Source organism: Saccharospirillum impatiens DSM 12546 (assembly GCF_000423605.1).
Lineage (GTDB): Bacteria > Pseudomonadota > Gammaproteobacteria > Pseudomonadales > Natronospirillaceae > Saccharospirillum > Saccharospirillum impatiens.
Genome location: NZ_AUIH01000023.1, coordinates 1 through 57,076, shown reverse-complemented (window position 1 = coordinate 57,076; position 57,076 = coordinate 1). Strand labels below are relative to the sequence as shown.

The 57,076-nt window shown below is 57.3% G+C and carries 54 protein-coding genes (1 of these 54 cut by a window edge); 45 read left to right on the top strand and 9 right to left on the bottom strand.

Annotated elements, in window-relative coordinates; translation table 11 throughout:
- A protein-coding gene (locus G565_RS24040) for an AraC family transcriptional regulator (RefSeq protein ID WP_051207855.1) crosses the window boundary here: on the bottom strand, positions 1 to 366 show its 5' end (the start). 540 nt of this gene lie to the left of the window's left edge; the window shows 366 of its 906 coding nt (coding positions 1-366); its start codon is at positions 364 to 366; its stop codon lies off the left edge, out of view.
- A gap of 140 nt (positions 367 to 506) precedes the next feature.
- Between G565_RS24040 and G565_RS0112525 the strand changes: the two genes are divergently transcribed.
- Positions 507 to 1,472, top strand: coding sequence for a phytanoyl-CoA dioxygenase family protein (locus G565_RS0112525; protein WP_245584177.1), 966 nt, complete (start codon positions 507 to 509; stop codon positions 1,470 to 1,472).
- A 62-nt stretch (positions 1,473 to 1,534) separates the two neighbouring features.
- On the opposite strand, the gene G565_RS0112520 is transcribed toward G565_RS0112525, so the two are convergent.
- On the bottom strand, positions 1,535 to 2,893 hold the full coding sequence (locus G565_RS0112520; protein ID WP_028671229.1) for a Fic family protein: 1,359 nt from the start codon (positions 2,891 to 2,893) through the stop codon (positions 1,535 to 1,537).
- A gap of 299 nt (positions 2,894 to 3,192) precedes the next feature.
- Between G565_RS0112520 and hmgA the strand changes: the two genes are divergently transcribed.
- The 4 genes from hmgA to G565_RS0112500 all read left to right on the top strand — a co-directional run bounded on the left by hmgA (position 3,193) and on the right by G565_RS0112500 (position 7,657).
- On the top strand, positions 3,193 to 4,500 hold the full coding sequence (gene hmgA / locus G565_RS0112515; protein ID WP_028671228.1) for a homogentisate 1,2-dioxygenase: 1,308 nt from the start codon (positions 3,193 to 3,195) through the stop codon (positions 4,498 to 4,500).
- A gap of 53 nt (positions 4,501 to 4,553) precedes the next feature.
- Complete coding sequence (locus G565_RS0112510; protein WP_028671227.1) at positions 4,554 to 5,570, top strand: fumarylacetoacetate hydrolase family protein; 1,017 nt, start codon at positions 4,554 to 4,556, stop codon at positions 5,568 to 5,570.
- A 49-nt stretch (positions 5,571 to 5,619) separates the two neighbouring features.
- Positions 5,620 to 6,264 carry a maleylacetoacetate isomerase gene (gene maiA / locus G565_RS0112505; protein WP_028671226.1) on the top strand — a complete coding sequence of 215 codons (645 nt, stop codon included), beginning with the start codon at positions 5,620 to 5,622 and terminating at the stop codon, positions 6,262 to 6,264.
- 172 nt (positions 6,265 to 6,436) lie between these two features.
- Positions 6,437 to 7,657 (top strand): phosphoribosyltransferase family protein, encoded by a 1,221-nt coding sequence (locus G565_RS0112500; protein ID WP_028671225.1) that lies wholly within the window; start codon positions 6,437 to 6,439, stop codon positions 7,655 to 7,657.
- 118 nt (positions 7,658 to 7,775) lie between these two features.
- Here G565_RS0112500 and G565_RS0112495 read toward each other — a convergent pair whose 3' ends face one another.
- Positions 7,776 to 9,146: an NAD(P)/FAD-dependent oxidoreductase gene (locus G565_RS0112495; RefSeq protein WP_245584176.1), complete on the bottom strand. Its 1,371-nt coding sequence runs from the start codon at positions 9,144 to 9,146 to the stop codon at positions 7,776 to 7,778.
- A 134-nt stretch (positions 9,147 to 9,280) separates the two neighbouring features.
- On the opposite strand from G565_RS0112495, the gene G565_RS0112490 reads away from it, so the two are divergent.
- The 21 genes from G565_RS0112490 to G565_RS27610 all read left to right on the top strand — a co-directional run bounded on the left by G565_RS0112490 (position 9,281) and on the right by G565_RS27610 (position 30,918).
- Complete coding sequence (locus tag G565_RS0112490) at positions 9,281 to 10,060, top strand: GntR family transcriptional regulator (RefSeq protein WP_028671223.1); 780 nt, start codon at positions 9,281 to 9,283, stop codon at positions 10,058 to 10,060.
- A gap of 306 nt (positions 10,061 to 10,366) precedes the next feature.
- Positions 10,367 to 10,684: a nitrite reductase small subunit NirD gene (gene nirD, locus G565_RS0112485; RefSeq protein WP_028671222.1), complete on the top strand. Its 318-nt coding sequence runs from the start codon at positions 10,367 to 10,369 to the stop codon at positions 10,682 to 10,684.
- A gap of 4 nt (positions 10,685 to 10,688) precedes the next feature.
- On the top strand, positions 10,689 to 11,006 hold the full coding sequence (locus tag G565_RS0112480) for a recombinase-like helix-turn-helix domain-containing protein (protein WP_028671221.1): 318 nt from the start codon (positions 10,689 to 10,691) through the stop codon (positions 11,004 to 11,006).
- 15 nt (positions 11,007 to 11,021) lie between these two features.
- Positions 11,022 to 12,059 carry an aromatic ring-hydroxylating oxygenase subunit alpha gene (locus G565_RS0112475; protein ID WP_028671220.1) on the top strand — a complete coding sequence of 346 codons (1,038 nt, stop codon included), beginning with the start codon at positions 11,022 to 11,024 and terminating at the stop codon, positions 12,057 to 12,059.
- The gene (locus G565_RS0112470) at positions 12,052 to 12,807 is read left to right on the top strand and encodes an SDR family oxidoreductase (protein WP_028671219.1); all 756 of its coding nucleotides are present in this window, start codon (positions 12,052 to 12,054) and stop codon (positions 12,805 to 12,807) included. The genes G565_RS0112475 and G565_RS0112470 overlap by 8 nt, the downstream gene beginning before the upstream one ends.
- Before the next feature lie 28 nt (positions 12,808 to 12,835).
- On the top strand, positions 12,836 to 14,068 hold the full coding sequence (locus G565_RS0112465) for an NAD(P)/FAD-dependent oxidoreductase (protein ID WP_051207853.1): 1,233 nt from the start codon (positions 12,836 to 12,838) through the stop codon (positions 14,066 to 14,068).
- 173 nt (positions 14,069 to 14,241) lie between these two features.
- On the top strand, positions 14,242 to 15,366 hold the full coding sequence (locus G565_RS0112460; protein WP_028671217.1) for an FAD-dependent monooxygenase: 1,125 nt from the start codon (positions 14,242 to 14,244) through the stop codon (positions 15,364 to 15,366).
- A gap of 80 nt (positions 15,367 to 15,446) precedes the next feature.
- Positions 15,447 to 16,424, top strand: coding sequence for a type 2 periplasmic-binding domain-containing protein (locus G565_RS0112455; RefSeq protein WP_028671216.1), 978 nt, complete (start codon positions 15,447 to 15,449; stop codon positions 16,422 to 16,424).
- A 64-nt stretch (positions 16,425 to 16,488) separates the two neighbouring features.
- Positions 16,489 to 17,028 carry a TRAP transporter small permease gene (locus tag G565_RS0112450; RefSeq protein WP_028671215.1) on the top strand — a complete coding sequence of 180 codons (540 nt, stop codon included), beginning with the start codon at positions 16,489 to 16,491 and terminating at the stop codon, positions 17,026 to 17,028.
- On the top strand, positions 17,025 to 18,344 hold the full coding sequence (locus tag G565_RS0112445; protein ID WP_245584175.1) for a TRAP transporter large permease: 1,320 nt from the start codon (positions 17,025 to 17,027) through the stop codon (positions 18,342 to 18,344). The genes G565_RS0112450 and G565_RS0112445 overlap by 4 nt, the downstream gene beginning before the upstream one ends.
- Positions 18,345 to 18,392: 48 nt before the next feature.
- The gene (locus G565_RS0112440) at positions 18,393 to 19,979 is read left to right on the top strand and encodes a sulfatase family protein (protein ID WP_028671213.1); all 1,587 of its coding nucleotides are present in this window, start codon (positions 18,393 to 18,395) and stop codon (positions 19,977 to 19,979) included.
- 187 nt (positions 19,980 to 20,166) lie between these two features.
- The gene (locus G565_RS24035; RefSeq protein ID WP_051207851.1) at positions 20,167 to 20,973 is read left to right on the top strand and encodes an IclR family transcriptional regulator; all 807 of its coding nucleotides are present in this window, start codon (positions 20,167 to 20,169) and stop codon (positions 20,971 to 20,973) included.
- Between the two features lie 120 nt (positions 20,974 to 21,093).
- Complete coding sequence (locus G565_RS0112430) at positions 21,094 to 22,017, top strand: VOC family protein (RefSeq protein WP_028671212.1); 924 nt, start codon at positions 21,094 to 21,096, stop codon at positions 22,015 to 22,017.
- Between the two features lie 83 nt (positions 22,018 to 22,100).
- Positions 22,101 to 22,622 (top strand): cupin domain-containing protein, encoded by a 522-nt coding sequence (locus tag G565_RS0112425; RefSeq protein WP_028671211.1) that lies wholly within the window; start codon positions 22,101 to 22,103, stop codon positions 22,620 to 22,622.
- Between the two features lie 10 nt (positions 22,623 to 22,632).
- Complete coding sequence (locus G565_RS0112420) at positions 22,633 to 23,457, top strand: alpha/beta fold hydrolase (protein WP_169579649.1); 825 nt, start codon at positions 22,633 to 22,635, stop codon at positions 23,455 to 23,457.
- Positions 23,454 to 24,248, top strand: coding sequence for an SDR family oxidoreductase (locus G565_RS0112415; protein WP_028671209.1), 795 nt, complete (start codon positions 23,454 to 23,456; stop codon positions 24,246 to 24,248). Before G565_RS0112420 ends, G565_RS0112415 begins: the two co-directional genes overlap by 4 nt.
- 12 nt (positions 24,249 to 24,260) lie before the next feature.
- Positions 24,261 to 25,052 carry an aspartate dehydrogenase gene (locus tag G565_RS0112410; protein WP_028671208.1) on the top strand — a complete coding sequence of 264 codons (792 nt, stop codon included), beginning with the start codon at positions 24,261 to 24,263 and terminating at the stop codon, positions 25,050 to 25,052.
- A gap of 30 nt (positions 25,053 to 25,082) precedes the next feature.
- On the top strand, positions 25,083 to 26,549 hold the full coding sequence (locus tag G565_RS0112405; RefSeq protein WP_028671207.1) for an aldehyde dehydrogenase: 1,467 nt from the start codon (positions 25,083 to 25,085) through the stop codon (positions 26,547 to 26,549).
- A gap of 29 nt (positions 26,550 to 26,578) precedes the next feature.
- Positions 26,579 to 28,213, top strand: a complete 1,635-nt coding sequence (locus tag G565_RS0112400) for a thiamine pyrophosphate-binding protein (protein ID WP_028671206.1) — start codon at positions 26,579 to 26,581, stop codon at positions 28,211 to 28,213.
- A 114-nt stretch (positions 28,214 to 28,327) separates the two neighbouring features.
- Positions 28,328 to 29,119, top strand: a complete 792-nt coding sequence (locus tag G565_RS0112395; protein WP_028671205.1) for a class II glutamine amidotransferase — start codon at positions 28,328 to 28,330, stop codon at positions 29,117 to 29,119.
- A 65-nt stretch (positions 29,120 to 29,184) separates the two neighbouring features.
- The gene (locus G565_RS27610; protein WP_028671204.1) at positions 29,185 to 30,918 is read left to right on the top strand and encodes a methyl-accepting chemotaxis protein; all 1,734 of its coding nucleotides are present in this window, start codon (positions 29,185 to 29,187) and stop codon (positions 30,916 to 30,918) included.
- 137 nt (positions 30,919 to 31,055) lie between these two features.
- Here the strand turns inward: G565_RS27610 and G565_RS0112385 are convergent, their stop codons facing one another.
- Positions 31,056 to 31,400, bottom strand: a complete 345-nt coding sequence (locus G565_RS0112385) for a hypothetical protein (protein WP_157600074.1) — start codon at positions 31,398 to 31,400, stop codon at positions 31,056 to 31,058.
- Between the two features lie 337 nt (positions 31,401 to 31,737).
- Between G565_RS0112385 and G565_RS0112380 the strand changes: the two genes are divergently transcribed.
- From G565_RS0112380 to G565_RS0112360, 5 genes are all read left to right on the top strand, one after another.
- Positions 31,738 to 32,646, top strand: a complete 909-nt coding sequence (locus G565_RS0112380) for a beta-keto acid cleavage family enzyme (protein ID WP_028671202.1) — start codon at positions 31,738 to 31,740, stop codon at positions 32,644 to 32,646.
- On the top strand, positions 32,643 to 33,599 hold the full coding sequence (locus G565_RS0112375; protein WP_028671201.1) for an L-carnitine dehydrogenase: 957 nt from the start codon (positions 32,643 to 32,645) through the stop codon (positions 33,597 to 33,599). The genes G565_RS0112380 and G565_RS0112375 overlap by 4 nt, the downstream gene beginning before the upstream one ends.
- Positions 33,599 to 34,054, top strand: a complete 456-nt coding sequence (locus tag G565_RS0112370; protein WP_028671200.1) for a thioesterase family protein — start codon at positions 33,599 to 33,601, stop codon at positions 34,052 to 34,054. Before G565_RS0112375 ends, G565_RS0112370 begins: the two co-directional genes overlap by 1 nt.
- A 72-nt stretch (positions 34,055 to 34,126) precedes the next feature.
- Positions 34,127 to 35,086: a GlxA family transcriptional regulator gene (locus G565_RS0112365; RefSeq protein WP_028671199.1), complete on the top strand. Its 960-nt coding sequence runs from the start codon at positions 34,127 to 34,129 to the stop codon at positions 35,084 to 35,086.
- Between the two features lie 107 nt (positions 35,087 to 35,193).
- Complete coding sequence (locus G565_RS0112360; RefSeq protein ID WP_028671198.1) at positions 35,194 to 36,432, top strand: TauD/TfdA family dioxygenase; 1,239 nt, start codon at positions 35,194 to 35,196, stop codon at positions 36,430 to 36,432.
- Positions 36,433 to 36,441: 9 nt separating this feature from the next.
- Here the strand turns inward: G565_RS0112360 and G565_RS0112355 are convergent, their stop codons facing one another.
- Complete coding sequence (locus G565_RS0112355; RefSeq protein ID WP_051207848.1) at positions 36,442 to 37,449, bottom strand: GlxA family transcriptional regulator; 1,008 nt, start codon at positions 37,447 to 37,449, stop codon at positions 36,442 to 36,444.
- A gap of 148 nt (positions 37,450 to 37,597) precedes the next feature.
- Here G565_RS0112355 and tmpA point away from each other — a divergent pair, with 148 nt between their 5' ends.
- The 8 genes from tmpA (at position 37,598) to G565_RS0112315 (ending at position 45,247) form a co-directional block, all read left to right on the top strand.
- Positions 37,598 to 38,731 carry a 2-trimethylaminoethylphosphonate dioxygenase gene (gene tmpA / locus G565_RS0112350; protein ID WP_028671196.1) on the top strand — a complete coding sequence of 378 codons (1,134 nt, stop codon included), beginning with the start codon at positions 37,598 to 37,600 and terminating at the stop codon, positions 38,729 to 38,731.
- Positions 38,728 to 39,321 (top strand): HD domain-containing protein, encoded by a 594-nt coding sequence (locus G565_RS0112345; RefSeq protein WP_028671195.1) that lies wholly within the window; start codon positions 38,728 to 38,730, stop codon positions 39,319 to 39,321. The genes tmpA and G565_RS0112345 overlap by 4 nt, the downstream gene beginning before the upstream one ends.
- The gene (locus G565_RS24030) at positions 39,318 to 40,925 is read left to right on the top strand and encodes a 5-guanidino-2-oxopentanoate decarboxylase (protein WP_051207846.1); all 1,608 of its coding nucleotides are present in this window, start codon (positions 39,318 to 39,320) and stop codon (positions 40,923 to 40,925) included. Before G565_RS0112345 ends, G565_RS24030 begins: the two co-directional genes overlap by 4 nt.
- Positions 40,925 to 42,109: a pyridoxal phosphate-dependent aminotransferase gene (locus G565_RS0112335; RefSeq protein ID WP_028671194.1), complete on the top strand. Its 1,185-nt coding sequence runs from the start codon at positions 40,925 to 40,927 to the stop codon at positions 42,107 to 42,109. The genes G565_RS24030 and G565_RS0112335 overlap by 1 nt, the downstream gene beginning before the upstream one ends.
- Before the next feature lie 6 nt (positions 42,110 to 42,115).
- The gene (locus tag G565_RS0112330) at positions 42,116 to 42,892 is read left to right on the top strand and encodes an amino acid ABC transporter ATP-binding protein (protein ID WP_028671193.1); all 777 of its coding nucleotides are present in this window, start codon (positions 42,116 to 42,118) and stop codon (positions 42,890 to 42,892) included.
- A 48-nt stretch (positions 42,893 to 42,940) separates the two neighbouring features.
- A complete protein-coding gene (locus G565_RS0112325; protein WP_037339070.1) occupies positions 42,941 to 43,720 on the top strand; it encodes a transporter substrate-binding domain-containing protein in 780 nt (259 codons plus the stop codon).
- A gap of 95 nt (positions 43,721 to 43,815) precedes the next feature.
- Positions 43,816 to 44,514, top strand: coding sequence for an ABC transporter permease (locus G565_RS0112320; protein WP_028671191.1), 699 nt, complete (start codon positions 43,816 to 43,818; stop codon positions 44,512 to 44,514).
- A gap of 1 nt (position 44,515) precedes the next feature.
- Positions 44,516 to 45,247: an ABC transporter permease gene (locus G565_RS0112315; RefSeq protein ID WP_028671190.1), complete on the top strand. Its 732-nt coding sequence runs from the start codon at positions 44,516 to 44,518 to the stop codon at positions 45,245 to 45,247.
- Positions 45,248 to 45,581: 334 nt separating this feature from the next.
- Here G565_RS0112315 and G565_RS0112310 read toward each other — a convergent pair whose 3' ends face one another.
- From G565_RS0112310 to G565_RS0112300, 3 genes are read right to left on the bottom strand one after another with little or no spacing between them, the layout of a single operon-like run.
- A complete protein-coding gene (locus G565_RS0112310) occupies positions 45,582 to 46,919 on the bottom strand; it encodes a serine hydrolase domain-containing protein (protein ID WP_028671189.1) in 1,338 nt (445 codons plus the stop codon).
- A complete protein-coding gene (locus G565_RS0112305) occupies positions 46,916 to 47,128 on the bottom strand; it encodes a helix-turn-helix domain-containing protein (RefSeq protein WP_028671188.1) in 213 nt (70 codons plus the stop codon). Before G565_RS0112305 ends, G565_RS0112310 begins: the two co-directional genes overlap by 4 nt.
- On the bottom strand, positions 47,128 to 47,760 hold the full coding sequence (locus G565_RS0112300; protein ID WP_028671187.1) for a DUF2975 domain-containing protein: 633 nt from the start codon (positions 47,758 to 47,760) through the stop codon (positions 47,128 to 47,130). Before G565_RS0112300 ends, G565_RS0112305 begins: the two co-directional genes overlap by 1 nt.
- Before the next feature lie 635 nt (positions 47,761 to 48,395).
- Between G565_RS0112300 and G565_RS0112295 the strand changes: the two genes are divergently transcribed.
- The 6 genes from G565_RS0112295 (at position 48,396) to G565_RS24010 (ending at position 56,512) form a co-directional block, all read left to right on the top strand.
- On the top strand, positions 48,396 to 49,088 hold the full coding sequence (locus G565_RS0112295; RefSeq protein WP_028671186.1) for a DUF4386 domain-containing protein: 693 nt from the start codon (positions 48,396 to 48,398) through the stop codon (positions 49,086 to 49,088).
- Between the two features lie 44 nt (positions 49,089 to 49,132).
- On the top strand, positions 49,133 to 50,512 hold the full coding sequence (locus tag G565_RS26050; protein WP_051207845.1) for a serine hydrolase domain-containing protein: 1,380 nt from the start codon (positions 49,133 to 49,135) through the stop codon (positions 50,510 to 50,512).
- Positions 50,513 to 50,531: 19 nt separating this feature from the next.
- On the top strand, positions 50,532 to 51,704 hold the full coding sequence (locus G565_RS0112285; protein ID WP_028671185.1) for an aspartyl protease family protein: 1,173 nt from the start codon (positions 50,532 to 50,534) through the stop codon (positions 51,702 to 51,704).
- Between the two features lie 603 nt (positions 51,705 to 52,307).
- Complete coding sequence (locus G565_RS26800) at positions 52,308 to 52,457, top strand: hypothetical protein (protein ID WP_157600073.1); 150 nt, start codon at positions 52,308 to 52,310, stop codon at positions 52,455 to 52,457.
- Between the two features lie 201 nt (positions 52,458 to 52,658).
- Positions 52,659 to 55,286, top strand: coding sequence for a winged helix-turn-helix domain-containing protein (locus tag G565_RS0112275; RefSeq protein WP_028671184.1), 2,628 nt, complete (start codon positions 52,659 to 52,661; stop codon positions 55,284 to 55,286).
- Between the two features lie 428 nt (positions 55,287 to 55,714).
- Entirely contained in the window at positions 55,715 to 56,512 is a 798-nt protein-coding gene (locus G565_RS24010; RefSeq protein ID WP_211227174.1) for an NAD(P)-dependent oxidoreductase, read from the top strand.
- A gap of 379 nt (positions 56,513 to 56,891) precedes the next feature.
- Here the strand turns inward: G565_RS24010 and G565_RS0112260 are convergent.
- Positions 56,892 to 57,076 (bottom strand): transposase (locus G565_RS0112260; protein ID WP_028670480.1); only part of this gene is annotated, 185 nt, incomplete at its 5' end.

The window sequence follows — 57,076 nt, the reverse complement described above, 5'->3', positions numbered from 1 at the left end:
CCAGACCAGCCCCCGCCGTGACCGGTCCAGCCAACTTGCCAGCGAGGCAAACTCGGGGAATTGCTGACTTAGCCCATCCACCCAGGCCTGGCGAAACCAGAGCACGTAAACCCGGTGAGGCACTTGCCGGTCATTGGGTTGGCTGGCCCAGCTGTGTGGCAGATTGGGGCCAAGCAATACCAGGTCACCGCTTTGGTAGGGCTCAATATGGTCTCCGATGTATCGTTCGCCCTGGCTGTTTACCGTCAACGTCAGCTCGTATTCCGGGTGGTAGTGCCATTCAAACGGCAGCTCGTCGAGCTCGCGCAGGAAGAATCGCCAGGAAGCGTCATCCGGGTGCTGAATACGTTCGAACTGAGCCTTCACTGACGGCACCTCTTTGTTAACGCTATCAATTCGGAATCACCCTCAACATTGAGCAAATAGTATCAGTTTTTGCGCCAGGCTCACCACTTATGCCACCGGCGCGGCTCTATTCTGTGGTCATGACAACAGAGGAGATTCTCATGACCACGATCAAAAACCGCTATGGCTTTGGCGATCAGCAACCTGGCAACAACAGTGTAGGCAGCCAGGAACACCCATCGCTTGCCCATATCGTTAAACAAAAACCATTGCGCGTGCTCAGCGAAGCCGACTGGGCGCACTGGCAGCGATTCGGTTACGTCGTTGTGCGTCAGGCCATCTCGCCCGACCAGGTCACTGCCACCGGCGATTTTCTCTGGGACTTCCAGGAGATGTCTCCCGACGATCCGGATAGCTGGTATGCACCTCAACGCCGCGATCACGCCATGGTTGAACTGAACAACAGCGGGATGGTGGAGTGCTACAACCATCCGCTGCTCTGGGCGAACCGGCAAACGCCCAGAGTCTACAATGCCTTTGTCGATATCTGGGACCGCGAAGACCTCTGGGTCACCATCGACCGCGCCAACCTGAACCCGCCCAACCGCTCAGGCCGTGCCTTCAACGGGTTCATTCACTGGGATGCGAACACCACGCTTGACCCGCTGCCAGTCAACGTTCAAGGCGTACTGGCTCTTAGTGACACCACACCCGAAACCGGCGGCTTCCAGTGCGTTCCGCAGCTCTTTGAACATTTCGACGACTGGCGACGCCAGGCCCCGGCTGACCGTGACCCGTTCTCGCCCGGTCAGGATTGCGGCTACCCGACCGAGTTCATTGCGATGAAAGCGGGCGATCTGCTGATCTTCAACAGCCTGCTCGCCCATGGCATTCGCCCGAACCAGTCCGACACCGTGCGCCTTGCGCAGTACATCGCCATGGTGCCGGCCGAGGAAGACAACCTTGAAGTGCGAGATTGGCGAGTCACCTCCTGGCGCGACAGGGTACCGCCCCAGGGCTACGCCTTCCCCGGTGACCCGCGCGAATGGGAGCAGACCCGCTACCCAAGGGCCGAGCTGACGGACCTGGGGCGAAAACTGTTGGGATTGAATTCCTGGTATTCGTAACGTTCAGCAGATTGCTGAGCCGGGGATGTTCGAACCATTGGCGTGCCCGGCAAGCAGCAGGATCAGTCGATTTTCAAGCGATACAGCTTTTGCGAGGGAATAAAGACAAGTGCTTTACCAGCCTTGAATTGCCGGAACAACCCGCTATCGACCAGTTGCAGCAAATCTGATCGAGCAGTCTCATAGGAGGTTCCATGTGCATTCTGGTGATCTTTGACCCTGACCTCGATGCCCGGGTTATCCAGCGCATGATCAATAACATCCAATTGCCGGTGATTCAGCACCTGGCCAACATCCGAGGCATTTAACATGTCGAGAATTCGCGACTTCTCCCGGGCTTTTTTAACCAGGAAAGACTGCAAATCTTCAATGGCCGCCCGGATAACACCCAACTGATGATCAATAAAGTACGTCAGGTCACCTTCATCCGTTTCAGTGTACAGATAGGCCCGCATATAGCTTGCCGGGCTTTTTTTAATGATCCGGGAAATGGAAACATACTCCATTAACCAATATTTCTCACGAGCCATAATCAGGTAAAACAAGGCACGGGCGGTGCGACCGTTGCCGTCGACAAAGGGATGGTCATAGCTAATCATAAAGTGCGCAACGATCGCTTTGATCAGCGGATGAATATAGTCGGCCTTACTGAAACGATCTTCATTGATAAAGTCACAAAGCCGCTGCAGGCGCGCTGGCAATTCAACGGCTGGCGGTGGCACATGAACGATGTCATCACCCGAGTGAACACAGATATCATCCTCTTTGGAGCGAAACCGACCTGCCTTGTCTGCATCCTCCCCGAGTAGCGTCCCCTCTGTCAGAATTCGATGAAACTCAAAAACAATGCTGGGTGTTATTACCTCGTTCTTGCTGTCACGAATAAACACCATCGCCTTATAGTTGTTAAAAATCATGGTTTCGGAATGATCATCAGGGTCGCGGCCACTGCGAATCATGTCCCGGGCTACGCGGCGCGTCGTTGCAGCCCCCTCCAACTGACTGGAGGTAATGGCTTCCTCGACCAAAGAGCTAATCTGGTAGGTACGCTTGGTTACCGGATCCTGAATAGCAGTATCGCTCAGAACTGCGCCAGACGCATGCTGATCGATCCAGGACAGATCCCGGTCTACACCACCGGGCTTGCAAAACCAAAAGGGCGTTTCCGCCACATCGACCAACTGGTTGAGCACCGTGCGCGGATTCCTCGCTGCCTTTACCAGATACCAGTGTTCCTCGGCTGTATATCCCGCCGGAGTCGGTAAATGGCGCAGCTTTTCCCAGTGAACATAACGATCCCTATGGTCATAGGGACCGAGCGCTGTATTGCCCAGTAAGGAAATGGCTTTGCCCCGATCGCCTGAATCCAGAATCCGGGACAGCACACTTTGGGGGTCGGGCGGAGTTTGAGGTCTCTTCATGGTTTGATCACTCAGTATGAATCTCCCAAACTAGCGTAAACTCCTAATTTTTTCAATATTAGTAGATAAATCCCAGATTGGCACATAAAGCTTGATATAGAGCCGTCCGCTGATCAGTAACGAGAGCCAGTTCATACTGATAATGGCCGAGACACAGGCATACCTACCAACACCCACATCCTTTGATGCTCCGGTGCTCCATAGAATCACGCAAGAGTTAGTTGCATATGAAACCAACAGGCACTACGCTTCGGCTCATATAGTTCCATTTGAAACCATAATAGCCCGAGGTTCTGGTCATGACACCCTCACCCGATTATCAAAGTGGTTTTCGCAACCAGTTCTCTACTGAAGCGCTGCCCGGCGCACTGCCTTTAGGCCAGAACTCACCCCAACGCTGCCCTTATGGCCTGTATGCCGAGCAATTTTCGGGCTCGGCCTTTACCGCTCCGCGCCATCAAAACCTGCGCAGCTGGTTGTACCGGATACGGCCCTCGGTGCTTCAATCTGCCTACCGGCCACTGCCGGAACATTCAGTGGAAACCGCCCCACTGCAAAACCCGGCGTCCGACCCGAATCAGATGCGCTGGGATCCGATGCCGATCCCGACTGAGCCGACTGACTTTGTCGACGGTTTGTTCACCATCGCGGCCAACGGCGACGCCAATACCCAAACCGGCTGCGGCGTTCATGTATATGCATTCAACACCGACATGACCCACCGGTTTTTCTACAACGCCGATGGCGAACTGTTGATTGTGCCGCAAATGGGCAAACTGATACTGCGCACTGAAATGGGTGTGCTTGAGGTCGCCAGCGGTGAAATCGCCGTCATTCCCCGCGGCATCAAGTTCCAGGTTCGGCTTGGCGAAGGCACTGACGCGGCGCGGGGCTACGTCTGCGAAAACTACGGCAGCCCGCTGGAATTACCGGGCCTCGGTCCCATTGGCGCCAACGGCCTGGCCAACCCGAGAGACTTTCTGGCACCGGTCGCGGCTTATGAAGACCTCACCGGTGAATTTGAACTGATTGCCAAGTTCTCCGGTCGGTTCTGGGCCGCTGATCTTGGCCATTCGCCACTCGATGTCGTCGCCTGGCATGGTAACGTCGCTCCCTACAAATACGATCTGGCGCGTTTCAACACCGTCAACACCGTGAGCTTTGACCACCCCGACCCCTCTATTTTTACCGTGCTGACCTCTGCATCAGACACACCGGGCGTGGCCAATATCGATTTTGTGATCTTCCCGCCGCGCTGGATGGTCGCCGAGAACACCTTTCGCCCGCCCTACTTTCACCGCAACCTGATGAGCGAGTTCATGGGGCTGATTCACGGCGAGTACGATGCCAAGGCAGAAGGCTTTGTCCCGGGCGGTGCCAGCCTGCACAACTGCATGTCGCCACACGGGCCGGATGCCGATACCTTCAACAAGGCTTCGAACGCTGAACTGACCCCACAATACCAGGGCAACACCCTGGCATTCATGTTTGAGAGCCGCTACGTTTTTCAACCAACGGCAGCGGCGCTGAACAGCAATCATCGCCAGCGGGATTACGTGACTGTCTGGTCAACGCTGACGTCGCAGTTCACGCCAGATCAGCGCTGAAACGAACCCAATACCTGTCCTACACTCACACTGACAGCAAGGATTAAAACGCCATGAAACTTGCCACCCTCAACACCGGCCGTGACGGCAACCTGATCGTTGTCTCGCGGGACCTGATCCAGGCTGCTCCGGCTAACGATATTGCCGCCACGCTGCAACAGGCCCTTGAAAACTGGGACACCGTTGCGCCAAAGCTAATAGCCCGTTATGCAGAGCTGAACGCAGGAACAGCAAAAGAAGCGTTCAAGCTGGATGTGAATCAACTGCACTCTCCACTGCCTCGCACCTATCACTGGGCCGACGGCTCGGCCTATCTGAACCATGTGCAACTGGTGCGCCAGGCACGCAATGCCGAGATGCCTGAGACCTTCTGGACCGATCCGCTGATGTATCAGGGCGGCGGCGACTGCTTCCTGAGCCCAACCGAAGACATCGAAGCCGTAAGCGAAGACCATGGCATCGACTTTGAAGGTGAAATCGCCGTGATCACCGACGATGTACCGATGGCAGTCACGCCCGAACAGGCCGCCAGCCACATCAAGCTGATCATGCTGGTCAACGACGTCAGCTTGCGTGCTCTGATTCCCGGCGAACTGGCCAAAGGGTTCGGTTTTTTCCAGGCCAAACCCGCCTCCAGTTTTTCACCGATCTGCGTCACGCCAGATGAACTCGGCGATGCCTGGCGCGATGGCCGCGTCCACCGCCCGCTAACCGTGCATCTCAATGGCGAAAAATTCGGCGAACCCGATGCCGGGCCCGATATGATTTTTGGCTTCCCTCAACTGGTGGCTCATGCCGCTAAAACCCGCTACCTGGGCGCCGGAGCAATCATCGGCTCAGGCACTGTGTCCAACCCCGATGCAGCAGGTGGCCCGGGAAAACCGGTCAGCGACGGCGGCGTAGGCTACAGTTGTCTGGCGGAAGTTCGAATGGTTGAAACCATCGCCCACGGCGCCGCCAAAACGCCGTTTATGCGGTTTGGTGATCGGGTTCGTATCGAAATGTTCGACCCAGAAGGTCAGAGTATTTTCGGCGCTATCGACCAGAAAGTCAGGCAATATAAGCCCTGATGGCAAACACTGAACCGCCTTCAGTCCATTAAAACAGAAGAGGCATTCCATGCTCACATTGCACAGTTACTACCGGTCTTCAGCCGCCTTTCGGGTGCGCATCGCGTTGAATCTGAAAGGGCTGGACTATCAGCAGATTCCGGTCAATCTGTTGAAAGGTGAGCACCGACTGGAAGCCCACCGGCAACGCAACCCGCAAGGGCTGGTGCCGGTACTGGAAACGGAAGGCGGCGAAGCCCTCTCACAGTCGATGGCGATCTGCGAATACCTCGAAGAATCTTACCCGCTAACGCCCCTGCTGCCGGATGCACCGGTAGCCCGGGCCCGCGTGCGGTCTCTGGCGATGCTGGTCGCCTGTGAAATGCACCCTTTGAACAACCTCTCGGTGCTGGGCTACCTGACCGATACAATCGGTGTCGATGAAGCCACCAAGCTCGCCTGGTACCAGCACTGGGTTACCAAGGGCTTTACCGCGTTTGAAACCCGCCTGACCCAGGACACCGCGACCGGTTCATTTTGCCATGGCGATAAGCCGACACTGGCCGATGTGTTTCTGGTACCCCAGGTGTTCAACGCCGAACGGTTCAACTGCGACCTGAGCGCCTATCCCACCCTGGTCCGGATTGCAGCACGTTGCCGCGAGCTGCCCGAGTTTGCGAGAGCAGCACCGGCTGCGCAGCCGGATGCCGTTTAGACGATTTAAGCAATTGCCATGAGTTTGATAGCCAGGAGCTATGTCGACTCCCTGCTTAATATATATCGCTACTAACTATATAAGCTTCAATCCCGGACTTGCCCTATCGAAAAAGACCGTCCCATATTAAACTGGCGCCCCTCTGCCCAGCCGCTCAAAAACAGGACTCGTCATGACTTTTTCGACTGAACAGTCAAGAAATGTCGTTGTTGTCAGCAACGTCGCCGATAACCCCTTCGCCATCGACATTGCCTACGCCGTCGGACAACTGGAAGACATCGCTGACAAGATCAGCATGAAACAGTTCATGAACTCTGAATTTTGCCCCCGATTCATATCCGACGAACAGGACATGGACAACATAGGCCATACGCTGGATGGCAAGATCGTCGTCATCGTCAGCACCAGCAGCCACCTGAAAAGCCGCCAGGAACTGGCCATGGCCAATTTGATCATTGCCCGGGCGGCCAAAGAGAACGGCGCCAAACAGGTTGTATTGGTCGAGCCGGATCTGTTTTACAGCGCGCAGGACAGAGGGCCTCGCAACGACCTGGGGGAAACGCATTTCGAACGCGATATTAAAGACATTAAAAAATTCGACGGCCAGCCTTTCACGGCCAAGCTCTACGCACAGCTACTCAAGCTATCCGGTGTCGACACGGTACTGACGGTTCACAATCACTCCAGTTCGGTTCAAAAAATATTCTCAGCTGTGTTCGAAGGTGATTTTCACAACCTGATTCCCTTCGAGATTTACGCACACTACTTATTAAATTCCGACATCCTGAATTATGGCGAAAACGGCGAGGGCCTGGTGCTGTGTGCCCCCGACAAAGGCGCTCGCGACTTCGTCAAGGAAATGTTCAGCACCCTGGGCCTGAGCAAAGCAAAGTTCATCATGCTCGACAAAGAACGGACCGATGAGCGCAAGGTTGAAATAACGCTGCACAAAGAAAGCGAACATACCTTTGAAGGGCTGGAAGAAGCCAGCGTCATTCTATTCGACGACATGGTACGTACCGGCTCTACCGTCGTGAAATCCTGTCAATTTCTGAAGCAGATTAATCCAAAACGGCTGGTGTTTGCGGTGTCTCATTTCTACGCGAGTGATGAAGGACGGGAGCGTATGGCTCACCCCGCCATCGATGAAATTCTGACGCTCAATACCCTACCCACCATTTTGAATCGCGATGAGCAAGGCCGGCTGCGCAAAAAACTGGTGGTGCTGAAAATAGAAAAGTGGCTGGCTCAGGAGTTGTGTCGCATCGTTGGCTTTGCGCAAACCGAAGAGCTGAACCCTTACAAGATCGACATGTCTTCGAAAAACCCACGCTTCAAACGAAAAATCTGGTACAGCGATGAACTTCCCACGCTGAATCAGGCCGCGAAATAGAAAGCATCGAAGCATTTCGGGTTTCATCCAGTCGATACTCAGCCAGTGCAGAGTATCGACTGAAAAATCACCCTTGATTCAACGTCACCTCAACTACAAAGACACTACCCGATTGTCTTTAAAACGCCAGACCCGGCTTCAATACCCGCCCCGACTTGAACCGCTTCAGTGAAAACGGTGTCAGGTCGTGCCCCACTGAACGCTCTGTTACCAGGTCAGCCACCACGCGTCCGATAGCCGGACCAATACCAAAACCATGGCCGCTAAGACCGGTAGCAATCACCAGACCCGGCAATTCAGCGGCCCGGTCGATGACCGGTATTTCATCCGGAAGGGTATCGATCATCCCGGCCCACGCCTGACGGATGGTTGGTCTGCCGAACTCGGGCCACACCCTGGCAAAGTGATCGAGCGCGGCATTCAGGGTGCGCATATTCGGTTGCGGATTCAACACTCTCAATCGCTCAAAAGGCGTCACTTCACCGGACTGCCAGCGACGTGACGTGCCCCAGGCATCAGGGAAGCCACTGGGTGCTGCCAGGCGAAAGCGGGTGGTTTTCAGACCGGATTTCACTTGCTCCCGGAAGGCGCCAAAATACCGGAAGGCATCTGGCCCCAGATAAAAATCGTGCGAAAACCCATGGGCGATGGTGTAACCGCCATCAGCTCGTGCTCTGAACGCGAGTGAGGGGTCTGCTGCGCCTCCTGCAAAGGCAACCGGCATCGAGTCTGTGGCCATCGCCGATGCCAGCACACTCAGCTGAGGCAACGCGATGCCCTGTGCCCTGGCAAACAGAGACGACCAGGCACCACCAGCGAGCACAACCTGATCGCACCCTATGCGACCGGCTTCGGTATAGACGCCACTGACCTTGCCGCCCGATGCATCCAGTGAACGCGCCGCACAGTGCTCGCGGATGATGACACCCGAACGTTTCGCCAGCCGCGCCAGCGCAGGAACAGCCAGCCAGGGCTCGGCCTTGGCATCGCTCGGTGTATGCAAACCACCGAGCCAGTTACCCCGGGCCCCGGGCAGTTGATCGGCCAGTTCCCGGGCGCTGAGTACCCGACTGTCGACACCGGCTTCCCGTGCAAAGGGCAACCAGCGTTCATAGGTATCGAGCTCTGCCTGATCGGCCGCCATATAGAGTACGCCGGTGGTTTTGAACCCGATGTCTTCACCGACGTCACCGGCCAACTGATGCCACAGCCGATTGGCTTCAACCATCATCGACAGTTCAGCCGGATGACGCCCTTGCTGGCGAATCCAGCCCCAGTTGCGGGACGACTGCTCACCGGCAATCCGGCCCTTCTCACAGAGCACGACGTGCTGACCCTGTTTTGCCAGGTAATAGGCGGTCATTACTCCGGCAATGCCACCGCCGATAACTACCGTGTCACAGGATTGCGGCAGTGAATCCTGATGGTCCAGGCGGGAAAGATCAGTAAAGGGGAACGCAGCCATGGCGAAAAAAACCTCAATATTCATGGAAGACCAGCGCGGCTTGAATTTACCCTATCACAGGTACTGAGTTATCGGGTATTGGCAGCCCTGCCAATACTTTGGAGACCAAATCGGGTAACCTGCCTGACGATTGAATGGGCAATACCGGATACAAAACCATGCTGGACATCCTCAATAGCCAACTCGCAACAGAATTGGAAAACTCACCCAAATCTCCTAAATATCTGTGCCTGAGAGATGCGGTACTGGCCCTGATTGTCGCCAACACCTTACCCGCCGGCACGCGCTTGCCGACTGAGCAAGCGCTCGCCAAAGCCCTGCCTTTGAGTTTGGGCACTATCCAGAATGGATTGAAGTCACTGGTCGACAGTGGTGACCTGGTCCGCCAGCGCCGCCATGGCACTTTTGTTGCCGACATCAATCACAATCGTGAAATCGGCACCCCGACTTTCCAGTTTATCCGCCCCGACGGCACACCGGTCAGACTGGTCTTTATCACCCTGTTAAAACGGGAAGCGCTGAACAGAAAAGGCCCGTGGCAGGATCATCTGGGTGCCTGCGATGCAGGCTATGTGCATCTTGTCAGACAAGACCGAATCGACGGTGCTTTTCACTGCCATACCGAGGTCTACCTCAGGGCCGATCTGGCGGCGGGACTGCTTGATGCTGATCCGGACCAGCTGGAGCACGAAACGCTGATTCCACTGTTGCAAAAAGCAGGCACGCTCAATACCTGGCAAGCCGTCAATCGCCTGACTCAGTTGACCCTTCCCAAAACGGTACACCGCATTGTCTGGCCCACTGACTCTCCGGCTGACGCCAGGGGACTGAGGCTAGAAACACACTACCAAACAGATCTGGGCGATACCTTTGCCTGGCAGATAATGCACATCCCCCTCAATGACTACAGCATTTCAATGACGACCCGGTCGGCCTAGTGGTCCATGCGTGAAGTTCGGTTGCGGTTTGCGCCGCCAACCGCTGGGAGCCAGTCAGTAACCAACGATCACCGATAAACCCAGGGACTCGCTTGCCGTTGGGTTTATGGACCCATCTTTGCTCACCCGGAACGTTCACAACGCCCGCCTCTCAAACAGCCATCTCGAACTGAACAAACTTATACTATATAGTATTGACTTCATCCAAACCCCCTCGATATACTTCTTTCCGTCTCATATCCAAAACTAAATATCATATGTGAGACACAGAGCTGACCTAATCACTATGACTGGCAGGAGGGTGTCATGAGCTGGCAAACCGTATGTACCAGGAATCAGGTCCAGGAGGACTTCCCATTTTCGGCCAAAGTTGAAGGCCAGGAAATTGGCGTTTATGTGCTCGACGGCGAGTATTACGCGCTCGAAGACGTCTGCCCTCATGCCTACGCCCTGTTGTCACAGGGGTTCGTGGAAGACGGCAAAGTCGAGTGCCCGCTGCATGAAGCCATGTTCGACATCAAAACCGGTAAGTGCCTGCGCGAACCCGCCGACCGCGACGTCAAAGCCTATCCGGTTCGCATTCTGGATGATGCCATCCAACTCCAACTCAGCGATGAGGGCTAAAACGATGACTGCCACACAGACACCTCCGGACTACAACCCGCAGCTGAAAGACTGGGCCAAAATCATCCCGTCTTCCGAACCCGACCAGGGCCGCATTGAAGCACCCGGCGGTTTTGATAACCGGGTTTGGCAAACTCGCGAGCGCGTGCCTGAAGCCTTTGAACTGGCGCTGATCGAAGGCCTGGAAACCGTGTTCACCGAAGGTGCCGGATCATTGCCCGACATCATCACCGGGCTCAACAACGCCGGCTATCAGGACCGTCAGGGCGAAGCCTGGACAGAAGCCAGTTTTCTGCAGGAAATGGCCATCCTTGGCCGGTAATCAGGAGGGTATCTTATGAGTACGTCACACCCCGAAATCGATCCGCAAACCTATCTTGATGCTGGCTTGCGTTCACTTTGGTATCCGGTCATTGCCAGTTGGGAATTGGGCAGCAACCCGCTGGGCATCACCCGCCTTAATGAAAACATCGTATTGTGGCGCGATCACGACGGCCAGATTCAGGCCATTGAAGATCGCTGCCCACACCGCGGCGCTCGCCTCTCACGGGGCTGGAACCTGGGTAACCGGCTGGCTTGCTGGTATCACGGTGTTGAAGTCGATGGCACCGGCACAGTGTGTGACGTCCCCGCCATCAGCAACAGCACCCTGGTCGGCCAACCCTGCGTAAAACGCTACCCCGTTCAGGAAGCGCATGGCGCTGTCTTTGTTTGGTTCGGCGCTACCGACAACGAAGCACCTGCAAAGCTTGAGCTGCCCGAACAATTAGCCGATACCGACCGCTACGGGCACTTTCTGTGCACGGCCACCTGGCAATGCAACTACCAGTATGCAATCGACAATGTCATGGACCCGATGCATGGCACCTTCCTGCACGCCAACTCCCACTCAATGGCCGAAGGTGACCGCCAGGCAGAGATGACCCTGGAACCCACCGACAGTGGCTTTATTTTTAAGAAAACCGAACAGGTTGGTATTAATTTCGACTGGGTTGAATACGGCAAAAGTGGCGCACTCTGGCTGCGTCTGTCGATTCCCTATCAGAAAAAGTTTGGCCCGGGCGGACCGTTCTGGATTGTGGGCATGGTTGTTCCTGAAGACAACGACAACTGCCGCGTCTTCTTTTGGCGGGTGCGTGAAGTCGACGGCTGGCAACGCCAGGTATGGCGTTTTCTGTACCGCAATAAACTCGAAGGTTTGCATTGGGATGTTCTGGAACAAGACCGGGTGATTCTGGAAAGCATGGCTCCCGATGCCCGCCACCAGGAACATTTATACCAGCACGATGTGGGTCTGTCCCGGTTACGCCGCGTCCTGTTGAAAGCGGCCAAACAGCAGATTGCTGAGCGCCAGGAGGCGGCAACTCATGCGTGATGCATTGCTCGACAAACGCATAATGGTGACCGGGGCCGCTCGCGGGCTTGGCCGCAGCATTGCCGAAGCGGCGGCCAACCAGGGCGCGCGCCTGGTCATCACCGACATCCTCACCGAAGAACTGGCGCAAACCGCCTCGTCCCTGCGGGAACGTGGCGTTGAGGTCGAAGCCGTGCTTATGGATCAGGGCGATCCGGAATCCATCACCGCCGGTTTCGAACAAATCACCCGTAACGGGCACCTGGATGGCCTGGTAAATAACGCAGCCATCGCCACTCAGGTTGGCGGTAAAACACTGGAAGAGTACGACCTGGACCTGTGGGACAGAGTCATGCGTGTGAATGTGCGTGGTCTCTGGCTGACCACCCGGGCCGCCGTGCCACTGCTGGCTAAATCGCCGGCTGGCCGTGTCGTGAACGTAGCCTCCGATACCGCCCTGTGGGGGGCTCCCCGGTTAATGGCTTATGTTGCCAGCAAGGGGGCCGTCATCTCCATGACCCGATCGATGGCCCGGGAACTCGGTGATCGGGAGATTTGCGTCAATGCCATTGCACCGGGCCTGACCCACTGCGAGGCCACCGAGTACGTGCCTGAAGAGCGCTACCAGACCTATCAGCAGGGCCGTGCACTGAAACGCGAACAGCACCCGGCCGACATCGATGGCACCGTCGTGTTTTTGTTGTCGCCCAGCGCCGGGTTCATTACCGGTCAGTTAATTCCGATCAACGGCGGTTTTGTCTGCCGCTGACCGACCCATTGAACCCGGGAGCCGACCCATGACTGATCAACCAGTTTCAAAGAATCAGGAACCAAATGACCGCCACATCGTGGTTGTCGGTGGCGGACAAGCCGGCGGCTGGGTGTGCAAAACCCTGCGCCGGGAAGGTTTCAGCGGGCAACTGACGGTTGTCGCCGATGAGGATTGTGACTTCTATGAACGGCCACCGCTGTCAAAAGCAGTGCTGACCGGCGAGCCCGAATTGCCGACACTGTTCAGTGACACAGACATTCACAGTCTCGATATTCATTGGCAGCGGCCGCGCAGCGCCCGAACTCTGGACGCCGATGCCCATACCCTGACACTCGACGATGGCACCGTCATCCCCTACGACCAACTGGTGCTGGCAACCGGCGCTCGCGCCCGTATTCCGGTAGCCGCCTGGTCAGATGTACCAGGCGTTGTCACCCTGCGAAGCTGGCAAGACGCAGTCAACCTGCGCGAGGCGCTGGGCAATACCCCGCATCTTGCCGTGATTGGCGGTGGCTGGATTGGCCTCGAAGTCGCGGCCAGTGCTCGCAAACTGGGCGTGGAAGTCAGCGTCTATGAAATGCAGGACCGGCTGTGTGCTCGCAGCGTCGGCGAGGAAGTGTCAGCTGCCCTGCTCGACTTGCATCGCAACGCCGGCGTTCAGGTGAATCTGGGATGCACCGATCTATCACTGGAACCCACAGCGGACGGTCAGGTTGAGATAATGGCCCGGGGGCTGAATACCCTGACTACCCGCCTGGCTCTGGTCGGCACCGGTGTCAGTTTCAACCTTGATCTGGCCAGACAAGCCGGGCTCGCCATTGAACAGGGGGTGGTGGTAGATGACCAGGGTCGAACGTCCAACCCGGATATCTTTGCCGCGGGCGATATTGCTCAACACCCCAAGTTGAATCTCTGTCTTCAATCCTGGGCATACGCACAAAACCAGGCAATCGTCGTCGCACGTGCCCTGATGGGGCAATCCGAGCATTACGACGAACCTGCCTGGCTCTGGTCCGACCAGTATGGAACCAACATCCAGATGCTGGGCGTTCCTGATACAGATTCGCGCTGCGTTAGACGCGAAGAAGCCGATGGACCGGTATTTTTCTATCTGGACACCAGAGACCGGCTGACTCAGCTGGTCGCCTTTAACCAGGCCAGAGCCATCAAACTGGGGAAACGCTGGATGAGCAGTCAGCGCACCCTGGTGGCAGAGGATCTGGCCGATCCGGCATTTAACCTGATGTCGTTGCGCTAACAATCAGACACACAAAGCGACCCGATGGCGTTGACTTGAGCACGCGATGGGCATAAATTGAAAGAATCATATATTAAACATAGTTTCATATTTGAAACAAGCAACAAACCTGACACACAACGCGGTCGTGCTTACACCGTCCGCCAATACAACAAACAACCAACAGGTGACGCATGAGCGGACTAACAATTGGAATTTGCGGTGGTGGAATCGGCGGCTTATGTGCCGCAATCGCCCTCAAAGAACAGGGCCACGACGTGCGCGTCTTTGAACAGGCCAGCCAGTTTCTGCGCATTGGCGCCGATGTAAATCTGACGCCCAATGCCGTACGTGCACTTGATCAATTGGGGGTAGGCGAAGCCTTGCGCACCACAGCAGCCCGCCCGAATTACCGCATCAGCCGGACCTGGGACAGCGGTGAAGAAACCTCTCGCCTGCCGATGAACCAGTCAGCCGAGGAACGCTACCAGGCACCGCAGCTGACCATTCACCGGGGCGATTTGTTGCGCGCCCTGGAGAGCACCTTGCCGGACTCGGCGATCAGTCTCGGCGCCCGGGTAAGCCACGTCGGGAACGGAACCCGGCCAACCATTCACTTTGAAGATGGCAGCCAGGAAACCGTTGATCTGGTGATCGGCGGCGACGGCATTCATTCTGCGGTGCGCCGCTCATTGTGGGGCGATGACTCACCGGTCTTTACCGGGCTGGTGTCTTATCGGGCGGTCATCGACCGGTCCAGAGTCGATGTGCCCAATCTCGATTCATTCACCAAATGGTGGGGCCCCACACCGGATCGTCAGGTGGTGGTGTTCCCGCTGACGCGGGGTGAGGAGGTCTTCATTTTTGCCACCACCGCTCAGGATGACTGGCGCGAAGAATCCTGGACGTTGCCCGGTGATGTCGACGAGCTGCGAGCTGTCTATTCAGACTTTCACCCGGAAGTCAGAACGTTGCTGGACGCTTGCGACAGCGTCACCAAATCAGCGCTTTATGTACGCGAGCCCATGCCCCAATGGTCAAAAGAGCACACCACCCTGCTGGGTGATGCGGCACACCCCATGGTCCCTTTCATGGCACAGGGTGCCTGCATGGCCATTGAAGATGCTGTGGTGCTGTCACGCGCGCTGGAAGGTGCGACTTCCGCAAGCCTAAAAGCAGCATTGAATACATATGAACAGGCACGCAAGGAACGAACGGCAAAAGTGCAGCGAGGCTCTCGCGCCAACGACTGGCTCAAAGAAGCTGGCAATGCCGACTGGGTATATGGCTATAGCGCCTGGGATGTTGCACTGGCCTGACCGACCACCGGAACAACTGATACACCATAAAAATCGAACACTCGATAGCATGTCTAACAATTACAACCGAGGATAACGTCATGATAAACCGTTCACTGACAAAATTGGCCCTTGTACTGGCTTCAACCGCTGCGATGGCGTTCACCCATGCCGAAGAGATTCGCATGAACGTGGTTTCGTTCACGCCGAAAACTGCCGCGGTTTCCGATGGTTTCGTCCGCTTCATTGATGCGATCAATGCAGAATTTGATGGCGAACTGGAACTGAACTGGCGCGGTGGACCGGAAATCATGGATCCGTTCAGAATGGCCGATGCCGTGCGCAATGGCTCAATGGACATGGCAATGATGAGCCCCAGCTACTACGCCGGCCTGGTTCCGTCTTCGCCTTCGTCCAATATTTCTTTGAAAACCTACGAGGAAATCAACGCCACCGGCTATTTCGATCGCATGACCGAGATTCACGCCGAGCGCGGCCTGACTTACCTGGGTGAAATACCCGCTACGGATGTCAAATTCTACATCTTCCTCAAAGACGAAGTTACCGACCACACTGAACTGCAAGGTAAGCGAATTCGCGTATTCCCAACGGTCTTGCCCTTTGTCCGCGGTCTGGGCGCAGAGCCACTGGTGCTGCCTATTGGGGAAATCTACACCGCCATGGAACGGGGTGTTATCGAAGGGTTTGTTCAGGGTAATCTGGGTTGGGCTGAACAGTACGAAGATGTGGTTAACTACTACATTACACCGGCGATCTACCGGGCCGGTTTCAACGTGATCGTTAACCCCCGCGCCTGGAGCGAATTGCCGGAAGACCTGCAAACCCGGGTACAAACGTTCTTGCGTGAAGAGCTCGCGCCCCAACTGGATCGTGGCTGGCAGCCGATTATCGATCAGGGCAATCAGGAAGTGGCCGACGCTGGTTTCCAGGAGATCCGTCTTTCTGACGAAGCTGCCGCCGATTATCAGACCATTGCACTCGACGCCGCCTGGGATCACCTGGCAACCAAGATAGACCCGGAACTGGCCGCTGAACTGAAAGCGATGCTGGTAGACTGAAGTTCCAGTGAGCGGTGCCGGGTCAACCGCACCGCTCATGTCTGTTTCGACAGGAGTTATTTCCATGGGTAGTTTGCGATCTGATACCAGTGTTTATGCCAGGGTAATGACGGCACTTAGCCTGATTAACGTTGCCATGGCCTGGTTGAGTGCTGTTGTTCTGCTGTGCGCAACCCTGTTCGTATTCCTGGAGATTATGTCGCGTTTCTTTCTGGGAAAATCACTCATCTGGGTCATCGAGATCAGTGGCTATTCGTTGTTGTATATGACGTTTCTTGGGGCGCCCTATATGCTGGAAAAACACCGGCATGTCGCCATCGATATTCTGACCGATGCCCTGGGTGAACCTATCCGTACCTGGCTGGCGATCATCATCAGCCTGCTGTCAGCAGGAGTGTGCATCGTTTGCACTGTATTCGGTGCCATCGTCTTTCTCGATCAATGGGAATTCGGTATGCGCGAAACGACACTGCTGGCCCCGAAAAGTCAGTGGCTGACCCTGATATTTCCCATCGCCATGCTGTTAATGGCCCTGCAATTCATTGATCAGGCGATTACGCACGCCCGGTCATTACGGTCACCTTCATGGGGAGCTCGCTCATGATGGAATGGTGGCAAACACTCAGTCTACTGCTCGGCTCCCTACTGGTATTAATGGCACTGGGCATGCCGGTTGCTTTTGCCTTTCTGGCGGTAAACCTGGTTGGCTCATACATTTTTCTCGGGGGTTTTTCGGGCATTGAACAATTGGTGCTGAACACCACCGGTGCACTCACCAGTTTTACACTGGTCCCCATTGCCATGTTTATGATCATGGGTGAAGTCATGTTCCGGTCAGGTATTGCCACGGATGTGATGGACACCCTCGACAAATGGTTTGGCAAGGTTCGGGGGCGCCTGGCCTTTATGGCCGTCGGTGGCGGTGTACTGTTTTCAACGCTCACGGGTAACAGCATGGGGTCGGTCGCGTTACTCGGCTCCAGCCTGGTACCGGAGATGGAAAAGCGCGGTTACAAGAAACCCATGTCGCTGGGCCCCATTCTTGGTTCAGCCGGCCTGGCCATTATGATTCCGCCCAGTGCACTGGCGGTCGTCCTGGGTGTCGTGGCTGAATTGTCCATCGGCCGGTTGCTCATTGCGATCATCGTACCGGGGCTGTTGATGGCCGTGTTGTACGCGGGTTACATTCTGATCCGGTGTACAATTGAACCCGATGTCGCCCCCACCTTTGATATCCCTCACACGCCGATGCGGGAAAAACTCACCTCGACCGTGCTTAACATTTTTCCCGTAGGCATCATCGTATTCGCGGTGGTCGGTTTTATCTTTCTGGGCATCGCCACACCCACAGAAGCAGCTGCCTCCGGCGCGGTTGCGACGGTGCTGCTGGCGGTGATCAAACGTCGCCTGAGCATCAGCGGTTTTTCAGAATCGATGTTCGAAAGCTCCATGATCTCGGTGATGATTCTACTGATCGTCTCTGGCGCCATTGCGTTCTCGCAACTGCTGGCGTTTACCGGGGCTACCTACGGCATGATGGATATGGTGCTGAGCCTGTCGGTTAGCCCTAAACTCATTGTTCTGGCCATGGTCTTGAGCATTGTGGTTCTGGGCATGTTCATGGGGCCCTTGCCAATCATGCTGATTACGCTGCCCATATTTGTGCCCGTTGTCATTCAGTTTGGTTTTGACCCACTGTGGTTTGCCGTGTTGTTTCTGATCGCTATCGAAACCGGTTCAACGTCTCCGCCTCTGGGTGCAGGGCTGTTCGTCATGCGGGCCGTTGCGCCAAAGGGTACAACCATGTCCGATATCTACCGGGCCGCGGTACCGTTTTTGATCTGTGACTTTCTGGCCATTGGCATTGTGTTTGTGTTTCCCGAAATCGTCACCTGGCCTGTTAGCCTGATGTTTGATTAACCCAAAAGGTAACCCCGACTCTGCGTCAGGGTTACCGGAGGATGTGCAATGAAGCGACCCAATTTTGTGATCTTCATGACCGATCAGCAACGGGCAGACCACCTAGGTTGCTACGGTAATCGCATCGTCAAAACACCTCACATCGATCGGTTGTCTGCTGACGGACTGCGTTTCAAACGGTTCTATGTGTCCAACCCGATTTGCCAGCCCAACCGGGCGGCGCTGATGACCGGGCAAATGCCATCGGTTAACGGCGTTCGCCAAAATGGCATTCCGCTTGACCTGGACAGCCTCACCTTTGCCGACGCACTGCGCGATGCCGGATACAACACCGGCTACATCGGCAAAGCCCACTTCCAGAATGTCACTAACATTCCTGCCCCCGAACGCGAACAAAAAGGCAACGGCGATGCACTGAATGATCAGGCTCGCAACAGCCTGAAACGCCAGCGCAGCGGAGAACACTACAACTGCGAAATTCGCCAGCAATGGCAACAACAGCCAGAGCAGGAGATTCCACTGCCCTACTATGGTTTTGATCATGTGCGCCTGTGCATTGGCCATGGTGATCAGGTAGAGGGCCACTACAGCGCCTGGTTGAATCAGCAGGACCCTGACGCTGCAGCACTGCGCGGGCCGGACGCTGCGCTGCCCCCCGATCCGGCTTATGGCCCGCTACCACCGCAGGCGTGGCGCACAGCACTGCCCGAGCACTTATACCCGACCCGCTACATACAGGAACAGGCGTGCGAGTTTCTGGCAGAACAAACGGACGAGACACCCTTCGTGCTGATCGTCTCGTTTCCGGACCCGCACCACCCGTTCACACCGCCCGGTCGGTACTGGTCCATGTACGATCCACAAGACATAGAGCTACCGGCTTCTTTTCACCATCCGGTCGATGCGATCAAGGGGCTATCTTCCGGCGCACTGACCGCCTATCGGTGGGGCGAAGAACAGCGGAACAGTCACTGGCCATTGACCGTCACTGAAGACGAAGCCCGCAAAGCCATCGCCTTGAATTATGGCAGTATCAGTATGGTTGATGACGCCATTGGCGAGGTCATGGCCTGGTTGACCGCCTCGGGTCTGGATGACGATACCGTCGTTGCCTTTACCTCGGATCATGGCGATTACATGGGCGATCATGGCTCCCTGCTCAAACTGGGTCTGCATTTCCAGAGCCTGATTCGGGTGCCCTTCATCTGGCGTGACCCATCGCTGGGCGATCGTGCCGGGCAATGCAGTACACGCCTGGCCAGCGCCATCGACCTCGGACCTACGATACTGCAACGAGCCGGTTTGCGAATTCCGGTCGGAATGCAAGGCCACGACGTATTTGACCGGGATACGCCTGCGGCCTCGGTTCTGATTGAAGACCCGGGCATCGAGGTATTTGCAGACTCTGACGCAGCCAGTGCGGTATACACCCTGGTGACTCAAAGCTGGCGACTGACGCTGTTTGAGCACAGTGGCGACGGTGAGCTCTACAGCCTGGTTGAAGACCCAAACGAGCTGAATAATTTATGGAGTGACAGAGGCAGCCAGACCATTCGCGCTTCGCTGGAACACCAGTTGTTGCGACGCATGATTGAACTGCGCGACAAGCGCCTGGTCGCGACGGCCCGTGCCTGAGCACCCCGCTTGCAGACGAGAACAAGACGAAACGACAGACTTGACGAATGCATTCATTAATATATAGTATTGGTTATTCATATGATAAACAGTGTTTCATATATTAATTATTTGTCAGGCCATTCCGGTACGTTCGGGTTCTTACCCGACATGCACCGACACAACCATTGAGAAGGCAGGACAGGACATGGCAGAACAGGACACTCGAAAATACCTGATACCCGGGCTGGAACGCGGCCTGAACATATTGCTGGAACTGAGCCGCAGCGACCGGGAACTGAGCTTTGCGGATATCTGCGCCCGGGTCAATGTACCCAAAGCCACTGTCTATCGTGCTGTCCAGACGCTGGAGTACATGGGTTTTATCAAGCGCCATGAGGCGACGGGGCTTTATTCGCTCGGGGTCAACGTATTGCGACTCGGCTTTGAATACGTCGCCTCGCTCGACGTCGTTCAGGTAGGCCAACCGGTGATTGAACAACTGCGAGACAGAACGGGTTGCTCCAGTCATATAGCCGTTCGTGATGAACAGGATGTGATCTATGTGGCTCGCGTCAGTGCGGCCAACGCCACCATTCGCCGGGTCAGCGTTGGCAGTCGTTTACCTGCTCACCGGACGGCTCTTGGCCGGGTCCTGCTCGGTGATCTGTCGCGCCAGGCGTTCGACGCACTCTACCCGAACGAAGACTTGCCCGACAACAGCCCGGGTTCGCCAGGCACCCGGGACGCATTGTGGAAGCTGATTCAGGAAGACCGCGAGAGAGGCTATGTGATCAGTGATTCTTTTTTCCAACTGGGTATCTCATCGATTGCCTACCCGGTGTTTAACCACGAAAACGCCGTGGAAGCCGTGGTCAGCATCATGGTTCCCGTGCATGAAATTCCGGTGGAAGACCGGGACCGGTTGCGCACCTTTGTTGCCGAAGCGGCCACCACCATTTCCGGGTTGCTGGGACATTCGGGACACAACAATGAACGAAAGGTTATTCCCTGAACAATAGCGCTAAACGAAAACAGAAACACGGCCCTGCCAAGCGGCAGAGCCCGGACACACTTTTTAATCCAATGACGGTGCGACGCTGTTGAATCATGGCGTCCACCCCTGGAGGACGCCATGAGCCTGATCGGTATAGAAGCACTGGAGTTTGGTATTGAAGATCTCGCGGCCAGCGAGCAATTCGCCGCAGATTTCGGACTGATGCACGTTCGCCCCGGCGAGTTTCGTACACAAAACGGCGCCCGCGTTCGCGTGTTCGATAAAGACGACTCGAGTCTTCCCCCCGCATTTGAACCCGGCCCAACCTTACGACGCATGGTGTGGGGTGTTGCAACACAAGCCGACCTCGAACCCTACCGCGAGAACCTGCGTGACCGCCCCGGTTTTCGCGACCTGGGTGATGCCCTGGAATGTCAGGACCCCAACGGCATGACCGTACGCATTACCGTGAGCACACTTGAGCCAGTCGCCCTGACCGTTCCTCCCATTAACCAATACGGAGACATGCGCCGCATCGATGAACCCAGCCCGGTGTATGACCAGGCTGAGCCGGTCGGTATCGGTCACGCCGTTTTCTTTGTGGATGATCTTGACGGGCTCGAAACACTGGAACGCTTTTACTGCGATCAACTCGGCTTTGTTGTTTCCGACCGCTACATCGACCGGGGTGTTTTTCTGCGCATGGACGCTCGCGGCGGGCACCACAATCTGTTCCTGCTGAAATTACCGCATCGTGGCCGGGGTCTGAACCATGTCGCCTTTACCGTACGGGACATTCACGAGGTGATCGGCGGCGGCATCGCAATGACGCGCAAGCACTGGTCTACCTTCATCGGCCCGGGTCGACACCCAGTGTCATCAGCCTACTTCTGGTATGTGAACAGCCCGCTTGGTGGCGCCTTCGAATACTACACCAACGAAGACAGCCTGACCGAGAACTGGCAGGCGCGCACCATGCACCACTCGCTCGAATCCTTTACAGAATGGGCCATTGAAGGGGGTATCGACGTTGACACCCGCCGGCAGAAAAAGACGGCCTGATGCTAACGACTCAGTGTCGAATTCACTACAGGAAACACCGGCCGACTCACTGTCTGATCGGTCAATAACCACGAGGATCTGTCATGTCTGAACAATTCGCTAGCTGGAAAAAACCCGACGGCCTGTCATTTTCTGATTGGATCGAATCGCGCATTGCCCGATTCAAGGGCCGCAAATACGACTGGAATGCGTTGAAATTCCAGGCTGATTTCGATCCCAAATACCGTCGTGCGCAGATGCGCTACATCGGTACCGGTGCCACTGGCGTCGCCAACGACAGTAACTCGATTCCGGCCGAGCATTTCACCTTTTCGACCATGGTATTGCCGTCGAAATGCGAAGGCCCCCTGCACGTTCACGACGATGTTGAAGAAGTCTTCTTCATGCTCAAGGGCACCATCACGCTGACGCTGCAAGATGGCGACAACGTCACCGAAACCACCCTCGAAGAACGCGATGTTGTGTCCATTCCTCCCAACATTTATCGCGGGTTGTTCAACCACGGCGAAGAAGAAGCGCTGATGTGCGTCATGCTGGGAACACCCAAACCCAACATTCCGACATACCCGGCTGATCATCCGCTGTCCAAAGTCAAACGCAACTGAGCCAATGCCCATGCAAGAACGGATGATCCTACTCAACGACCGGCCCCAGCACTACTGCGAAACCGGTCCGGAAGACGCGCCCGTTATTGTGCTGTTACACGGCATCAGTTCGGGAGCACATTCCTGGGAACCGCTGGCGCCTCACCTGCCCGGTTTCCGGTTGCTCGCCTGGGATGCCCCGGGCTATGGCAGCAGTGCTGCGCTGACGACGGATCATCCTGATGCGGCCAATTACGCCGACCGCCTCAACGACTGGCTCGACGCACTGAATATCAACAACGTTCTGCTGGTGGGTCATTCACTCGGTGCCCTGATCGCCAGTGCGTTTGTCGCCCGACATGGTCGCCTTGTCGCTGGCGTGATTCTGGCCGATCCGGCGCGGGGTTATAAACACGAAACGGCCGAGGTGCGGGATCAGGTATACCGCAGCCGCTGGCCTGCCCTGGTCGAGCTGGGCAACGACGCTTTCGCCACCGAACGCGCCCCACGGCTGCTGCGACCTGGGCCGGAAGCCTCAGCACTGGAACGGGTTCAGGCCGGTATGAGCCGGTTGAACCTCGACGGGTTCAAGGCAGCCAATTGGTTGCTCGCTAATGACGATCTGACTGACTGGTGGCCTGTGCATACCGCCCTGCCCGCCCGAGTCCTGTGTGGCGACGATGACGCCATTACAAGGCCCGATTCGGTAAGGGCACTGTCGGCGACGCTGGCATTGCCCTACCGGGGTATCGCGCGTGCGGGACACGCCAGCTACCTCGACGCGCCGGCCGCTTTCGCCCGGGAACTGATTGATGTCGCTGGCATCGCCGGCCTCGAAATGGAGCACCTGACATGAGCTTTATGATTGAACAACGCGTCGCTGTGGTAACCGGCGGCTCGTCCGGTATCGGACTGGAGACGGTCCGTTTGCTGCTAACCCAGGGCGCCAAAGTTGCCTTTTGCGGGCGCGATGAAGAACGTCTGACTGCCGCCCTGGATCAACTGAAACAGGCCTTCCCGAAAGCAGACGCCATCGCTGTGCGCTGCGACGTTCTGGATGCTGAATCCTGCCAGCAGTTTGCACAGGAAGTGGCTTCAACACTCGGCCCTGCCGACATGCTGATCGCCAATGCTGGCCAGGGGTTTGTGGCCCATTACGACGATACCCCGAGCGAAGCCTGGCTATCAGAAGCCAACCTAAAACTCTTTGGGGTGATCAACCCGCTGAATGCGTTTCGCCGCCAACTGGCCGACTCTGACATCGGTTCGCTGACCTGTGTGAACTCCCTGCTCGCGGTACAACCAGAGCCGCACATGATCGCCACTTCGGCGGCTCGGGCAGCCCTGCTGAACATGACCCACTCGCTCGCCGACCAACTGGTCTCGGAAGGCATACGGGTCAATTCAATTTTGCTGGGCGTGGTCGAATCCGGCCAGTGGCGCCGCCGGTTTGAACAACGCAGCGACACCAGCCTGAGCTGGGAACAATGGACCGGCGGCATTGCCGAGAAACGGGGTGTACCCATGAAGCGGCTGGGCAAACCTGAAGAGCCGGCCCGGGCGCTGGTGTTTCTGGCATCCCCCATGGCTTCGTTCACCACAGGCAGCGCGCTGGATGTATCCGGCGGGTTCAACCGACACATTTAGGAGACCCGCACCATGACTCAACGCATCATGATGATCGGCTATGGCGCCATGGGCAGAGAGGTTCACCGCCTGCTGCCTGAAGGCTTGTCGCTGGGATGGCTGGTGCTGCCCGAAGCGGACATTCAGCGAGCCAGAGCCGAATTACCCGATACGATCATCATCAGCCGCATCGAGCAATGCGACGATACGCCCTCACTGGTGGTTGAATGCGCCGGGCATCCGGGTCTGGCAGCTCACGGTGAAGCGGTTCTTAACCGCGGCTGGACGCTGGCCGTGATGTCCATTGGTGCGCTGTCCGACTCTGGGTTGTATGAGCGCCTGCGCCAGGCAGCGGTCGACGGCGGCGGCAAAATGCAAATTCTATCGGGCGCGGTTGCCGGCATGGATGGCCTGGCATCGGCCCGTGAAGGCGGTTTGACCGCCGTCACCTACGAAGCCCGCAAAGCACCCAAAAGCTGGAAAGGGTCACCGGCCGAAGCGTTGATCGACCTGGATTCCGTCACCGAAGCCACCGCATTCTTCGAAGGCAGTGCCGGTGAAGCGGCGCGCCAGTTTCCGGCCAATGCCAATGTGGCGGCGACCATCGCGCTCTGTGGCCTGGGTATGGATGCCACCCGCGTGCGGCTGATGGTCGACCCCAATACACAATGCAACACGCACCGCATTCATGCGGTGGGTGAGTTCGGCGAATTTCACGTCGAGATGCATGGCAACCCGCTGGCAAGCAACCCGAAAACCTCCATGCTGGCAGCCTTGTCAGTCGTGCGGGCCTGCCGCCAGTTACTCGACCCGGTGGTGCTTTAAGCCCTCAACCTAACCTGACGGAGAACCGACATGTCACACCCGATATTCATTGGTGGCCACTGGCGCGAAGGCCGCGGCGACATCATCGTATCCCGGTTCCCGGCCGACGATTCGATCAATGCCGAAGTACGGGCCGCCAGCCTGGAAGACGTTGAAGAGGCCGTCGCTGCCGCCGATGCGGCCTGGCGCGATCCGCAATGGGCCGCTCGACTGCCTCACCAGCGAGCCGAGGTTCTGTATCGGGTCAGTGACCTGATCATGGCGCAGTTGGACGACCTCGCCCGCCTGCAAACCCGCGACAACGGCAAACCACTTGCAGAAACCCGCGCACTGGTCGCCAGTGCCGCCGGCACAGCCCGATACATGGCGGCAGCCTGCGAGACGCTGGAAGGGGAGTTACCGACCCGGCGCAGCGCCGAGTTCATGACGTTCAGTGAGTACGAACCCCTGGGCGTCATCGCAGCGATTACACCATGGAATTCCCCCATCGCCAGCGACATGCAAAAGGTCGCTCCGGCCCTGGCTGGCGGCAACGCCGTTGTGCTCAAACCCGCTGAAGCCACTCCGCTCATGGCACTGAAACTGGCCGAACTGTTTGAGCAAGCCGGCTTGCCCAAAGGCTTGCTCAGTGTGCTGCCCGGTCGCGGCAGTGTGATCGGCGAGGCACTGGTGCGGCATCCGAAGGTTCGCAAAATCTCCTTTACCGGGGGTACATCAACAGGCCGCCATCTGGCCCATGTAGCGGCCGATAAACTGATCGGCACCTCGCTTGAACTCGGCGGCAAGTCGCCGACCATTGTGTGTGAAAGTGCGGATATCGAGCATGCGGTTCGCGGCATCGCCTACGGAATTTTCAGCTCGGGCGGCCAGGCCTGCATTGCCGGTTCGCGCCTGTTCATACACGAGAAACACTACGACGCAGTCATGGCTCGCCTGGTGAAAGTCACCTCAGGTCTGCGTGTAGGCCACCCCGAAGCCGACGGCATTCACATCGGTCCGCTGATCAATGCAGCCCACCGCGACAGTGTCGCTGCCTATGTCGATCAGGCAAAAGCAGAAGGCGGTACCGTGCTGATCGGTGGCCGGGCACCCGACGAACCGGCCCTGGCTGCCGGTAGCTACTATTTGCCCACCATCATTGAAGGCCTGCCCGCCAGCAGCCAGGTGTGTCGTGAAGAAATCTTCGGCCCCGTCCTGGTCGCGCTGAAATACAGCGATGAAGCCGATCTGATTCGCCAGGCCAACGACAGCGTCTACGGACTGGCCGCTGGCATTTGGACGCAGGACTACCGCCAGGCACTGACGCTCGCCAGGCAGTTGGAAGCCGGCACCATCTGGATCAATACCTACAAAAAGTTTGCCATTTCCACACCCTTCGGCGGGTACAAGGAAAGCGGTCTTGGTCGCGAAAAAGGCAGACAGGGCATACAGGCCTATATGCAACAAAAAAGCATCTACCTTGGGCTGGATTCAACACCCATGGGCTGGAGCCAATAACAACACCCCCTGTTTCAGAGGACATCGCAATGAGCACAATTACAGTGGGTGAAGCCATCGCCCGGACCCTTGAAGCCTACTCGGTTTCAGCCGTTTACGGCGTCATTTCCATTCACAACCTGCCCATCGCCGACGCGCTGGGCCGCCGTGACCGCATTCGGTTCGTTCCAGCTCGCGGTGAAGCAGGCGCAGTCACCATGGCCGATGCCCACACCCGGGTGGGTTCCCTGGGTGTCGCCCTGACCAGCACCGGTGCTGGTGCCGGTAACGCCGTGGGTGCGTTGCTGGAAGCCATGAATGCCAGCACGCCAATGATCCACATCACCGGCCAGGTCGAGAAAGCCTATCTGGATCGGGATGCCGGCTTTATTCATGAAGCTCGCGACCAGATGGGCTTTTTACGCGCCAGCTCCAAGCAGGCTTATCGCGTCTGCACGCCCGAGCAAGCCGTGCCCCTGCTCCACAAAGCCATACAGGAAGCAACCACGGCCCCCTGTGGCCCGGTTAGCATTGAAATACCCATCGACATTCAAGCGGCCAAAATAAAGTGGCAAGAGACGGCACCCATATCAGCGATGCCATTGCCCAGCCTGGCTGACAAGCAGCTCACCGAACTGGTCACGGCAATAAAGTCCGCTCGCCGCCCTGTGCTGTGGGTCGGCGGTGGTGCGCTGAATTCAGGCGCCGCCATTCGCCGCCTGGCCGATCTTGGCGTCGCAGTGCTGTCGAGCACACACGGCCGGGGCATTCTGCCCGACAGTCACCCACGCAGTCTGCGGGCATTTCACAATGCCGAATCGGTTCAGGCCTTGCTGGGTCATTGCGACCTGATGCTGGTCGCCGGTTCACGGCTGCGCAGCAACGAGACCCTGACCTACTCAATGGATTTGCCTCGCCCACTGCTGCAAATCGACATTAACCCCGGTGCCAACCAACGCAACTACGCCATTGACGGTTTCTTTTGTGGCGACTGCGACAATGCCCTGACCCGCCTGGCCGATGCACTTGAAGGCAACTGGAAAGCCGACAGCACCTTTGATGCCGACATCGGCAGCGCCGTACAAAGCGCCGAAGAGGCACTGCGGATTCAGGTAGGCGCTTACGCGAGCCTGAGTGACGCGGTGCATAAAGCGCTGCCTGCCGACGGCCTGTTTGTGCGCGACATTACTGTCTCCGGCAGTACCTGGGGCGCACGTTTGCTGCCTGCCGAACGGCCTCTGGGTAACATTCACTCGCTAGCCGGAGCCATTGGTATGGGCCTGGCTATGGGCATTGGTTGCGCCATTGCACAGCCTGATCGAAAAGTGGTGACGCTCGTCGGCGATGGCGGTCTCGCGCTTGGGCTGGGCGAAATCGCGACGCTTGCTCAGGAACAGGCCGACATGGTGTTGCTGATCATGAACGATGGCGGTTATGGCGTTATGCGAGGCATTCAGACCAAATACTTTGAAGGACGCCAGTATTTTAACGAACTGCACACGCCCGATTTCGGAAAGATTGCCGAGGCCATGCAGTTGCCTTATTGGAAAGCGAGCCACGCCGACGAATTCTCGGGCATCATGGCGGAGGCGGTGAACAACCCGGGACCGGCTATCGTTGAAGTCGATATGCACAGCGTCGGAGAGTTGAAGTTCTCCGGGCCACCGCAGAAGACATTGTACTGAGGGTGGAAACGCGAGCAGTGCATGAACAATAAGCCCTGCTCGCGATTGAAAGACCAGATGCCGCCTAACTGATACACTTTCGGGACCTTTTCAACCGGCAAGAAGGCTTCCTCAATGTGTGAACTGCTGGGCATGAGTGCCAATGTCCCCACCGACCTCTGTTTCAGTTTCACCGGCCTGACGCATCGCGGTGGCGGCACCGGCCCCCACAAAGACGGCTGGGGCGTTGTCTTCTATGAAGGCCTTGGCGTCCGGGCGTTTCACGAGAGCCGGGCCAGCGCCCAGTCAGACATTGCCCGCATGGTGCAAAACCACCCGATCAAAAGCGAAATTGCGCTGTGTCATATTCGCCAGGCCAACGTCGGTGAAGTCTGCCTGGCCAATACGCACCCCTTCCAACGTGAACTCTGGGGGCGCTACTGGACGTTCGCGCACAATGGCCAACTGAATGGCTTTGAACCCCGCCCGGGCTTCTACGAACCCGTTGGAACGACTGACAGCGAAGCTCTGTTCTGCGACCTGTTGAACGCCATTCGTACCGAATTGCACCGCGATGTTGACCTGACAACGTTGACCCGGTTTCTGGTAAAGCACAGCGATACCTATGCAAAACTCGGCGTTTTCAACCTGTTGCTCAGCAACGGCGATTGGTTGTTCACCTATTGCACCACCAAAATGGCAGCCATTACCCGGCGCTCGCCTTTTGGCCCCGCCCGCCTGCAGGATGCCGACGTCACCGTCGACTTTGGCACCGTCACCACCCCCTCCGATGTCGTCAGCGTTATCGTGACCGAACCGCTCACGGTGGAAGAGCAGTGGGAACGCTATGAACCCAATGAATGGCGCTTGTGGCGTAAAGGCGAGGTTTTCGATCAAGGCAATACGCGTACAGACAATCAGAGCTAAAGTTTTGACTGATATATCAGATAACCAACCTTGAGACCGGAGTTTCCAATGGGACATTCTTCAACATGCTTGGTTTTAAAAACAACGTATTAACAGCGATCGACAACACCTTTGCTTCCATTGAATTCCGACTCGATGGGACCATTCTAAAGGCGAACGATCGTTTTCTGGAAACCATGGGGTACCGGTCTGAAGAGGTCGTCGGGAAGCACCACCGTATTTTTGTGTCTCCGGATGAAGCCGACAGCCGGAAATACCAGGAATTCTGGAAAGCGCTGCGCTCTGGCGTAGCACAAACAGCGACATTTGAACGCATTACCAAAGAAGGCCATAAGGTTTGGCTTCAAGCCTCATATACGCCCATCGTAAAACTTGGCAAAGTCACCAGAATCATCAAGTTCGCAACGGACATTACCGCCCAGGTGATGCGCGAAACTGACTACGAGTCAAAAGTCCAGGCCATTCTTCGATCGCAGGCGGTTATCGAATTCGACCTTAACGGACACATTCTCGAGGTGAATGAGAATTTTCTGTCTGTCTTCGGGTATGAGAAAAGCGAGTTACTGGGGGAGCACCACCGGCTATTTGTCGACCAGGAATACGCCAAAAGCAATGACTACACCCAGTTCTGGAAAGACCTCCGTTCAGGAGAGTTTCAATCCAGTGAATACAAGCGAATCGCAAAAGACGGTTCAGAAGTATGGATACAGGCAACCTATAACCCCATAAAAGATCCTAAAGGCAATGTTCTAAAGATCATCAAATTTGCCACCGACATCACCCCTGAAGTTGAGAAACGCGAGAAATTCAAACTCCTGTCACTGGTTGCTAACGAAACAGACAATTCAGTGATCATAACGAATGAGCGTGGACTCATTGACTATGTAAACCCCGGGTTCGAACGCCTGACCGGGTACAGTCTCCAGGACGTGGCCGGTAAAAACCCCGGCCACCTGCTACAAGGCCCCGAAACCGATCAGGATACCGTAAAACGTATACGGCTGGCTCTTGAAAAGGAAACGCCGTTTTACGATGAAATCCTGAACTACAGCCGTACCGGCGACCCTTATTGGATATCTCTCTCCATTAACCCGATATTCGACGACAACGGGACTCTGGAGAAGTACATATCCATTCAGGCAAACATCACTTCAGTTAAACAAATGTCTTTGGACTTCGACCGGAAGCTTGGCGCCATCAACGAAGTGCTGCTACTGGTTGATTTGGACAACCAGGGAAAGCACCTAAAAAGTAACGATCTGGCAACGTCGAAAATGGCTTCGATCATTTCAGAAGAAGAATTTTCGCATTCAATTTTTAATGGCCTCAGTACTCAGGAAAAGAGCCAAATTGAGTCTGAAGGCTTTATTTCGAAGGTCGTCAATATTGAGAAAAACGGCAAATCGCTAAACATCGATGCCAGCATTTGCTGTTTAAAGAATGTCCGGCAAGAGATTACCCAGTACCTGTTCCTGGGCATTGACATAACCGAGCGTAAACGTGCTGTTGGACAAACCAAAGTGGCAATGGACAGTGTCCTGGCCGCTAGCAAGCAGATCAGCGAAATCGTCAGTGCGATCAACGGTATTTCAGAACAAACCAACTTGCTTGCGCTCAATGCTGCCATAGAGGCTGCTCGCGCAGGCGATGTAGGTCGAGGGTTTGCCGTAGTAGCTGACGAAGTGCGCAGCCTTGCAGCAAACTCAAAAAAATCGAGCACAGAGATAGACAGTCTGATTAAAGTAACGGTTGAGAAAATCGAAGAACTGGCGACTTTGCTTTCGAAAATCGACAATTAATCAATATCATTCTCAAGCTGTCACGCATCGCTCTAGGGGCTGCCGGCCAATTGACGAAAACAAAAGCGAATCGAGTTCAACCATATCAATGGCACAACGTGGGCCAACCTCCCGACAAGAGCGCCCATAGCCGCGCATTACGCGACCATATGGCTATATTCTATGCCCTTGGCTTCAATCTCTGACCCCGTAATTGAGACAGGCATCACCCTGTCTTCTTCCTGATCGTAGCCGGTAACCAACAGGGGGCCATTGACGCTGAGTTGTTCACTGCCAATAGCGAATACTGGCCGTCTGTTGCCTAAGTCGGTGTTTCCAGACCAGATACAATGCTTGTCGTCTATAAAACCAACAATTCGAGCGTGTTTTGCACCCAATAGGCTGACAACCTTTCGGTAATCCGAGTCGCTGGAAACCGGTAATTTAACAGCCTTACACACCATACCTTCATGGTCTGATGCAGTAACGAAGATTGATTCCACGGTAACTCTCGTATTCAGAATAGACGCTCTACCCTAATGGGGCAGACACTAATTGCAAACCCAAAGCCCTTTTAACTCACTTCGCCACGTCACCTGATCAGCATATAGGCGCCTGCATGGCCCATAATGAACATTCTCGTGCAGTAATGATGTGCATGTTAGTGCGCGGCTTAAGGTCACTCAGCCCGATGACCGACCCGGGAATCGAGCAGAGCCGGATGTCGATGGAGGTCGGTGTCTGGCGAGTGGGGCACACTGGCTGTCGTCTGGGGCCGCCTGGAAGATAGAACGACCTGCCAGACTGACGGCTGATTTCGAACGCTCTACAGAGGCCATCATGAATCGCAATGTCATTCTAACCTGTGCCGTCACCGGCGCTGGCGACACTACAGACAAGAATCCCCAGGTTCCTATCACGCCCAAACAGATTGCTGATTCGGCCATCGAGGCGGCTCGGGCTGGCGCCAGCATCGCCCATCTTCATGTACGGGACCCCGCTACCGGTGGCATCAGCCATTCGGTCGATCATTTTCGGGAAGTCGTGGAGCGCATTCGCGAAGCGGATACCGACATCGTCATCAATCTGACCGCCGGCGGTGGCGGCGACTGGATACCTGACGCCACGGACCCCACCCGGGGAGGCCCCGGAACCGATATACAGACGCCTGCGGAACGCCATGAACCGATTGGCGCCCTGCTGCCTGAGATCTGCACGCTGGACTGCGGCAGCCTGAATTTCGGGGACATGGTCTATGTCAACCCAGCCGACTGGCTGCGCGAGCATGCCCGCCTGGTACAGGCCGCTGGCGTCAAGCCGGAGCTGGAATGTTTCGATCTCGGCCATGTCCGGTTTGCGCGCCAGTTGTTCAGCGAAGGGCTGCTCGACGGTGCCCCTCTCTTTCAGCTCTGCCTGGGCATCCCCTGGGGCGCCGAAGCCGACACTGAAACCATGCTCACCATGCGCAACAAGCTGCCGGACACCGCCAACTGGGCCGCGTTTGGCATTGGCCGCCATCAGATGCCTATGGTGGCCCAGGCGGTCTTGCTCGGCGGTCATGCCCGCGTTGGACTGGAAGATAACCTGTATCTGGAAAAGGGTGTACTGGCCAGCAATGGTCAACTGGTGGAAAAAGCCGGCAGCCTGATTGAGAACCTGGGTGCCCGGGTCATGACGCCGGCCGAGACCCGCGCTCACCTCGCCCTGCGCGACCCGAACACGGGTGAGATCGCCGGAGGTGGCGCATGAGCCGACATCTGGCCATCATCGGCACCGGGGTCATCGGCAACGGCTGGATCGCCCGGGCTCTGGCTCGCGGCTGGAGCGTGACCGCGTTCGACCCGGATCCCGACGCTCCGGCTCGTACCCGGGCGTTCATCGACAATGCCTGGGAATCGCTGACCCGCCAGGGCCTGGCCACAGGCGCCCGCCGCGACCGGCTGAAGTTTACCGACAGCGTCGAAGCCGCTGTCGAGGGGGCCGACCTGGTGCAGGAGAACGTACCCGAGCGCCTGCCACTCAAACAAGACATCCTGTCCCAGCTGGATGCGGCCGCCGGACTTGATGTCATCATCGGTTCGTCCACCTCGGGCTTCAAGCCGACGGATCTGCAACGTGACTGCAGCCAGGCACCGGCGCGGGTCATCGTTGCCCACCCCTTCAATCCCGTCTATTTGCTGCCGCTGGTCGAGCTGGTTGGCAGCTCGGCGACGGAACCGGAGCAGACCGAACGCGCACGGACGCTCTATCAGGAGTTGGGCATGCGCCCGCTGGTGGTTCGGCGCGAAATAGAGGGTCACATTGCCGATCGGCTGATGGAAGCACTGTGGCGCGAAGCGCTGCATCTGGTTAATGACGGTGTGGCCACAACCGAAGAAATTGACGCTGCGGTCATTTATGGTTGCGGCCTGCGCTGGTCGTTGATGGGCACGTTCCTGACCTTTCACCTCGCGGGAGGCGAGCCCGGCATGCGCCATATGCTGGAACAATTCGGGCCGGCACTGAAACTGCCCTGGACCCGTTTGAAGGCCCCCGAACTGACCGACGAACTGATCGACCGGGTAGTAACGGGCTGCGAACACCAGGCCGCAGGACGAACCGTCGGGGAGCTGGACCGGCGCCGTGATGACTTCCTGGTGGAGTTGCTCGACCTGGTGCACAAGTACTGGCCCGAAGCCGAAGGCCTGAAGGGGCGCATCTGATGATCCTGCTTGAAACCCGGGTTGATCCGGCCTGGGTCGATTACAATGGCCACATGAACGATGCCGAATACGCCCGGCTTTTCTCGCTGGCGGCGGACGCGCTAATGGACCACATCGGTCTCGATGCCGAAGGAAGGCAACGGCTCGGCCACACGCTTTACACGCTGGAAACCCACCTGTGCTACCAGCGCGAAGCGCATCAGGGCGAGGCGTTGCGGGTCGGGTTCGTGCTGCTTGACCAGGACGCCAAGCGCCTGCACGCCGGTTTCGAACTGTTCAATGCCGGGGGTGAACGCCTGGCCACCAGCGAGCAAATGTTGATGGGGATAGATACCACAACCGTTCGCCCGGCTACTTTTCCGGCCGACGTGGCGCAAGCAATCGACGCCTTGCCCCGGCCATCGCCTGCGCACTGGCCGGACTTCGCTGGAAGACGCGTAGGGATCCGTCGTTAAGCGCCGAGCGATTGCAAAGCCCCGTTGGCGCTCTACAATAAGTCGCTGATTCGAACCCCGGCTCACCCTGGCATGAGACTTGATTCGCCCGGCGAAACCCCTGAACACATCGGTCTGTTGCTGGTGCCGCGCTTTGCTATGGTGGCGCTGTTTTCGGCGATCGAACCGCTGCGCATCGCCAACCGCCTGGCTGGACGTGCGTTATTCCACTGGACGCTGATCAGCGAGGATGGCCAGCCGGTGACGGCCAGTAATGGCATGCCACTGGGCGTCGACACCAGCATCGCGAAGGCGCCGGCCTGCTCCTCGCTCGCCGTTTGCTCCAGCTTCGCGCCCGAACAAGCCTTTCGTCCGATCCTGCTGGACTGGCTGCGCGAACGTGCACGCCAGGGGTGCGCACTGGGCGGCATGGATACGGGGTGTTTCATACTGGCACAGGCAGGCTTGCTGAGTGGCCAGACCGCCACCCTCCACTGGGAAAGCCTGCCCGAATTCCGGCGCTGTTACCCCGAGGTAGACGCCGTCGAATCCCTGTTCGAGGTAACGTCGGCCGGGTTTTCGTGCGCCGGCGGCAGCTCGGCCATCGACATGGCCCTGGCGCTCGTGCGTCGGCGCCAGGGTGACGACCTCGCCAACCAGGTTCGTGATCAACTGATGCATGGCCGGGAACGCTTGCCGGCAAGCCGCCAGCGAGCGCCAGCACGACCGACCGACCCCGGCCTCAAGCGCGCGCTGGCACTGATGGAAAGGAACCTGGAACACCCTTTGTCCCTGCGCGAGCTGGCAGGCCGGGCCGGATTGTCCTGGCGCCACCTTGAACGGCTTTGCGCCCGGCACCTCGGCTGCTCCCCTCGCGATCACTACCAGCAACTGCGTCTTGAACACGGGCATCGCTTGTTGCTGGCAACAGACCAACCGGTACTGGACATCGCTCTGGCCTGTGGCTTTGCTTCTTCTTCAACGTTCACCCGCGCTTTTCGTCGTCGTTACGACCTGACCCCAAGCCGACTGCGTCGCCAGGACGCTTACTGAACTCAGCCGGTTGTCGAATTGGGCATACTGGGTGTCGACCGGGGTCGTACAGACGCCTGGTGAAGGCGTCATGCTGCACTGAATCGCCCAGGCTAGAGGAGGCCACAATGAGCCAGTGCCGAACCACCACCGAATTACCCGCCACTCCCGACTACGACGCCTGGCCCATCGAGGCACACCTGGTTGAAGTACACCATAGCCTCCGGCAGGTGACCCTCCACTGGAGTGACGGCCGAGTCAGCAATCTGCACAGCGTCTGGCTGCGCGAGAACGCCGGTGACGACTCTACCGTCAACCCGGCGACACGCGAACGCATTCTGGACTTGTCCAGTCTCGATGCCTGGCCGGAGATCGACAACGCCACTGTCGACGACAGTGGTGCTCTGTGCGTCCGGTTTGCGCCGGAAGGCCTTAGCCTGCGTTTCCACCCCGGCTGGCTGCGTGCTCACGACTACTCCAATGGCCATAGCCAGGAGGGCCCTCTGGTGCCCGTCACGATCTGGCAGGGTGGGTCGGACACCTCGCCTGACTCACTGGATGCCAGCGGCCTGCTCGCCACTGCGCCCGGCGACGAAGCCGAGGCTACCCTCCTCAAGCCTGCTCTGGAAAGCCTGCTCGGCAAGGGGCTGGTCAGGTTGCGCGGCCTGCCCACTGAGTCCGGCTCTCTGGCGGACATCGCTGAGCGAATTGGGCCCATCCGCCCGACCAACTTCGGCCAACTGTTCGATGTACGCGCCAAGCCGGACCCGGATTCCAACGCCTACACCGCCATCGCGTTGCCCCCCCACGTTGATCTGCCGACGCGAGAATATCAGCCGGGCCTGCAGTTACTGCATTGCCTTGAAAACAGCGTCGAGGCTGGCGAAGCGATCATGATGGACGGCTTCGCCATCGCTGAGGCGTTGCGCGCTAAACATCCCCGCACCTATGAGACACTGACCCGTCAGCGCTGGTGTTTCGCCAACACGTCACGCACCAGTGACTATGTCTGGCACGCGCCCATCATCCGGCTGGACGACGATGGAGAACTGCTGGAAGTGCGCATCGCTGATTTTCTGCGCGGGCCACTACAGACCAACTTCGATAATGTCGAACCCGCCTACGACGCCCTGATGACCTTGCAGCGCCTGTTGCGTGACCCGGCCTTTGCGATGCGTTTCAGCTACCGCCCCGGTGACCTGGTCATCTTTGACAACCGTCGGCTGCTGCATGCCCGCGATGCCTTCGAGGGCAGTGCCGGTCGGCGTTGGCTACAGGGTTGCTACCTCGAGCGGGACGAAGCACGCTCACGCTACCGGATGCTGTTGCGGGCCGATCGTCAGCGACGGGTTGAAAACGCCGGTTAAACGGCGGCATTACTGGCTACCGCGCTCGGCGGTCACGCTGGGCGACTCGCCGAAACGCTGGCGATAGGCGCGTGAAAAATGGGCCAGATGAGTGAAACCGGTGCTTTGTGCTGCCTGGGTGACCCAGCAGCGACTGTCCGCCAGAATGCGATGCGCCTCATCCAAACGCATACCCAGGTAGCACTGTTTCGGTGTCTCACCGAAATGCGTCATGAACAGGCGTGCCAACTGACGCTGGGATTGACCCACAATCCGGCAGACTTCGGGGATCGCCAGGGTTGGCGACACATTCGCCTCCATGATGGCCAGAGCCCGAACCACCGTGCGCGGCAGATGCGGGCTGCGATGCCCCTGGGTCAGCACCGGCTCGTCGCGGGCACGTTTGTGGATCAATTGGAGGCCGATCGCATTGGCCAGCGCCGGGCCATAGGCGCGTTCAATCCAGGTGAGCATCATGTCGATACTGGCGGCGCCGCCCGTGCCCGTCAGACGCACATCATCCAGCTCGAAGCGCGCCTGGCTGACTTGCAGTTGCGGAAACTCATGGCGAAAGGCGGGCACACTCTCCCAGTGCATGGCCACGGGATACCCTTCAAGCACGCCGGAGCGCGCCAGAATGAAGGGGGCGGTATCAACTCCACCCAGCCAGCCGCCGTGCGCCGCGACCCGGCGTAACACCGCCCGCTCCCAACTGGTTATCGTCGCTTCGGGTTCGTAGGAAGCGACAACCATCAACTGGGCATTGTCGGAGACACTGTCGAGGCTGGCGTCGACATCAATGCGCACCCCGTTGCTGGCGACCACGTCTTCACCATTAGCCGACAGCAGTCGCCAGGCAAACAGATCCCGGCCGAAGCGGTTGGCAACCCGCAAAGGTTCCAGCAAGCAAGTCAGCGTCAGCATGGAGAATTTGGGCACCAGCCAGACATCCAGAGTATGTTCCGCCTCGACCGGTGACAGGATTGGGGGCGAATCCGGTCTGGGGTACGGCCAGGCGTCATTGTCCGCTGCGTCCATTTTTATCAACCATGTGGCTAATTTAATCAAATGCTAACACCTCGCGGGAGGTACTGTAAAAAACCCGTAACGAACGGCCGACCGGATTCACCCCGGCCAGCCCGGTTCACAGGTACCCACCAACACAGGCCAAAGCCGGAGAAACCGCATGACGACTGCCAAAGCTCAGGTTCGAATGTCCGCCGACCAACGACGTCTGATCCTCGATACCGATGGCGTGCAGCGTGAATTCGCGGCCCTCTGGTTACGTGAGCGCGCACCTGACGCCAACACCCTGGACCCACGCACCGGCCAGCGGTTGATCGAAGCGGCTGAGCTGCCCCTGGACCTTACGCTAACCGGTGCCGATCGGGTCGGGGACCAGGTTGAACTTCGCTTCAGCGATGGCACGCAAACCCGGTATGAGCTGGACGACCTGACCAACGAGGAACCGGCCAATGCCGACGCCGACCGGCTACTCTGGGACGCCAGCCTGGCAAGCGTGCCGCGTGCCGGTTTCGCTGACGCTCTGGCCAACGATGCCGCCTTGCTCGGATTGCTCGATCAGTTGCACCGCTTCGGCTTTGTACTGGTCGACGGTGTGCCTACCGAAGAAGACGGCATGCAGCCGCTGATCGACCGGATCGGCCCGCTGCGTCGCACCAACTGGGGCGGCATTGCCGATGTTAAGTCGGTCGCAGACGCCTACGACCTCACCATGACCCAGCGTGGTCTGGAACCGCACACCGATAACCCCTACCGCGATCCCATTCCCGGCTATATCTGGTTACACTGCCTGAGCAACGCCGCCGACAGTGGCGACAGCACTCTGGCCGATGGCTTCATGGCCGCTGAGCGGCTGAAAACCTCCGACCCGAGCGCCTTCCAGTGCCTGACCCGGGTCTGGCCCGGCTTCCGTTACCAGGACGAAACCACGTTTCTGGAAAGTGAAGGACCGCTCATCGAACTGGACAGCCACGGGACGCCAGTGCGCGTGCGCTATTCCAATCGCACCGAACGCGTTCCGGCCCTGGCTCCCGATGAACTGGACACTTTCTACGCCGCTCGTCAGGCTTTCTACCGCCTCGTCACCAGCCCGGAATTGACCGTCAATTTGAAATTGGCGCCCGGTCAGATGCTGATCATGGACAATTACCGCCTGCTGCACGGCCGTAAGGCCTTCCAGCTCGACGGTGGCATCCGCCACCTGCGTCAGGGTTATGTCGACCGGGACAGCACCACCAGTCGGCGACGCGTCCTGAAACGCCAACTGAGCACTCACCTACCGGAGAGCCATACATGAAACAGGCCCGCTTCACCCGCTTTGAACAGGCCCAACAGCAGGACTGGGCACTGATCGATGATCGCTTCCGGCACTATTTGGCCGACACGCCTCGCCGAGTCATCGAACACCTGCACCGGCTAGCGGGCGATACGCACGGTTACCCGGTGGATCGCTACGAGCACAGCCTGCAAACCGCCAGCCGTGCCTTGCGCGACGGTGCTGATGAAGAAACGGTGGTCTGTGCGCTGCTGCATGACATTGGCGACGACCTGTCCCCCGCCAACCACGCCGACATCGCCGCCGCCATACTGGAACCTTTTATTGATCCGTTGAATACCTGGATGATTCGCCACCACGAACTGTTTCAGGGGTATCACTACCGGCATTTCTTCGGTCAGGACCCGCGGGCCCGTGAACAATACCGTGAGCACCCGGCCTATGCCCGCACCGTCCGGTTCTGTGATGAGTGGGATCAGAGCAGTTTTGATCCGGATTACGACACCCTGCCCCTGGAGACCTTTTTACCCATGGTTGAGAACATCCTGGGTCGCCCGCCCTTCGGCGGTCTGCCCGAACTGACTGATAACAACGGTGGCGACCGCTCATGACTTGCGCTCGTCTGCTGCTCGACCTGCTTGCTGCGCACGGCATCGATACCGCTTTCGGCATTCCGGGTGTCCACACGCTGGAGCTCTACCGTGCCTTGAACGACAGCCCCATTCGCCATCAGACTCCGCGCCACGAACAGGGCGCCGGTTTTATGGCCGATGGCTATGCCCGTGCCAGCGGCCGGCCCGCGGCCTGTTTCATCATCACCGGACCGGGCATGACCAACATCGCCACCGCTATGGGACAAGCCCTGGCCGACTCCGTCCCCATGCTGGTAATCTCCAGCGTGAATCGGCGCGCCACCCTGGGGCGCGGGCAAGGCCGCTTGCATGAAATGCCCAACCAGCAAGCGACTCTCAGTGGGGTAAGCGTCTTCAGCCAGACGATACTGGACCCGGCGGCATTGCCCGAAGCTGTGGCGCGCGCCTTTGCTGTATTCCAAAGCGCCCGGCCAGGGCCGGTACACCTGGAGATTCCGCTGGATGTTTTAGCCCAACCCGCGCCAAAGACAAGCATTCAACCGGCACGCATTTACCCGCCAGCTCCAGCACCGGCTGCCATCAGACAGGCTGCAGAGTGGCTAACGTCGGCCGAGCAACCGCTGGTACTGCTGGGCGGTGGTTGCGTAGACGCGCCCGAGGCAGCGCGCGCCCTGATCGAACGCCTCGATGCACCGGTGCTGACCACCATAAACGCCAAGGGTGTCCTGGGCCGCGATCATCCTCTGGATTTAGGCGCCACAGCCAGCCTGCCCGCCAGCCGGGAACTGGCCGCTCGCGCCGACGTGATACTGGCGGTGGGCACCGAACTGGGGGAAACCGATTACGATCTGGTCTTTGATGACGGCTTTGCGTTAACTGGCCGGTTGATTCGGGTAGACATCGACGCTCAGCAACTCGGCCGGAACCAACGCGCTGACCTGGCTATCCTGGCCGATGCCGCCAATCTGCTGGTGGCACTCAACGAACAATTGCCCGGCGGCCCGGTCGACAGACAGGGCGCTGCTCGGGCCTCGCAAGTGCGCAACGCGCTGGCGCTGCACGACCAGGCCGACGTCGCACCGCACCTGCCACTGCTGCGCACGCTAACCGAAACACTCCCGGACGCCATCATCGTCGGCGACTCCACCGGGCCGGCCTACGCCGGCAACTACTGGGTATCCATGCCCCGACCGCGACACTGGTTCAGCGCCGCGACCGGTTTCGGCACCCTGGGCTACGCATTGCCCGCCGCCTTGGGGGCGGCCCTGGCCCGACCCGATGCGCTGGTCGTCGCACTGGTCGGCGATGGCGGCCTGCAATTCACCCTCGGTGAACTGGGGTCTGCACGCGATCTGGGCCGACCGCTTGCGGTGATCGTCTGGAACAACAACGGTTACGACGAAATACGCCGCAGCATGGCCGCCAGCGACGTTAACGCCCTGGGCGTCGATCTGGTTGCACCCGACATCAGCGCCCTTGCCCAAGCCTTTTCTCTGGGCTACCGGCGTTGCGAACGCCCGACGCAACTGGCCGAGGCGTTGAATCAGGCCGCTGAGGCAACCGGGCCCGTTCTAATCGAAATTCCCACTCAACCCTGGATGCACAATACAGGACACGCTTAATGCGCTACGCCAAACTCACCACACGAATCGCCGGCGAAGGTGCCGCAGCCTGGGACATACACAATCGGGCGCTGGCCCGCCAGGCACAAGGCGAAGACATCACCTTACTGTCCGTAGGCGATCCGGATTTCACCACGCCCAAGCCCATCATCGAGAGCGCTGTGGCCAGCCTGCGCGGCGGCGCTACCCACTACGCCGAAGTACAGGGCAAGTGGGCGCTGCGCGAAGCCATCGCCGACCACTACCGGCACCAGGGTGTGGCCGCCGATGCTGACAACCTGGTGGTGCTAGCCGGCGCCCAGTGCGGGCTCTACGCCACCGCCCAATGTCTGCTCGATCCGGGCGATGAAGTCATCGTGCCTGAACCGGGTTACGTCACCTACGAGGCCGTCATCCAGGCCACCGGCAGTCGCATGGTTCAGGCACCTCTGCGCGGCGACCGGAGCTTCAGGCTGGATGCGGCCGACATCGCCGCGGCGATCACCCCGCGTACCCGGGCGATCTTGCTGAACAGCCCGCACAACCCCACCGGTCAACTGATCGATACAGACACCTGGCAGGCCATCGCCGAGCTGTGCCAGCACCACGACCTCTGGCTGATTTCGGATGAAGTCTACGCCGAGCTGATCTTCGATGGCGAGCACCAGTGCGCCTTCGCCCTGCCCGGCATGGCCGAACGAACGGTGGTGGTTTCCAGCCTGTCCAAATCGCACGCCATGACCGGCTGGCGCGTTGGCTGGGTGCTTGGTCCGGCTGAGTTATGCGCGCACCTGGGCAATTTGGCTTTGTGCATGCTCTACGGCTGTCCGGACTTTATTCAGGATGCCGCCATCGAAGCCCTGGCTCACCCCCCGGCTGCTCTGGAGGAGATGCGCGACACCTACCGCGCCCGCCGTGATGCCGTCTGCGACGCACTGGCCGATTACGCCGAGCTTGCTGTCATCAAGCCACCCGCTGGCATGTTCGTCATGGTGGACATCCGTTCGACGGGTCTGACCTCCCAGGAGTTTGCCGATCGCTTGCTGGATCAAGCCGGTGTCTCGGTCTTGTCCGGTGAGGCATTTGGGCCCTCCGCCGCAGGCTTTGTTCGGTTAAGCCTGACCGTCGATGCCGGGCGGCTGACTCAGGCATGCCATCGCATCGGACGTTTCGCCACCTCCGTCACCCGCTCCAGGGAAGTATAAATACCCATGACTGCAACTAACCCGACAACCGACGCCGCTCACCAAAAAATAGCCATCACCGTCGATCATCTGGTCAAGTGCTTCGCTGAAATCGAAGTGCTTCAAGACGTGTCGTTGGCTGTGCCGGAAGGTACGGTCACGTCGATCATCGGCTCGAGCGGTTCCGGCAAGAGCACCTTGCTGCGTTGCCTGAACCTGCTGGAACGACCGGACAGTGGGGAAGTGTGTATTGCCGGCGAACGCTTCCAGTTCGGTAATGGCCAGCGCATCGCCCACAGCGATCTGGAGCGATTGCGCAGCCGCGTCACCATGGTGTTCCAGCAGTTCAATCTCTGGCCACATCTGAGCGCGCTGGGCAACGTCATAGAAGCACCGCGTCACGTCAAACGCCTGGGCCGGCGCCAAGCCAGACAGCTGGGCGAACACTATCTGGAAAAGGTCGGCATGATCGACAAACGCGACACCTACCCGGTGGCTCTGTCCGGCGGTCAGCAGCAGCGCGTCGCCATCGCCAGAGCACTGGCGATGGAGCCCGAGATTCTATTGTTCGATGAACCAACGTCGGCACTGGACCCCGAGCTGGTCAGTGAAGTGCTGAGCGTCATCCGCGATCTGGCGGATGAAGGCCGCACCATGTTGCTGGTCACCCACGAAATGCATTTTGCCCGCGAAGTATCCGACCAGGTGGTGTATCTCGACACCGGTCGGATCGAGGTCGCCGGCACACCGGAGTCAGTCTTCAACGACCCCCGGTGTCAGAAATTCGCTTCACCGACCGCCTGAGAGACCTTCCAGGCGCTACCGAGAACCCGAAGAAGACAGGAGAACACCATGAAATCCAAGCTATTGCTTGTTACAGCCACCCTGACCGCCTTGATGGCGACGTCATTCCAGGCCCAGGCCGAAGACCCGATTCAAGTCGGTATTTCCGGCGAACCCTACCCGCCTTTCACCTACAAGGCGTCCAGCGGTGAATGGACCGGCTTCGAGGTCGATCTGGCTTTCGCGATCTGTGAGCAAATGGGCCGCACCTGTGAAATCTCACCTACGGGCTGGAGCGGCATCATTCCGTCATTGAACGACGGCCGTATTGATCTGATCATGAACTCCATGTCGATCACCGAACAGCGCCAGGAAGTCATCGACTTCAGCATCCCCTATTACTTCACTCCCGGTGCCTACGTCGCCGCAGCCGACCGCGACCTGGACATTCCTGACGGGCTGGATGGCCTGGTATTGGGTGTACAGGCGGCTACAACCAACGCCAGTTACGCTCGCCGCGCATTGCGCGATAGCGGCGTCAATATCCGGATTTACGACCAGGCCGAACAGGTCAACGCCGACCTGCTGTCCGGTCGTCTCGATGTCATTCTGGCCGACCAGATCGCCATGGCACAGTTTATCGAGCGTGAGGAAGCCTCGGCCTTCGAGATCAAGGACACCGCACCGCGCCACGAAGCCTATGGCGAGGGTATCGGCATCGGCCTGCGCCAGGACGACGACGCCCTGGAGCGCGATCTCAATGCAGCCGTGCGCACGGTAATCGACAACGGTACCTGCGGCCGCCTCTCCGAGGAGTACCTGGGTACCGACGTCTGCGTCTACGAATAAGGCGGGTACCAACCTGACCCGCCCCCCGGTCGAGACGGCTGAACGCTGCCCCGGCCGGGGGTTGTTTCGTCAAGTAAGACAGGAACCCAAATCTCATGACTGCCATGCAACCGGAGAGCTTGCTCGACTGGGCCGGCCCCATCGCCAATGGCGCCCTGGTCACCCTACAGATCGCTGTCCTGGCCTACGCGATCGGCTTGCTGCTGGGTCTGATCGGCGCCAGCGCCAAGCTCAGCCCTATACCTCCTTTACGTGCGCTGGCCACCGGCTATTCAACGCTGATCCGGGCCGTACCGGAATTATTGTTAATCATTCTGCTGTACTACGCCGGGGGCGACGCCATCGAATGGTTGCTGAGCCTGTTCGGGTTGGACAGCCGCATCGAGATCAGCGGTTTCGCCACGGCCGTCGGCGTACTGGCTTTTGTTCAGGGCGCCTACATGACAGAAGTATTTCGTGGCGCCATTGTCGCCATTCCAAGGGGCCAAATCGAAGCTGCCGACGCCTTCGGCTTCTCACGCTGGACACGATTTCACCGCATCGTTCTGCCCGGCATGTGGCCCAATGCACTGCCCGGTCTATCCAATTTATGGCTGATTCTGATAAAGGATACGGCTCTGATCAGTGTTATCGGCTTCAACGAACTCTTCTTCACGATTCAGCAGGCCGCCGCCAGCAGTCGCGCCCATTTTGTTTTCTACGCCGCCGCTGGGGCGATCTACCTGCTTATGACCATGACATCGACTGCCATCTTTGAACGACTTGAGCGCCGCGTGCGCCGGGGGGAAGCCTGATATGAATTATTCCTGGCTCAGCGATCCTTTTTACCAGGAGTACCTCTGGACCGGTTTCGTCAATACCCTCTGGTTGGTCGCGGTTTCTGCCACCGCAGGCCTGGCTCTGGCTGTCCTTACCGCCCTGGCCCGATTGCGCGGCCCGCGACCAATAGCCTGGCTGGCCAGTGCCTATGTCACCGTCATTCGTGGCACGCCGCTGTTGGTGCAGTTGTTTTTCTTCTATTACGGCGTCGGCCGATTGATGGAAGGTGTGCCCGGGTTGCGTGAAAGCTGGTTCTGGCCGATTGTGCGCGAACCGTTTTTCTTTGGCGCGCTGACCTTCACTCTGAGCGTTGGGGCCTACTCCGGCGAAATTTTTCGAGGGGCCATGCAGAGCGTACCCGCCGGGGAACTGGAAGCTGGCCGAGCCTTCGGGCTCTCACCCTGGCAGATCCTGTATCGGCTATGGCTGCCGCGTGCGTTCCAGATCGGCCTGCCCTCGCTCACCGGTGAAATGATCCTGTTGCTTAAATCGGTTCCCCTGGTGTCGACCATCGCCGTCATGGACTTGCTGCAAGCAGCCAATATTGTCCGCGACGAAACCTTTCTGGTATACGAGCCGCTTCTGCTGATTACCGGGATCTACCTGGCCATCGTGATTTTGCTAACGCTGGTTATGCGCACAGTCGAGCGTTCCTTCCCCGGTGTTCGGGCGACCCAGGGGCGGTGGCTGCCAATGCGCAGGCTGTAACGCGATCATCCGTAAGTACACGCCCGAGCCGCTGTGGCGGCAAAGGGCCACCTAACAGAATAATCGTGTTCTATGATATCCGGTGGGTGTCCTCGGTAATCTCGTTAAACCTTGCGCAGCTGGGCTTCCAGCTCCTGAATCCGCTGTTGATCAGGCGTTATAGCTTTGCCTTTAGCGGGCGCCTGGCTGCCTCTTGCTTGAACTCGCTTGTGACAGAATATCTCTTCAATAGAAAACCACACTGTTGAGTGGTTGTTTACCACCCTTATGGAGTATCCAGGATCATTGGTCCACAACACAGAGCCCTTCGGGAGCAGTTTAGAGACTCCCCAGTTTACTCAATTCGCTCCATTGTAAAGCGATTGTTTCCCAGCCTTAATCGGGCACTCACTGCCTTACCGCTGGTAACTTTAAATTTAAAAAACAGCGGGATTTGTCGCAGATAAAAACCACCCTCACGGTCTGCATACATTCTGGCCGTTCGAACCTCTTCGCCCCGGGCAGTAAATTCGGAATAATACATATTGCCAGACTGCTCGCTGATGGTAACGGTATTGGTATCGCCAACGAAATGGTAACGGCCCAGATACGGCTGCATTTCAGCAACGCTTAGGTTAACAGCGGGCGGGTAGTCGAAGCTGGGCAAAGACACGGCATCCGGCATCAACAGGTGCTGAGCCACTTGCTGTAGGTCATCATCAGCCGATGAATTACTGACCAGCACTACACCAACTCCGTTGTCGGTTCTGAATCCAATGAAGGCCTGATAGCCGTTGCCATCGCCGCCATGATGATAGATTCGGATACCGTTCTGCTCATAAACCTTCCAGCCGAGTGGGGTGCCGCTCACCTTCCCCAGCGCCAGGTCAAACCAGGCTTTCTGCTGCGAACTGTCCGGGTAAAGATGGCGTTCAACAAAGGTCAGCAGTTCGGCTGTTGAGGCATAAAGCCCCCCGGCACCTCTGGCTACAGAGGGTGTTCGATTGGCGTCACCGGTAATGGGCTCTAGCCCTTCGTGCGGTTGGGCCAGTAAATCGGCATTGGGCACGTAGCCCGTGTTAGCCAGCACCAACGGCCCGGCTACCCGGCTGGCGACCAGTTCGTCGAGCGAGCGCCCTGTCGTCTCTTCCAGGGCCAGACCCAGCAATGCCATACCGGCATTGGAGTACTCGTATTCAGCGGGTAGAACCTGATCTGTGCCTAACAAATCCAACAAAGGGGTCGCGTCGTTGTGTTGCAATGCGGCCACTGGGATGTCTCTAGGCAAGCCGGCGCGATGCGTCGCCAAATACCCCAATTGAATGCCGCCAGGCCGTGCATGTCCAGGCCAGAGTTCAAACAACTCCTGATTCAAATCCACCCTGTTTTCCATCGCCAGAGCCGCCAGTACTTCAGCGGTAAACACCTTGGTCACCGAGCCTGTCGCGACTTGACTGTGCTGACTGAAAGGTTCTGCTGCGCTGATGTCGTTCACGCCGTGAGCGGAAAAATACCGCCCGTTTGGATTAACCAGCCCGATAGCGATACCGACGCGGTGTTCATTGTCGACCGCCCGTTGCAAGGTGTCCTCTACCGGGCTCGGAATGCGCTCCACGTTAGCCGTGTCGTAACCTACGACACAACCGGCCAGTGGCATCAGCGACACGCTCAGCAAGCAGATGAAAGCTTTCATTTCGACTCCTCTTCGTATTCAAGAATATCGCCAGGCTGGCACTCTAGTGTCCGGCATATGGCCTCCAGCGTGGAGAACCGAACTCCTTTCGCCTTGCCTGTTTTCAGTAGCGACAAGTTAGTAACCGACACACCGACGCGGGCCGACAGTTCATTCAATGACATCTTCCGGCGCGCCATCATCACATCGAGCCTAACCACGATCGCCATCAGATGATTTCCTCGCTTTCTTCACGCAATGCCACTCCCTCCCGAAACGCCTCAGCCACGACGAGCAACAGCAAACCGGTAACGGCAAAGCCCCAATCAATGGAAAACTGGAGCTGGAAGCCATTGCCATTTGGTGTTTGGAAAGAAGAAACCAGTGCCAGACCCAGATCGGGCAACTGGCGCACAAGCAGACCGTGCCAGAGTGTGTCTCGCAACGCTTGCCACAGAGGAAAAACCACCAATATGAGCCCAATCCAGCGCAGGCGGCTTACACTGCCAGGGGTGAATGACAGGCCTTCGCAAACCTCGCCGATGAAACGCCGCATCCGCCACAACCCGGCGAGCACCAAGGTTCCTGAAATGGCAAGATCCAGAACCCGCAAAGCCCAGTGCCAGCCATAACCGAAATGCTCAATGCGCAGCACCCCTTGCTCTATGGCCAATGCTGCTTCCATATTAGCGGCCGAAGCCTGCCAGTCCGAACCGGGCTGCGCAGCCACAACGGGCCATTGGCTTAGCAGCGGCTCATCGAGCAAGGGCGCACCCAGCAGTATCCCCGCGGCAACCACAAGGAAGCCCAGAGCCAATCCGAGTACCAGGTTTACCACCCCTTTCAGAACACGTGCCGTCATGACGGTAACCTCCAGTCTTACTTTAAACAGTGACTGAAGACTAGCCGAGAGAATATATGAATAGCAACTATAATTTTATGTTAAACATAAAATATTGATAGGCATTCTACACCTGACTTTACTGCGAATGGACACGCCAAAGGGCGGTAGTCACATTGAATAGCGGTGCTAATTGAATGGGTTTACGGTGATTGAATTCAGAAGAAACGATCTACTGATATGGCAACATGCACTAAAAGAATTCGGATTCAATGCTTGAAAATGTTCGCTAGCGCACCGACACCAGGGTGTCGTACAAATGTCACATGGAGACTGACTATGTCACTGCGTATAAATGATATAGAACGCGCTGTTGACCTTCCGACAACACCGGGTTAGACAGCACAAAAACGGGCCATCAAAAGGTCTGGAATAACCTAGCACCAATAGCCCCGGCACAAAGCTCGCTTTCAGGGTGACTTCTGGTGAATATCGCTTTGAACCGACTCAACTGCAGCCGAGGTTGGGTCTGTAAACCGGCAAAGCTGGGGTTCAGCGCCTTATCGGACCCAAAAACAGTACTTTAGTCGCTATAGCTGATGCTGGATCGACCCTAAACTGCCCTGAATCTGTTCATTTCAGCAAGGGCAATAATTATGACGCCATCTACGGCACGTTCCCTGGGAAGACTGCTTCTGGCCGCACTGGTGTGCGGCGTGTTCAGCTCTGTACCAGCAATTGAAAAAAGCGACTATCTAACCACGCTAGCGACAATAGAACCGCAGATCCTAGTGGCGATACTGTTCCAAGCAGTGATGGCCATTCTGTATGTGGCCATCGTGGTTGTGACCTACCCGATCGTTAAAATGAACAGCCCAAGCCAGGCGGTGGCCTACCTGGCGTTTCGCCTGACCGGTGCAGCGTTTTTGTTTGTCGGCATTGTTACTTTGATGCTGCTGCAGCTGCTGGGTCAGCAGGTTGCCCAGGTCGGGGCGAACCCGCCCGCCTATTATGAATCCCTCGGCATGCTCTTGCGACAAACACGCGATGGTCTGAACCATGTCGGAATGGTTCTGCCCTGGGTGATTGGTGGTTTTTTCCTGAACCTCGCTTTTCTGAAAACCAGGCTGATTCCCCGGTGGCTGCCTGTTTGGGGCTTTCTCGGCATTGCTCTAACGCTGATCGCCACTTTGCTCTATATGCTGAGCGTTGTTCAGGGGGTGTCGTCTCCGCTTTATTTGATACTAAACGTACCACTGGCGTTTCAGGAAATAGCCCTCGCCGTCTTCTTGCTAGTCCGGGGCTTTCGAAAAGAGTCATCTATCAGTATGACCATGGCGCGTGGGTAAGACTTCTCCCCCTATCCAGCGTCATTAAAATGGAGTGTTCTGTGATGCTAAATCTAGAGAAAAAGTTTCTTCTCTGCCTGGTACCCGCCGCTCTTTGGGTTGCCGATGTTTTTGCGGAAAACACCTCGCCGGTGCCGGAGCCTGTGCGCAGCAGTGTGACACAAGCGATGGCCGACTACGATGTGCCGGGCCTGGCAATTGGCCGCGTAGTCGCCGGTGAAGTTGCCTGGCTGGGTACCGTTGGCCAGGCAGATGAAAACAGGCCGGTCGATGTCAACACGATCTTTAATGTGGCATCGCTGACCAAACCCCTGTTTGCCACCCTGGTGATGCATCTGGTTCAGGATGGGCGCCTGGCGCTCGATGATCCACTGGCTTATTACTGGATCGACCCGGATGTTGAAGACGACCCGCGGCACCTGCAACTAACCGCCAGGCTGGCGCTAAGCCATCAAACCGGATTTCCCAACTGGCGCGGCAACAATGAACTCGCCTTCCTATTTGACCCGGGTAGCCGGCACGAATACTCCGGCGAAGGGTTCGAGTATGTTCGCCGGGCCCTGGAACGAAAAACCGGCCAGACTCTGAGTGAACTGATGGATCAGTACATAACGGCACCGCTGGGAATGGAAGACACCCGGTTTGGCTGGCATCACTCACTGGAAGAAAAAATTGCACGCGGATTTGACGAACAAGCGTCACCCCTCGACATGGGATATTTGCAGCAGCGTTCGGCAAATGCCGCCGCCAACACCTTTACCACTCTGGCCGATTACACTCGCTTTGCGGCCTGGGTGAGTCGTGGTGCCGGTCTTGAGCCTGCGCTGTTTAATGACATGATGACGCTGCAATCTCAGCATGAAGCCCCCTGGGAATATTTCGGCCTTGGCTGGCGACTGGTGCAACTGGATAACCGAACCATTCTCGAGCACGATGGCCGGGAAAACGGCGTTCGCACTCAGGTGTTTGTTGATCCGGCTGTCGGTGATGGCCTGGTGATTCTGACCAACAGTTCCAATGGCGAACTGGTGGTACGGCCATTGGTTGAGGCGGCCTGGCGCGACAGCGATACCTTGCTGCGGCAACGCGACCTGGATACCTGGCACTACCTGCAATCGCTTCCCGTGGCGATGCACCAGGGGTTATTGCAGTTCATCTCAACTTCGCCATCCTTTACCCAAAAACTGATGCATGCCGCACAGATCGGGCTTATCGAGCCTGCGGGACTGCCCGTCAGCGAGTACGATGCAATAAAGGCGAACATCGATCCGTTTGTCAAAGCCTTTCACGACCAGCAGGTGAATCAACCGGCGGTACTCGACCTGCTGTTGATGCTGGGTGAGGTTGATGGAGATAGCTTCCGGCTTTCGCACAGCTTTACCGCCGAGCAGGCCCGGGAGTGGGGTCGACAAATTCAGTTGTAACAGATTCAGGGAGTGACCGATGCACACCAACTCATGGGTGGCTGGCATTGTTTGCCTGGCCATCGCACAACAAACACCCGCTGAGACAGCACCGCCCGCCTGGGTTAACGAAGGCCCCTATGCAGACGAACGGTCTTTGTTTATAGAGCTGCCCATGGACGTACTGGCTACTAAACTGTTTGTAGAGGTAGAGCTGGGAGGGCACCCCCGGCGATTTGTATTTGATACCGGCTCGCCTTCCATGGTCAGCGCTGATCTGGCTGCAGAACTCGGCCTGGACATCATAGATACCCGCCAGGGGCGGGACGCGCATGGAGCCATTATTGAAACCAACATTGCCCAGACAGACCTGACGCTGGGTGAGGTCACCTTCCACAAAGTTCCAGTTTATATTGCCGAGTTTCCCGAGGCCGCCCAGTGCCTGTTCGATGGTGTTCTGGGCTCGGAAGTGTTGCCACTTTGCGCCTGGCAAATGGATGTGCCCGACGCCATGCTGCGCTGCGCTGCCAAGGTGTCCGAACTGGACTCGATCGCGACAGCCCGTCAGCAGACACTCTACGATTTTGGGTATCCACATACACCGTTCTTTGACATCCAATTGTCCGAACAGGCCAGCAGCAAAGCCATGTTCGATACGGGATCTTCCGAGTACCTGACGCTGTCTCCGATGGATCGGGATGGTGCCGCACGCGATGGCGGCATTGGCCGAACGGTGTCGGGTTCCGGTTCGCTGGGACAATCGCTGGGGGGTGCAGCCCCCGTAACCCGGCTGCAAAGCGTGCGTCTCAATGAGGTCAGTGTCGGTTCAATTGAACTGGGGGCGGTCGATGCACCGGTTAGGTCGCTGGCACCCAGTCTGATCGGGGCTTCGCTGTTGAACCATTTCGTTGTAACTCTGGATGCCCGTGCGAACACAGCCTATTTCGATGCCTATGAACCAGGCCCGTTTCAACGCGGGACGTTTGGGTTTGGGTTACAGTTCGACGGGGACGTAACCGTATCGCAAGTCTGGGCCGACTCTCCAGCCGACGCGGCTGGAATGGCCGTGGGCGACCGGGTGACGTCAATCAATGACAAGGCGGTAACGGCAAGCTGTGAAGACATGAGGCACACCATGCGGCTGATGGCTGATGCGGAGCAGCTCGATGTTGAATGGGAAGGGTCTCGCCAAACACTGACACGTACCAGATGAGCGGCTCCATTTAGCCAGGCGTTTGACGGATCTGTCACGCTACGCGTCGGCAGGGGTACAGCGGATCAGATGTGTTGCTGCACATTAACGCTGATCTTGTAAAAGAAGTTCAGGACCTAACACCAAAACAGTTGAAGGAGACTTTTACTGCCAACCCGAGGCAGTCAAACCATTATTTGGCGTGCATCCACTCCATAAAATGACCGATTAAGGATTGCTAGCATGATAGTGCTCACCTACGCTCAGCAAGGTATCATTCTGAACATCGTTGGGGCGCTGATTATTGGATGATTGATCGAGCCAGTTCACGGTACCGGGGCTTTCAATGACACAATTACCACTATAAGTTTTGTTGTATCACTGATCGGCGCGATAGGATTGTTTGGAATTGTAAGTCTGCTCCGAGGCTGAGCTATCCGCTAAGACCGGTAATTATGTATTAGTATTAAGTTATCTGGAAATGGATTACCTTGAAAGGAGTCAAAGCAATTTGGACTTCGCTAGTCGTGATCGTGCTTTTAGCCAACTACCATCGGTTGCGCGGTAAGTGCCATCCAGAAGGTCACCGAAGAGTACAATGACGATACCTACGAGACTACCAAGATGAAAGTAACAATGGTTGAAGACCCCGATGTCAAGGCGCGGGAAGTTAACGTTGAGACATTCAAAGGTGTTGCTAACCTAATCGGGTTTTTCCAATCGCAAGCCGCCATGAACCAGCCTGTTTTCATTGTCGACGTATTGAGGCTTTGACCTCCGCCATAAACGATATGACGATCAAGTAAGGTGGTTAATAGCTTCATCGGGTAAAACAAAAACAGTGTCCTAAATCAAAAGAGCTACCTACCTTTTGCGGCCCCTCGAGATTGCCTGGTAGAGTTGTTCAGAGACCCGTTGGGTTTCAACTTACTTTTGGCGCTATCATTCGAGAATGCTTTCGGGTATCTATAGGGTATGACTACGACCATTCTTGCCACTAAGCTTTACGCGCCACCGACCAACGCGCGGTCCGTTCGTCGGCCACGCCTGATAGAACGCCTGAATGCTGGCGCTAATTCCAGACTAACGCTGGTGTCCGCACCAGCCGGCTTTGGCAAGACTACCCTGGTCAGTGACTGGACGGCGGTCTGCGAGCATTCGGTTGCCTGGTTGTCGCTGGATGAGAACGACGTCAGTTTGCCGCGGTTTCTGTCGTATATGATGGCGGCCCTGCGCCAACTATCAGTTGAGTTCGGTGACGGCGTGCTGGCAGCGTTCCAGGCGCCTCAGCCACCGCCTTTAGAAGTTATTCTCACCGCTCTGATTAACGATCTTCAGCGTCACAAAACGCCCTTTACCCTTGTACTCGATGATTATCACCGCGTCGATTCCAGCGCCGTGGATGAAGCGCTGGTTTTCTTGTTGGACCATGCACCAGAGCAATGCCATCTGGTAATCGCCACCCGCGAGGACCCGGCATTGCCGCTGGCCCGGTGGAGGGCCCGGGGTCAACTGACTGAACTACGTGCTGCCGATCTGCGCTTCACACAGAAGGAGGCTGTTGCGTTTCTGACCCAAGCGATGGGTTTGAATTTACCGGATAAGGATATTGCCGTACTTGAACAGCGCACGGAAGGCTGGGCGGCCGGGCTGCAACTGGCAGCCCTGTTTTTACAGCGTGAGCCTGAACAAAAAGACCGGGTAACAGCGTTCTCAGGGCGTCACCACTTTGTGCTTGATTATCTACTAAAAGAGGTGCTGAACGACCAACCCGATGACGTTCTACAGTTCCTATTACATACGGCCGTGCTTGACCGTTTTTGTGCCCCCCTGTGCGATACCGTTCTCGCGACCGCACCCGGTACGAGCCGTGTTTTGCTCGATCGGATCGAGCGCGCCAACCTGTTCCTTGTACCGCTGGACAACGAACGTTATTGGTATCGCTATCACCATCTCTTCTCCGACCTGTTGCGCCAAAGGCTACAGCAATCCGAGCTTGAGGCTCTGCACCTGCGCCCGGCTGAGTTGCATCGCCGTGCCAGTCACTGGTTTGAGCAACAGGGCTGGCATCTGGAGGCGTTTCAACAAGCGCTGGCCGCCGGGGATATTGACCTGGCCGCGCGCCGGGTCGAAGGCGATACGCTGCCGCTGCATTTGCGCGGTGAGGTGATGCCAGTGCTGAACTGGCTAATGACGTTGGCCGAACCGGAAAAGCGGGCACGGCCGGGGCTGTGGATCATGCAAGCATCGGCCTTGATGATGATTGGACAACTGGAATCTATTGAGCCCTGCCTGCAGTCTGTCGAGCAGGCGTTGAAGGGCACTGACCTAGATGAATATCAGCGCAACTTACTCGGCCATGCACATGCCATTCGAGCTTTTCTCGCAGTCAGCCAGCATCGGGTAGACGACCTTCAACACCATTCCAGGGAAGCTCTGACAATGCTGCACCCTGAGAACTTGGCGGTACGTACAGCAGCGAACTGGACGCTGGGCTTTGCCCGGCAGCTAAGTGGCGACAGGGCAGCCGCACACCAGGCCTATACCGATGCACTGGCCATCAGTCAGGCCATTGGTCACCAGTTGATCACCTTCCTCTCAACCCTGGGGCTGGCCAGCCTGAAAGCCGCCAACAATGAACTGGTGGAGGCGGCGTGCTTCTACCAGAAATTGTTGCAAAAAGCGCCAGATCCGCTGTGGCCCATTTACTGCGAGGTCCATTTAAATCTCGCGCACCTGCACTACCAATGGAATGAGCTTGAAGCCGCCGATGATCACGCCCGCAAGGCAAGGGTGCTGGCCAGCCAATTTGCCTATCTGGATCGCACACTGGCCTGCGATATTTTGCTGGCGAAACTAGTGGCGGCGCGCGGTGACGTGCCGGGCGCCATCGCCCGCTTAAGGCGGGTTCGTGAAATTGCACTGCAGCACGCCCATAACGCTGTAATGCCTGAGCTTGTCACTGAGTTGAATCGGCTTCTGATACAAACTGGTGACTGCAACGCGGCTGCCGATGTGTTGCAGGGCCACGACTTGCCATTGGCTGAGGCGCGCCTTGCTATCTCTCTTCGAAATACTTCGGCGGCATTGACTCTGTTAGACCAGGCTTATGAACGAGCACTAACCAATGAGTGGGCTGATGAACAGCTCAAACTTCGGCTGATGCAGGCCCTGGCCTTTGAGGCGGCCGGGCAGCCTGACAAAGCGGCGGCTCGGCTTAGAGACGCGCTGGTACTAGGCGAGCCCGGAAACCATCAACAACTTTTTCTGGACGAAGGGTTGACCATGGCCAGAGTGCTGGCGTCAGTTTGCCGGTCAGGTACGGAATCGAATTACCTGATGCGTCTGTTGGAAGCCTTTGGTCCAGTGTCTCCCACCCGGAAATTGAGCCCCGTGCAGACACTGATTGAGCCGTTGAGCCATCGTGAACGGGCTGTCTTGTCACTGATCGCCGAAGGCTACTCTAACCAGGCCATCAGCGAGCGTCTGTTTCTCGCCCTGAGCACTGTGAAAGGCCACAATCGACGCATTTTCGACAAACTGGGTGTACAACGCCGTACCGAAGCCGTTGCCCGGGCCAAGGCGTTTGGTCTGCTCCCCTAACGTTCTCGTCAAAGACTGACGTGTGTTCAGAATCCTACCCAAAACCCTACTTAAGTATCTACCGCCTACCATAGCCGCTGGTTAGAGTGAGTTCATCGATTTGTATCCGTTTATAAAAGGGGTGTGGATGAACCGTTCAAACGAGTCTGTCAATCAGCCTGGCGTACAGCCAAGCCGGAAGTCGGACCAAGTTTTATACGAGATTTGGCTCGACGGTTGTCTGGATCCCTGCTGGGCAAGTTGGTTTGGGGCTACCGAGGTTCGCTGCTGCGACCAGGGTCAGGGGCGCGATCAAACTCGCCTGCTATGCCCGGTAGCAGACCAGGCCGCTTTGTATGGACTTGTTCGTAAATTGAGGGACCTCGGATTGTCGTTGGTTGCACTCAAACGGATTGATGTGGCTTCCTCGTCAGAGTAAGGAAAGCAAGATGAAAAGGGTTTGCATCGTCGGTGCATCTGGGAAAACCGGCCAATACATGGTGCAGCACGCATTGGACAAGGGCTATGAAGTGGTCTGTGTTTGCCGTGAACGAAGCGTCAAAAAGCTGGATCGGTTCAAGGGCCTAGTTACCATATTACCCGGTCACACAAATGACCGGTATGTCATTCGCAAGGCCGTTGCTGGCTGCGATGCTGTCTTAACCGTGCTGGTACCCATCTGGGTGCATCAGTATGCAACACATACCGCTCAGGCCGTGTTAGATTTTTCACCCAGAACTGCTCGGCTGGTGTTTTCCTGTAGCTGGCATATAACCAAAGATGAGCGTGATCGCCATTCACGACTGTTCATTGCAACCACTGCTGTGGTTGGATGGCTAGCGCGTCTGTTCCGGGTTTTTGATGTAAGCGATCAGGCAGATGCCTGCCAATGCATCTTTGCCAGCAATTCCCTATGGACGGTCGTGCGCGGTAGCAATCTGGAGGAAGGTGACAGCCAGGGCCTTCCGGTTTGGGCGCCTCACATCGGCGACCCCCTGCTTGCCAGCAACATCACCCGACGAGTCGACTTTGCCCTGTTTATGGTGACGGCATTGGATAACGACGCTCTGATTCGACAGGCACCTGCCATTGTCGGTCGCCAGACCCCGTCAGCGATTAGCCAATGTTCATTCAATCGGATCCGAGGGCAGGTGAGCAAGGACGGATTTGCCTCACCTGGGCGTCTTGTTTTTTTAAACGGATACCCTGCAAAAAACAGCGCTGAGCAACCATTCAGAAGGAATTGATATCTTGCCACGCTTGAAATAATCCTCATCCAATAGCCAGTCAATGCGGATCAGCGCTGTGTCGAACAGAGCCTTGATCACCCATTCGCAACGGATGATTCTTGGAAACGAAAGTGTCCAGGTGAACCATTGTTTCCACGCTGGCAATCCTATGGAAAAACCATGATTCACTCAAATATACCGATATTTGTAAAACATCATAACCTGAGTCTAGCCCGGATATTTCACCAAACAGCCTAAAGTAGCACTGCATAGAATTTGTTGAATGTTTTCGAGCAGCTCCACAGCTACAGGTCGATTTTGACCCGGATTCCCGATTTTCAGGCACACTTCCCCTTACCCCGTTGTTTAAAGTGTGCCGGGTCAGCACTGGTTATGGCTATGTCGAGTTCAGGTTGTTCAGTGCGGTTTCAAACAGTCCTTGATATGGGTAATGACTGGGCAGCAGGAAGCGAATTCGGCGCGTATTGTGTATGACGATGGCCGCCACCTTACACAGCTTTAGCCGGATCGTGTTCACTTGCGCGTTAGCCAGTTCCGTTCCCTGTAGAGCCAGTCGGCGCA

What these genes read in the sequence shown, in the direction of transcription:
- G565_RS0112475 (WP_028671220.1), top strand. Translation starts at nt 11,022, where the DNA reads ATGAGTACGTCACACCCCGAAATCGATCCGCAAACCTATCTTGATGCT.
- G565_RS26800 (WP_157600073.1), top strand. Translation starts at nt 52,308, where the DNA reads ATGAAAGTAACAATGGTTGAAGACCCCGATGTCAAGGCGCGGGAAGTT.
- G565_RS0112285 (WP_028671185.1), top strand. Translation starts at nt 50,532, where the DNA reads ATGCACACCAACTCATGGGTGGCTGGCATTGTTTGCCTGGCCATCGCA.
- G565_RS0112395 (WP_028671205.1), top strand. Translation starts at nt 28,328, where the DNA reads ATGTGTGAACTGCTGGGCATGAGTGCCAATGTCCCCACCGACCTCTGT.
- G565_RS0112305 (WP_028671188.1), bottom strand. Translation starts at nt 47,128, where the DNA reads ATGGCGATCGTGGTTAGGCTCGATGTGATGATGGCGCGCCGGAAGATG.
- G565_RS0112510 (WP_028671227.1), top strand. Translation starts at nt 4,554, where the DNA reads ATGAAACTTGCCACCCTCAACACCGGCCGTGACGGCAACCTGATCGTT.
- G565_RS0112440 (WP_028671213.1), top strand. Translation starts at nt 18,393, where the DNA reads ATGAAGCGACCCAATTTTGTGATCTTCATGACCGATCAGCAACGGGCA.
- G565_RS0112315 (WP_028671190.1), top strand. Translation starts at nt 44,516, where the DNA reads ATGAATTATTCCTGGCTCAGCGATCCTTTTTACCAGGAGTACCTCTGG.
- G565_RS0112500 (WP_028671225.1), top strand. Translation starts at nt 6,437, where the DNA reads ATGACTTTTTCGACTGAACAGTCAAGAAATGTCGTTGTTGTCAGCAAC.
- G565_RS0112355 (WP_051207848.1), bottom strand. Translation starts at nt 37,449, where the DNA reads ATGGACGCAGCGGACAATGACGCCTGGCCGTACCCCAGACCGGATTCG.
- G565_RS0112295 (WP_028671186.1), top strand. Translation starts at nt 48,396, where the DNA reads ATGACGCCATCTACGGCACGTTCCCTGGGAAGACTGCTTCTGGCCGCA.
- G565_RS0112465 (WP_051207853.1), top strand. Translation starts at nt 12,836, where the DNA reads ATGACTGATCAACCAGTTTCAAAGAATCAGGAACCAAATGACCGCCAC.
- G565_RS0112380 (WP_028671202.1), top strand. Translation starts at nt 31,738, where the DNA reads ATGAATCGCAATGTCATTCTAACCTGTGCCGTCACCGGCGCTGGCGAC.
- G565_RS24035 (WP_051207851.1), top strand. Translation starts at nt 20,167, where the DNA reads ATGGCAGAACAGGACACTCGAAAATACCTGATACCCGGGCTGGAACGC.
- G565_RS0112450 (WP_028671215.1), top strand. Translation starts at nt 16,489, where the DNA reads ATGGGTAGTTTGCGATCTGATACCAGTGTTTATGCCAGGGTAATGACG.
- G565_RS0112320 (WP_028671191.1), top strand. Translation starts at nt 43,816, where the DNA reads ATGACTGCCATGCAACCGGAGAGCTTGCTCGACTGGGCCGGCCCCATC.
- G565_RS0112360 (WP_028671198.1), top strand. Translation starts at nt 35,194, where the DNA reads ATGAGCCAGTGCCGAACCACCACCGAATTACCCGCCACTCCCGACTAC.
- G565_RS0112405 (WP_028671207.1), top strand. Translation starts at nt 25,083, where the DNA reads ATGTCACACCCGATATTCATTGGTGGCCACTGGCGCGAAGGCCGCGGC.
- nirD (WP_028671222.1), top strand. Translation starts at nt 10,367, where the DNA reads ATGAGCTGGCAAACCGTATGTACCAGGAATCAGGTCCAGGAGGACTTC.
- G565_RS0112300 (WP_028671187.1), bottom strand. Translation starts at nt 47,760, where the DNA reads ATGACGGCACGTGTTCTGAAAGGGGTGGTAAACCTGGTACTCGGATTG.
- G565_RS0112325 (WP_037339070.1), top strand. Translation starts at nt 42,941, where the DNA reads ATGAAATCCAAGCTATTGCTTGTTACAGCCACCCTGACCGCCTTGATG.
- G565_RS0112370 (WP_028671200.1), top strand. Translation starts at nt 33,599, where the DNA reads ATGATCCTGCTTGAAACCCGGGTTGATCCGGCCTGGGTCGATTACAAT.
- G565_RS0112520 (WP_028671229.1), bottom strand. Translation starts at nt 2,893, where the DNA reads ATGAAGAGACCTCAAACTCCGCCCGACCCCCAAAGTGTGCTGTCCCGG.
- G565_RS0112480 (WP_028671221.1), top strand. Translation starts at nt 10,689, where the DNA reads ATGACTGCCACACAGACACCTCCGGACTACAACCCGCAGCTGAAAGAC.
- G565_RS0112420 (WP_169579649.1), top strand. Translation starts at nt 22,633, where the DNA reads ATGCAAGAACGGATGATCCTACTCAACGACCGGCCCCAGCACTACTGC.
- G565_RS0112525 (WP_245584177.1), top strand. Translation starts at nt 507, where the DNA reads ATGACCACGATCAAAAACCGCTATGGCTTTGGCGATCAGCAACCTGGC.
- G565_RS0112490 (WP_028671223.1), top strand. Translation starts at nt 9,281, where the DNA reads ATGCTGGACATCCTCAATAGCCAACTCGCAACAGAATTGGAAAACTCA.
- G565_RS0112365 (WP_028671199.1), top strand. Translation starts at nt 34,127, where the DNA reads ATGAGACTTGATTCGCCCGGCGAAACCCCTGAACACATCGGTCTGTTG.
- G565_RS0112410 (WP_028671208.1), top strand. Translation starts at nt 24,261, where the DNA reads ATGACTCAACGCATCATGATGATCGGCTATGGCGCCATGGGCAGAGAG.
- G565_RS0112330 (WP_028671193.1), top strand. Translation starts at nt 42,116, where the DNA reads ATGACTGCAACTAACCCGACAACCGACGCCGCTCACCAAAAAATAGCC.
- G565_RS0112415 (WP_028671209.1), top strand. Translation starts at nt 23,454, where the DNA reads ATGAGCTTTATGATTGAACAACGCGTCGCTGTGGTAACCGGCGGCTCG.
- G565_RS0112460 (WP_028671217.1), top strand. Translation starts at nt 14,242, where the DNA reads ATGAGCGGACTAACAATTGGAATTTGCGGTGGTGGAATCGGCGGCTTA.
- G565_RS0112470 (WP_028671219.1), top strand. Translation starts at nt 12,052, where the DNA reads ATGCGTGATGCATTGCTCGACAAACGCATAATGGTGACCGGGGCCGCT.
- G565_RS0112310 (WP_028671189.1), bottom strand. Translation starts at nt 46,919, where the DNA reads ATGAAAGCTTTCATCTGCTTGCTGAGCGTGTCGCTGATGCCACTGGCC.
- G565_RS26050 (WP_051207845.1), top strand. Translation starts at nt 49,133, where the DNA reads ATGCTAAATCTAGAGAAAAAGTTTCTTCTCTGCCTGGTACCCGCCGCT.
- G565_RS24030 (WP_051207846.1), top strand. Translation starts at nt 39,318, where the DNA reads ATGACTTGCGCTCGTCTGCTGCTCGACCTGCTTGCTGCGCACGGCATC.
- G565_RS0112400 (WP_028671206.1), top strand. Translation starts at nt 26,579, where the DNA reads ATGAGCACAATTACAGTGGGTGAAGCCATCGCCCGGACCCTTGAAGCC.
- G565_RS0112335 (WP_028671194.1), top strand. Translation starts at nt 40,925, where the DNA reads ATGCGCTACGCCAAACTCACCACACGAATCGCCGGCGAAGGTGCCGCA.
- G565_RS24010 (WP_211227174.1), top strand. Translation starts at nt 55,715, where the DNA reads ATGAAAAGGGTTTGCATCGTCGGTGCATCTGGGAAAACCGGCCAATAC.
- G565_RS0112445 (WP_245584175.1), top strand. Translation starts at nt 17,025, where the DNA reads ATGATGGAATGGTGGCAAACACTCAGTCTACTGCTCGGCTCCCTACTG.
- G565_RS0112495 (WP_245584176.1), bottom strand. Translation starts at nt 9,146, where the DNA reads ATGAATATTGAGGTTTTTTTCGCCATGGCTGCGTTCCCCTTTACTGAT.
- G565_RS0112430 (WP_028671212.1), top strand. Translation starts at nt 21,094, where the DNA reads ATGAGCCTGATCGGTATAGAAGCACTGGAGTTTGGTATTGAAGATCTC.
- G565_RS0112375 (WP_028671201.1), top strand. Translation starts at nt 32,643, where the DNA reads ATGAGCCGACATCTGGCCATCATCGGCACCGGGGTCATCGGCAACGGC.
- maiA (WP_028671226.1), top strand. Translation starts at nt 5,620, where the DNA reads ATGCTCACATTGCACAGTTACTACCGGTCTTCAGCCGCCTTTCGGGTG.
- G565_RS0112275 (WP_028671184.1), top strand. Translation starts at nt 52,659, where the DNA reads ATGACTACGACCATTCTTGCCACTAAGCTTTACGCGCCACCGACCAAC.
- tmpA (WP_028671196.1), top strand. Translation starts at nt 37,598, where the DNA reads ATGACGACTGCCAAAGCTCAGGTTCGAATGTCCGCCGACCAACGACGT.
- hmgA (WP_028671228.1), top strand. Translation starts at nt 3,193, where the DNA reads ATGACACCCTCACCCGATTATCAAAGTGGTTTTCGCAACCAGTTCTCT.
- G565_RS27610 (WP_028671204.1), top strand. Translation starts at nt 29,185, where the DNA reads ATGCTTGGTTTTAAAAACAACGTATTAACAGCGATCGACAACACCTTT.
- G565_RS0112345 (WP_028671195.1), top strand. Translation starts at nt 38,728, where the DNA reads ATGAAACAGGCCCGCTTCACCCGCTTTGAACAGGCCCAACAGCAGGAC.
- G565_RS0112455 (WP_028671216.1), top strand. Translation starts at nt 15,447, where the DNA reads ATGATAAACCGTTCACTGACAAAATTGGCCCTTGTACTGGCTTCAACC.
- G565_RS0112425 (WP_028671211.1), top strand. Translation starts at nt 22,101, where the DNA reads ATGTCTGAACAATTCGCTAGCTGGAAAAAACCCGACGGCCTGTCATTT.